This window comes from Micromonospora sp. WMMD710 (assembly GCF_029626045.1).
Lineage (GTDB): Bacteria > Actinomycetota > Actinomycetes > Mycobacteriales > Micromonosporaceae > Micromonospora.
The window spans coordinates 57180-111845 of the sequence record NZ_JARUBD010000001.1; the positions used below are offsets into that span (position 1 = coordinate 57180).

59 protein-coding genes and 2 pseudogenes (1 of these 61 cut by a window edge) are annotated in these 54666 nt (G+C 70.9%); 23 read left to right on the plus strand and 38 right to left on the minus strand.

Annotated features, from left to right (window positions below):
- From O7620_RS00275 to O7620_RS00290, 4 genes are all read right to left on the minus strand, one after another.
- A protein-coding gene (locus O7620_RS00275; RefSeq protein ID WP_278121115.1) for a LacI family DNA-binding transcriptional regulator crosses the window boundary here: on the minus strand, window positions 1-825 show its 5' portion. 222 nt of this gene lie to the left of the window's left edge; only the first 825 of its 1047 coding nucleotides appear in the window; it begins with the start codon at window positions 823-825; its stop codon lies off the left edge, out of view.
- A 66-nt stretch (window positions 826-891) separates the two neighbouring features.
- Entirely contained in the window at window positions 892-1860 is a 969-nt protein-coding gene (locus O7620_RS00280; protein ID WP_278121116.1) for a carbohydrate ABC transporter permease, read from the minus strand.
- A 1-nt stretch (window position 1861) separates the two neighbouring features.
- Window positions 1862-2908, minus strand: a complete 1047-nt coding sequence (locus O7620_RS00285; protein WP_278121118.1) for a sugar ABC transporter permease — start codon at window positions 2906-2908, stop codon at window positions 1862-1864.
- Between the two features lie 70 nt (window positions 2909-2978).
- On the minus strand, window positions 2979-4325 hold the full coding sequence (locus O7620_RS00290) for an ABC transporter substrate-binding protein (RefSeq protein WP_278121120.1): 1347 nt from the start codon (window positions 4323-4325) through the stop codon (window positions 2979-2981).
- Between the two features lie 250 nt (window positions 4326-4575).
- Between O7620_RS00290 and O7620_RS00295 the strand changes: the two genes are divergently transcribed.
- The gene (locus tag O7620_RS00295) at window positions 4576-5349 is read left to right on the plus strand and encodes a peptidoglycan DD-metalloendopeptidase family protein (protein ID WP_278121122.1); all 774 of its coding nucleotides are present in this window, start codon (window positions 4576-4578) and stop codon (window positions 5347-5349) included.
- Window positions 5350-5400: 51 nt separating this feature from the next.
- Here O7620_RS00295 and O7620_RS00300 read toward each other — a convergent pair whose 3' ends face one another.
- The 5 genes from O7620_RS00300 to O7620_RS00320 form a co-directional block, all read right to left on the minus strand.
- Window positions 5401-5895, minus strand: a complete 495-nt coding sequence (locus O7620_RS00300; RefSeq protein ID WP_278121124.1) for a TspO/MBR family protein — start codon at window positions 5893-5895, stop codon at window positions 5401-5403.
- 144 nt (window positions 5896-6039) lie between these two features.
- A complete protein-coding gene (locus O7620_RS00305; RefSeq protein WP_007464364.1) occupies window positions 6040-6183 on the minus strand; it encodes a GPGG-motif small membrane protein in 144 nt (47 codons plus the stop codon).
- Entirely contained in the window at window positions 6174-6950 is a 777-nt protein-coding gene (locus O7620_RS00310; protein ID WP_151490601.1) for a metallophosphoesterase, read from the minus strand. Before O7620_RS00310 ends, O7620_RS00305 begins: the two co-directional genes overlap by 10 nt.
- A gap of 10 nt (window positions 6951-6960) precedes the next feature.
- The gene (locus tag O7620_RS00315) at window positions 6961-7236 is read right to left on the minus strand and encodes a hypothetical protein (RefSeq protein ID WP_151490602.1); all 276 of its coding nucleotides are present in this window, start codon (window positions 7234-7236) and stop codon (window positions 6961-6963) included.
- Entirely contained in the window at window positions 7233-7994 is a 762-nt protein-coding gene (locus O7620_RS00320) for a nucleotidyltransferase family protein (RefSeq protein ID WP_347403745.1), read from the minus strand. The genes O7620_RS00315 and O7620_RS00320 overlap by 4 nt, the downstream gene beginning before the upstream one ends.
- Window positions 7995-7999: 5 nt before the next feature.
- Between O7620_RS00320 and O7620_RS00325 the strand changes: the two genes are divergently transcribed.
- The gene (locus O7620_RS00325) at window positions 8000-8761 is read left to right on the plus strand and encodes a dTMP kinase (protein WP_278126783.1); all 762 of its coding nucleotides are present in this window, start codon (window positions 8000-8002) and stop codon (window positions 8759-8761) included.
- Here the strand turns inward: O7620_RS00325 and O7620_RS00330 are convergent.
- The gene (locus O7620_RS00330; RefSeq protein ID WP_278121136.1) at window positions 8746-9438 is read right to left on the minus strand and encodes an SDR family NAD(P)-dependent oxidoreductase; all 693 of its coding nucleotides are present in this window, start codon (window positions 9436-9438) and stop codon (window positions 8746-8748) included. The genes O7620_RS00325 and O7620_RS00330 overlap by 16 nt on opposite strands.
- A gap of 104 nt (window positions 9439-9542) precedes the next feature.
- Between O7620_RS00330 and O7620_RS00335 the strand changes: the two genes are divergently transcribed.
- The 4 genes from O7620_RS00335 to O7620_RS00350 all read left to right on the plus strand — a co-directional run bounded on the left by O7620_RS00335 (window position 9543) and on the right by O7620_RS00350 (window position 13891).
- Entirely contained in the window at window positions 9543-10559 is a 1017-nt protein-coding gene (locus O7620_RS00335; RefSeq protein WP_278121138.1) for an NAD-dependent epimerase/dehydratase family protein, read from the plus strand.
- Window positions 10560-10635: 76 nt separating this feature from the next.
- Window positions 10636-11550, plus strand: a complete 915-nt coding sequence (locus O7620_RS00340) for a MurR/RpiR family transcriptional regulator (protein ID WP_151490606.1) — start codon at window positions 10636-10638, stop codon at window positions 11548-11550.
- Window positions 11547-12503: an N-acetylmuramic acid 6-phosphate etherase gene (locus O7620_RS00345; RefSeq protein ID WP_278121140.1), complete on the plus strand. Its 957-nt coding sequence runs from the start codon at window positions 11547-11549 to the stop codon at window positions 12501-12503. The genes O7620_RS00340 and O7620_RS00345 overlap by 4 nt, the downstream gene beginning before the upstream one ends.
- 398 nt (window positions 12504-12901) lie before the next feature.
- Window positions 12902-13891, plus strand: a complete 990-nt coding sequence (locus O7620_RS00350; protein ID WP_151490607.1) for a sigma-70 family RNA polymerase sigma factor — start codon at window positions 12902-12904, stop codon at window positions 13889-13891.
- Window positions 13892-13956: 65 nt separating this feature from the next.
- Here the strand turns inward: O7620_RS00350 and O7620_RS00355 are convergent, their stop codons facing one another.
- Window positions 13957-14934, minus strand: coding sequence for a C40 family peptidase (locus O7620_RS00355; protein WP_278121142.1), 978 nt, complete (start codon window positions 14932-14934; stop codon window positions 13957-13959).
- A 497-nt stretch (window positions 14935-15431) separates the two neighbouring features.
- On the opposite strand from O7620_RS00355, the gene O7620_RS00360 reads away from it, so the two are divergent.
- Window positions 15432-15953: a DUF6232 family protein gene (locus tag O7620_RS00360; protein ID WP_278121144.1), complete on the plus strand. Its 522-nt coding sequence runs from the start codon at window positions 15432-15434 to the stop codon at window positions 15951-15953.
- Between the two features lie 55 nt (window positions 15954-16008).
- On the opposite strand, the gene O7620_RS00365 is transcribed toward O7620_RS00360, so the two are convergent.
- A complete protein-coding gene (locus tag O7620_RS00365) occupies window positions 16009-16341 on the minus strand; it encodes a DUF3817 domain-containing protein (protein WP_151490609.1) in 333 nt (110 codons plus the stop codon).
- A gap of 26 nt (window positions 16342-16367) precedes the next feature.
- Window positions 16368-16790: a hypothetical protein gene (locus tag O7620_RS00370; protein ID WP_278121147.1), complete on the minus strand. Its 423-nt coding sequence runs from the start codon at window positions 16788-16790 to the stop codon at window positions 16368-16370.
- Between the two features lie 130 nt (window positions 16791-16920).
- Between O7620_RS00370 and O7620_RS00375 the strand changes: the two genes are divergently transcribed.
- From O7620_RS00375 to O7620_RS00385, 3 genes are read left to right on the plus strand one after another with little or no spacing between them, the layout of a single operon-like run.
- Window positions 16921-17274, plus strand: coding sequence for a DUF6158 family protein (locus tag O7620_RS00375; RefSeq protein ID WP_151490610.1), 354 nt, complete (start codon window positions 16921-16923; stop codon window positions 17272-17274).
- Window positions 17274-17606, plus strand: a complete 333-nt coding sequence (locus O7620_RS00380; RefSeq protein WP_151490611.1) for a hypothetical protein — start codon at window positions 17274-17276, stop codon at window positions 17604-17606. Before O7620_RS00375 ends, O7620_RS00380 begins: the two co-directional genes overlap by 1 nt.
- 60 nt (window positions 17607-17666) lie before the next feature.
- On the plus strand, window positions 17667-18209 hold the full coding sequence (locus tag O7620_RS00385) for a DUF1360 domain-containing protein (protein WP_151490612.1): 543 nt from the start codon (window positions 17667-17669) through the stop codon (window positions 18207-18209).
- A 54-nt stretch (window positions 18210-18263) separates the two neighbouring features.
- Here the strand turns inward: O7620_RS00385 and O7620_RS00390 are convergent, their stop codons facing one another.
- The 3 genes from O7620_RS00390 to O7620_RS00400 form a co-directional block, all read right to left on the minus strand.
- On the minus strand, window positions 18264-18458 hold the full coding sequence (locus O7620_RS00390; RefSeq protein ID WP_151490613.1) for a hypothetical protein: 195 nt from the start codon (window positions 18456-18458) through the stop codon (window positions 18264-18266).
- 23 nt (window positions 18459-18481) lie between these two features.
- On the minus strand, window positions 18482-18706 hold the full coding sequence (locus tag O7620_RS00395) for a hypothetical protein (RefSeq protein WP_278121152.1): 225 nt from the start codon (window positions 18704-18706) through the stop codon (window positions 18482-18484).
- A gap of 262 nt (window positions 18707-18968) precedes the next feature.
- Window positions 18969-20072 carry a 3-deoxy-7-phosphoheptulonate synthase gene (locus tag O7620_RS00400; RefSeq protein WP_278121154.1) on the minus strand — a complete coding sequence of 368 codons (1104 nt, stop codon included), beginning with the start codon at window positions 20070-20072 and terminating at the stop codon, window positions 18969-18971.
- Window positions 20073-20346: 274 nt separating this feature from the next.
- On the opposite strand from O7620_RS00400, the gene O7620_RS00405 reads away from it, so the two are divergent.
- Window positions 20347-20562, plus strand: a complete 216-nt coding sequence (locus tag O7620_RS00405; protein WP_151490616.1) for a hypothetical protein — start codon at window positions 20347-20349, stop codon at window positions 20560-20562.
- Here the strand turns inward: O7620_RS00405 and O7620_RS00410 are convergent.
- The gene (locus O7620_RS00410) at window positions 20529-21008 is read right to left on the minus strand and encodes a hypothetical protein (RefSeq protein ID WP_278121156.1); all 480 of its coding nucleotides are present in this window, start codon (window positions 21006-21008) and stop codon (window positions 20529-20531) included. The two genes, O7620_RS00405 and O7620_RS00410, sit on opposite strands and share 34 nt — an antisense overlap.
- A gap of 102 nt (window positions 21009-21110) precedes the next feature.
- On the opposite strand from O7620_RS00410, the gene O7620_RS00415 reads away from it, so the two are divergent.
- The 4 genes from O7620_RS00415 to O7620_RS00430 all read left to right on the plus strand — a co-directional run bounded on the left by O7620_RS00415 (window position 21111) and on the right by O7620_RS00430 (window position 25496).
- Window positions 21111-22403 (plus strand): pitrilysin family protein, encoded by a 1293-nt coding sequence (locus tag O7620_RS00415; RefSeq protein WP_278121158.1) that lies wholly within the window; start codon window positions 21111-21113, stop codon window positions 22401-22403.
- The gene (locus O7620_RS00420; RefSeq protein WP_278121160.1) at window positions 22400-23737 is read left to right on the plus strand and encodes a pitrilysin family protein; all 1338 of its coding nucleotides are present in this window, start codon (window positions 22400-22402) and stop codon (window positions 23735-23737) included. Before O7620_RS00415 ends, O7620_RS00420 begins: the two co-directional genes overlap by 4 nt.
- A 170-nt stretch (window positions 23738-23907) precedes the next feature.
- On the plus strand, window positions 23908-24933 hold the full coding sequence (locus O7620_RS00425; RefSeq protein WP_278121162.1) for an aspartate-semialdehyde dehydrogenase: 1026 nt from the start codon (window positions 23908-23910) through the stop codon (window positions 24931-24933).
- Between the two features lie 110 nt (window positions 24934-25043).
- Entirely contained in the window at window positions 25044-25496 is a 453-nt protein-coding gene (locus tag O7620_RS00430; protein WP_278121164.1) for a PPOX class F420-dependent oxidoreductase, read from the plus strand.
- An 18-nt stretch (window positions 25497-25514) separates the two neighbouring features.
- On the opposite strand, the gene O7620_RS00435 is transcribed toward O7620_RS00430, so the two are convergent.
- Entirely contained in the window at window positions 25515-26096 is a 582-nt protein-coding gene (locus O7620_RS00435) for a nucleotidyltransferase family protein (protein ID WP_278121166.1), read from the minus strand.
- A 120-nt stretch (window positions 26097-26216) separates the two neighbouring features.
- On the opposite strand from O7620_RS00435, the gene O7620_RS00440 reads away from it, so the two are divergent.
- From O7620_RS00440 to O7620_RS00455, 4 genes are all read left to right on the plus strand, one after another.
- Window positions 26217-26633, plus strand: coding sequence for a CBS domain-containing protein (locus O7620_RS00440; protein WP_151492103.1), 417 nt, complete (start codon window positions 26217-26219; stop codon window positions 26631-26633).
- A gap of 203 nt (window positions 26634-26836) precedes the next feature.
- A complete protein-coding gene (locus O7620_RS00445) occupies window positions 26837-27208 on the plus strand; it encodes an SCP2 sterol-binding domain-containing protein (RefSeq protein ID WP_278121170.1) in 372 nt (123 codons plus the stop codon).
- On the plus strand, window positions 27208-29268 hold the full coding sequence (locus O7620_RS00450) for a glycogen debranching N-terminal domain-containing protein (protein ID WP_278121172.1): 2061 nt from the start codon (window positions 27208-27210) through the stop codon (window positions 29266-29268). Before O7620_RS00445 ends, O7620_RS00450 begins: the two co-directional genes overlap by 1 nt.
- 95 nt (window positions 29269-29363) lie before the next feature.
- Entirely contained in the window at window positions 29364-30116 is a 753-nt protein-coding gene (locus tag O7620_RS00455; RefSeq protein WP_278121175.1) for a lysophospholipid acyltransferase family protein, read from the plus strand.
- A gap of 203 nt (window positions 30117-30319) precedes the next feature.
- Here O7620_RS00455 and O7620_RS00460 read toward each other — a convergent pair whose 3' ends face one another.
- The 5 genes from O7620_RS00460 to O7620_RS00480 all read right to left on the minus strand — a co-directional run bounded on the left by O7620_RS00460 (window position 30320) and on the right by O7620_RS00480 (window position 34697).
- Entirely contained in the window at window positions 30320-31042 is a 723-nt protein-coding gene (locus tag O7620_RS00460; RefSeq protein WP_278121177.1) for a hypothetical protein, read from the minus strand.
- Between the two features lie 72 nt (window positions 31043-31114).
- Complete coding sequence (locus O7620_RS00465) at window positions 31115-31828, minus strand: response regulator transcription factor (RefSeq protein WP_151492098.1); 714 nt, start codon at window positions 31826-31828, stop codon at window positions 31115-31117.
- A complete protein-coding gene (locus tag O7620_RS00470; protein ID WP_278126784.1) occupies window positions 31801-32943 on the minus strand; it encodes a hypothetical protein in 1143 nt (380 codons plus the stop codon). Before O7620_RS00470 ends, O7620_RS00465 begins: the two co-directional genes overlap by 28 nt.
- Window positions 32944-33004: 61 nt before the next feature.
- Window positions 33005-34183 carry an ATP-binding protein gene (locus tag O7620_RS00475; RefSeq protein ID WP_151492097.1) on the minus strand — a complete coding sequence of 393 codons (1179 nt, stop codon included), beginning with the start codon at window positions 34181-34183 and terminating at the stop codon, window positions 33005-33007.
- A gap of 118 nt (window positions 34184-34301) precedes the next feature.
- Entirely contained in the window at window positions 34302-34697 is a 396-nt protein-coding gene (locus O7620_RS00480) for a VOC family protein (protein WP_278121181.1), read from the minus strand.
- 163 nt (window positions 34698-34860) lie between these two features.
- Between O7620_RS00480 and O7620_RS00485 the strand changes: the two genes are divergently transcribed.
- Window positions 34861-35853, plus strand: a complete 993-nt coding sequence (locus O7620_RS00485; protein ID WP_278121183.1) for a hypothetical protein — start codon at window positions 34861-34863, stop codon at window positions 35851-35853.
- Window positions 35854-35860: 7 nt separating this feature from the next.
- On the opposite strand, the gene O7620_RS00490 is transcribed toward O7620_RS00485, so the two are convergent.
- Window positions 35861-36754 (minus strand): septum formation family protein, encoded by an 894-nt coding sequence (locus O7620_RS00490; RefSeq protein ID WP_278121185.1) that lies wholly within the window; start codon window positions 36752-36754, stop codon window positions 35861-35863.
- A 103-nt stretch (window positions 36755-36857) separates the two neighbouring features.
- Between O7620_RS00490 and O7620_RS00495 the strand changes: the two genes are divergently transcribed.
- Window positions 36858-37292 carry a VOC family protein gene (locus O7620_RS00495; RefSeq protein WP_151492093.1) on the plus strand — a complete coding sequence of 145 codons (435 nt, stop codon included), beginning with the start codon at window positions 36858-36860 and terminating at the stop codon, window positions 37290-37292.
- A gap of 91 nt (window positions 37293-37383) precedes the next feature.
- On the opposite strand, the gene O7620_RS00500 is transcribed toward O7620_RS00495, so the two are convergent.
- Together O7620_RS00500 and O7620_RS32015 are read right to left on the minus strand one after the other, a co-directional pair.
- Window positions 37384-38052 carry a PQQ-dependent sugar dehydrogenase gene (locus O7620_RS00500; RefSeq protein WP_278121186.1) on the minus strand — a complete coding sequence of 223 codons (669 nt, stop codon included), beginning with the start codon at window positions 38050-38052 and terminating at the stop codon, window positions 37384-37386.
- Window positions 38053-38135: 83 nt separating this feature from the next.
- Window positions 38136-38717: pseudogene (locus O7620_RS32015) on the minus strand (PQQ-dependent sugar dehydrogenase); the annotation flags it as partial.
- 154 nt (window positions 38718-38871) lie between these two features.
- On the opposite strand from O7620_RS32015, the gene O7620_RS00515 reads away from it, so the two are divergent.
- Complete coding sequence (locus O7620_RS00515) at window positions 38872-40335, plus strand: NF041680 family putative transposase (protein WP_278121188.1); 1464 nt, start codon at window positions 38872-38874, stop codon at window positions 40333-40335.
- Window positions 40336-40343: 8 nt separating this feature from the next.
- Here O7620_RS00515 and O7620_RS00520 read toward each other — a convergent pair whose 3' ends face one another.
- The gene (locus tag O7620_RS00520) at window positions 40344-40484 is read right to left on the minus strand and encodes a hypothetical protein (RefSeq protein WP_278121189.1); all 141 of its coding nucleotides are present in this window, start codon (window positions 40482-40484) and stop codon (window positions 40344-40346) included.
- A gap of 2040 nt (window positions 40485-42524) precedes the next feature.
- Window positions 42525-43309 (minus strand): annotated as a pseudogene (locus O7620_RS00525) (transposase family protein).
- A gap of 190 nt (window positions 43310-43499) precedes the next feature.
- On the opposite strand from O7620_RS00525, the gene murC reads away from it, so the two are divergent.
- Window positions 43500-44870 carry a UDP-N-acetylmuramate--L-alanine ligase gene (gene murC, locus O7620_RS00530; protein ID WP_278121191.1) on the plus strand — a complete coding sequence of 457 codons (1371 nt, stop codon included), beginning with the start codon at window positions 43500-43502 and terminating at the stop codon, window positions 44868-44870.
- Window positions 44871-44873: 3 nt separating this feature from the next.
- Here murC and murF read toward each other — a convergent pair whose 3' ends face one another.
- The 10 genes from murF to O7620_RS00580 form a co-directional block, all read right to left on the minus strand.
- Window positions 44874-46271 carry a UDP-N-acetylmuramoyl-tripeptide--D-alanyl-D-alanine ligase gene (murF, locus tag O7620_RS00535; RefSeq protein ID WP_278121193.1) on the minus strand — a complete coding sequence of 466 codons (1398 nt, stop codon included), beginning with the start codon at window positions 46269-46271 and terminating at the stop codon, window positions 44874-44876.
- A gap of 274 nt (window positions 46272-46545) precedes the next feature.
- Window positions 46546-46947: a hypothetical protein gene (locus O7620_RS00540; protein WP_278121195.1), complete on the minus strand. Its 402-nt coding sequence runs from the start codon at window positions 46945-46947 to the stop codon at window positions 46546-46548.
- Window positions 46948-47509: 562 nt separating this feature from the next.
- A complete protein-coding gene (locus tag O7620_RS00545) occupies window positions 47510-49069 on the minus strand; it encodes a hypothetical protein (RefSeq protein WP_278121197.1) in 1560 nt (519 codons plus the stop codon).
- The gene (locus tag O7620_RS00550; RefSeq protein WP_278121198.1) at window positions 49066-50040 is read right to left on the minus strand and encodes a bifunctional DNA primase/polymerase; all 975 of its coding nucleotides are present in this window, start codon (window positions 50038-50040) and stop codon (window positions 49066-49068) included. The genes O7620_RS00545 and O7620_RS00550 overlap by 4 nt, the downstream gene beginning before the upstream one ends.
- A gap of 30 nt (window positions 50041-50070) precedes the next feature.
- A complete protein-coding gene (locus O7620_RS00555) occupies window positions 50071-50316 on the minus strand; it encodes a hypothetical protein (protein WP_278121199.1) in 246 nt (81 codons plus the stop codon).
- The gene (locus O7620_RS00560) at window positions 50316-50612 is read right to left on the minus strand and encodes a hypothetical protein (protein ID WP_278121200.1); all 297 of its coding nucleotides are present in this window, start codon (window positions 50610-50612) and stop codon (window positions 50316-50318) included. The genes O7620_RS00555 and O7620_RS00560 overlap by 1 nt, the downstream gene beginning before the upstream one ends.
- A complete protein-coding gene (locus tag O7620_RS00565; RefSeq protein WP_278121202.1) occupies window positions 50609-50860 on the minus strand; it encodes a hypothetical protein in 252 nt (83 codons plus the stop codon). The genes O7620_RS00560 and O7620_RS00565 overlap by 4 nt, the downstream gene beginning before the upstream one ends.
- Window positions 50861-51001: 141 nt before the next feature.
- Entirely contained in the window at window positions 51002-53188 is a 2187-nt protein-coding gene (locus tag O7620_RS00570) for a cell division protein FtsK (RefSeq protein ID WP_278121204.1), read from the minus strand.
- A 99-nt stretch (window positions 53189-53287) separates the two neighbouring features.
- Window positions 53288-54082, minus strand: a complete 795-nt coding sequence (locus O7620_RS00575; RefSeq protein WP_278121205.1) for an ABC transporter permease — start codon at window positions 54080-54082, stop codon at window positions 53288-53290.
- A gap of 136 nt (window positions 54083-54218) precedes the next feature.
- Complete coding sequence (locus O7620_RS00580; protein ID WP_278121206.1) at window positions 54219-54461, minus strand: DUF6284 family protein; 243 nt, start codon at window positions 54459-54461, stop codon at window positions 54219-54221.
- Between the last annotated feature and the right edge of the window lie 205 nt (window positions 54462-54666).

The window sequence follows — 54666 nt, forward strand, 5'->3', positions numbered from 1 at the left end:
GATCACGCTGACGTCCTGCGGCACCCGCAGTCCGGCGTCCCGCAGCGCGGCCATGGCGCCCATCGCCATCTCGTCGGACGCCGCGACGATGGCGGTCGGTGGCGTACCTCGGGCCAGCAGCTCGGCGGTGGCCCGGGTGCCGCCGTCGATGGTGAATGACGACTCGATATCCAGGCTCGGGTCGAGGCGTAGACCCGCCGTCCGTAGCTCCGCCTGGTAGCCCCGGCGCCGATCGGCGTGGGCGGTGAAGACGAAGTGCTGGTCGGGGTCGCCGGAGATGTGTGCGATCCGGCGGTGGCCGAGGTCGAGCAGGTGCCGGGTGGCGGTGCGCGCGGCGGCCATGTCGTCGATGCGCACACACGGCCAAGTGGGCACTGTGGTGCCCGAGCTGATGGTCACGCCGGGCAGATCCAGGTTGGCCAGCGCGGTCAGGTCGGCCGGCCGCAGCGGCGTGGCGACCAGCATCACGGCGTCGACCCGCTTGTGCAGGTTCGCCGTCCGCAGCACCCGCTGGCGTACCTGTTCACGGCCGCCCAGGTTGTAGAGCAACAGGTCGTAGCCGGACTCGTGGAGGTACTCCTCGACCGCCTCGACGACGGTGCTGAAGAACCAGCGGGTGATCCGGGGGACCACCACCGCGACCGTGCCGGTCCGGCCACCGGCGAGCCGCGACGCGCTCGGCGACACCTCGTAGTCGAGTTGCTCGGCGGCGGCGAGCACCCTGCGCCGGGTGGCGGCCGAGACCGTCGGCAGTCCGCGCATCGCCCGCGAGACGGTGGCCGTGGAGACCCCGGCCAGCCGGGCGACATCATCAATCCTGGTCACGGTTCCCCCGCTCGGTGCCCGGCGCCCGCCGCCGCCCGAGGGGCCAGGCGGCGGCGGGCAAGCGGGTCAGCCCTTGACGCTGCCGGCGAGCAGACCTCGCACGAAGAAACGCTGCAGGGACAGGAAAACAACGAGGGGTACGACGATCGAGACGAACGCTCCGGCGGTCAACCGCTGCCACTCGTTGCCCCGGGTGCCGGCCATCTCAGCCAGCCGGACGGTGAGCGGGGCGGTCTCGTTGCCGCCACCGGCGAAGATCAGCGCCACCAGCAGGTCGTTCCAGACCCAGAGGAACTGGAAGATGCCGAACGCGGCCAGCGCCGGGGTGATCAGCGGCAGCACGATGGTGCGGAAGATCTTCGGGTGGGTGGCACCGTCGACCCGGGCCGCCTCCATCAGGTCTCCCGGGAGCTGCGCGATGAAGTTGTGCAGCAGGAAGACCGCGAACGGAAGCGCGAAGCAGGTGTGTGCGAACCACACCTGGGCGAACTTCTGCTCGTCGACCAGATCCCAGGCCGGCATCAGGGTGATGCCGCCGAGGGTCACGCCGGTGGAGAAGAACTTCAGCAGCGGCACCAGGGCCATCTGCAGCGGGACGATCTGCAACGCGAAGATCGCGATGTAGAGCCAGTCCCGACCTCGGAAGTTGATCCACGCCAGCGCGTACGCGGCCAGGGCCGCGAAGGCGAGCGGGAAGAGCACCGAGGGGATCGTGATCGCCAGCGAGTTGATGAAGTAGCTGGCGAGCTGCCCGGAGGACGACGACCGTCCGAACAGCACCTGCTGGTAGTTCTCCAGCGTGAACTGCGGGTTGGTGAACGCGGTCCACCAACCGGTCGTCTTGATGTCGTCCTCGGGCCGGATGGAGGAGATGAACAGACCGAAGGTTGGGATGGTCCAGACCACCGCGATGACGATCGAGACGAGCGTCGCGGTACGGCTGTTCAGGCGTTTGCGGACCCGAGCGGCGGTGGTGGACGGCGTGCCGTCGGTCTTCTGGGCGCCGGCGGCGACGGTCGGCGTTGCGGTCGTCATCTCAGCCCTCCCGCTGTTGACGGAGGTTGCGGATCTGGTAGATCACGACCGGGATGACCAGGATGAAGAGGAAGACCGCGAGTGCGGAGCCCTGCCCGTTCTGGCCGTACCGGAACGCCTGGTTGTACATCTCGCTGGCGATCACGCTGGTGTCGTAGTTGCCGTTGGTCGAGGTCCGGACGATGTCGAAGACCTTGAGCGTGGCGATCGTGAGCGTCACCACCACGACGATCAGCGCCGGCCGGATGCTCGGCATGGTGATCTGCCAGAACATCTGCCACGGGCTGACACCGTCGAGCCGGGCGGCCTCGACGATGTCGCCGGGGATCGCCTTGATCGCGGCGGAGAGCACCACCATGGCGAAACCGGCCTGGATCCACACCATGATGACGATCAGCAGCAGCGTGTTCAGGGGTGATTCCAACAGCCACTGCTTCGGCTCGCCGCCGAGGCTGACGACGATCTGGTTGAGCAGACCGATCTGGTCGCCCTCGCCGCGGTAGGCGTAGACGAACTTCCAGATGATGCTGGCGCCGACGAAGGAGATGGCCATCGGCAGGAAGATCAGTGACTTGGCCACCGCCTCGAACCGGGCCTTGTCCACCAGGACGGCGTAGATGAGACCGAACCCGGTCGCCACGAGCGGGACCAGGAGCACCCAGACCAGCGTGTTGATCAGGACCCGGACGATCGAGCTGTCGGAGAACATCCAGCCGTAGTTGCGCAGCCCCACCCAGTTGCTGCTGCTCCCGTCCATCAGGGACAGCAGCATGGTGCGGATGGCCGGGACGACGAGGCCGATGGTGAGCAGCAGCAGCGTCGGCAGCAGGAAGAAGAGCGCGAAGAGCCCTTCCCGCTGCTTGGGCCGGCGGGCCAGCGGCGTGCCGCTCACGGAGGCGGCGACGAGCTGAGCCTCCCGCCGCCGGGCGAACCAGGCCGGCACGACGTCGAGCAGCAGGAGCAGACCGCCCACCACCAGCACGAAGGCGACCAGCCCGTACATCAGCATAAGGAGCTTCGGCTGCTCATCGGCGAAGTCGAACTCCATCAACCCTCCCTTTCGGGTCCACCTCGGCCGGTGGCCCGGCCCGCGAACGCGGGCCGGGCCACCGCCGGGATCACTTAGGCCAGCTGCTCTCGATGCCCTGGAGCACCGGGGCGGTCTGCTTGCCGTTGAGCCACTCGACCATGCCCTTCCAGAACGTTCCCGCGCCGACGGCGGCCGGCATCAGGTCGGATCCGTCGAAGCGGAAGGTGCCGCTCTTGTCCTGCAGGATCTGGACGGAGAGCTTGTCGATCGGGCTGGCGACGTTGGCGATGTCCAGCTTGTTGTTCGCCGTGACCCAGTTGCCGAGCTTCGCGCGGCTGTTCACGTACTCGGCCGAGGCGAGGTACGTCTGCACCGCCTGCACCTCGGGACGGTCGGCGTAGGCGACGACGAACTCGCCAGCGCCCAGGACCGGCTTGCCCTTGGCCGCGTCGATGGCCGGGAAGTAGAACGCGAACGCGTCGCCGTCCTCGGCCACCTTGGTGCCCTCGGGGAACTGGTTGGCGTAGAAGGACGCCTGCCGGTGCATCGCGCACTTGCCGTTGGTGACCGGTACGCCCGCCTCCTGGAAGGAGGTGGTGGTGATGCTCTTGACGCCGCCGAAGCCGCCGTTGACGTACTTCTCGTTCTTGAGGATCGTGCCGGCGCGGTCGACCGCGTCGACGATCTTCGGGTCGTTGAACGGGATGGCGTGGGTGGTCCACTGGTCGTAGACCTCGGGGCCCTGCGTACGCAGGATCACGTCCTCGATCCAGTCGGTGGCCGGCCAGCCGGTGGCGTCACCGGACTCGACGCCCACGCACCACGGCTTCATGCCGCTGGCGGCGATCTTGTCGCTCAGGGCGATGAGCTGGTCCCAGCTGGTCGGAACCTCCCAACCCTTCTCCTTGAACGTCTTCGGCGAGTACCAGACGAAGGACTTCACGTTGGCGCCGAGCGGCACGCCGTAGAGCGTCCCGTTGACGGTGCCGTACTTCAGCCAGTCGGCCGGCATGTTCTGCTCGGCCAGGGCCTTGGTGTCGGCGCTGAGGGACTTCAGCTTGCCGGCGTCCGCGAAGCGCTTCACGAGGCCCGGCTGGGGCACGAAGGCGATGTCGGGGGCGTTGCCGCCGTCGACCCGGACGGGGAGCTGGGCCTCGAACTCGCCGCTGCCCTCGTAGGCGATCTCGATGCCGGTGCAGTCCGTGAACTGCGACCACGACCGCTCCAGCAGGTCGGCCTCCGCGTCACGGATGGACGCGTAGATGGAGACCTTCTTGCCGTCGTTGCCCTGGTACTTCTCGTATGCGGCACACTCCGCGGAGCCCGCCTTGTCACTCTTCTTGTCGTCGCCGGTACCGCAAGCGGTGGCGCTGAGCGCCAGCCCGAGTACACCGGCGATCACGAAGGCCTGGCGTGGTCTGGTAAAGACCGCCATGCCGTCCTCCTTCCTAGCCGGCGCGGTCGTGCTGATGACCCGTCGCCGGTCCGATTGGGCGTGCACACATGTAAGCGCTTGCATCCGGTCCGGTCCACCCCCTGTCAGACACGAGCGAGTAACAATCCGGAAACCTCCGGGCTGCCTGGTGGGCGCGCTCCCGGGCCAGATCTTCGACTCTTTCGAAGAATGACGATATCTGTCAGGCTAGGACAGCCCCATCGAAGGTTTTCGACATAGGAGGAGCTGTATGCGCAAGCGGTGGATCAGCCTGCTGGTGACCGGTCTGCTCGTCGGGGGAGCGCTCGTGCCCGCGAGCCCCGCGCTCGCCGCACCGACCTTCAAGGTGCCGTTCCCGTGCGGCCAGTCCTGGTCCGGGCAGACCCGGTCGGACCACAGCCCGGCGTATGCCGTCGACTTCAACCGCACCGACGACCTCGGTGACCCGGTGGTCGCCAGCGCTCCCGGCACGGTCGACCGGGTGACCGACCTCGGCGGCACGAGCTATGGCAAATACGTCCGGATCAACCACGGTGGCGGTTACAGCACCTACTACGCACACCTCAACGGCTTCAACGTCTCGGTGGGGCAGACGGTCGGCTACGGCAAGGTGCTCGGCTGGGTGGGCAGCACCGGCGGATCGACCGGCCCCCACCTGCACTACGAGCAGCGCCTCAACGGCAGCGACATCCAGGTCCGCTTCAACGGCACCCTCGGCCTGTACTGGGGCACCAAGACCTACACCAGCGACAACGGGTGCTCCTCGGGCAGCGGCAACGGCACGGTCGACACCAGCGGCACGGCGTTGACCGTCCGCTCCGGCCCCGGCACCGGGTACGCCTCGGTGGGCACCGTCGCCGACGGCACCCGGGTGACCATCGCCTGCCAGACCAGCGGCACGACGGTCACCGGCACGTACGGCACCAGCTCGATCTGGGACCGGATCGGCACCGGGCGCTACATCGCCGACGCGTACGTCTACACCGGGTACGACGGCTACATCCCGAACGTGCCCCGCTGCTGACCGGCTGACGACCACGGTCCCCGGCGGGCGGCGCCGCCGGGGCCCGTTCGGTCAGGCGTTCAGCCGCCAGATCGACAGGTTCAGCGCGGCGGCGAAGGTGACCCACACCCAGTAGGGCAGCAGCAGCGCCGCCGCGACCCGGGACACCCGGGCGAACAGCACCACGGTCAGGCCGATCGCCAGCCACATCACCACGATCTCGGCGAACGCCAGCCCGTACCGCCCCGCGCCGAAGAACAGCGGGGTCCAGATCGCGTTGAGCGCCAGTTGGGCGGTCCACGCCCAGAGGGCGCCGGCGAAGCCGACCCGTCGCCACACCAGCCAGCCGGCCACCGCGATCAGCGCGTAGAGCAGCGTCCAGACCGGGCCGAACAGCCACGAGGGCGGTGCCCAGTCGGGCTGCCGCAGGCTCGCGTACTCGTCGCTGGTGCCCTGGACCCCCAGGCCACCGATCGCGGCCGCGACGAAGACCGCCGCCGCGAAGCCGGCGAGGGTCCACCACGAGCGCCGGCCGAAGGCGGTCGCCCCGTCCTGAGATCTCTCCATGGTCGAGATATTTCCCGGCGGCTACTGCTCAAACCCGCGCACAAAAAAGCGCCGGGGCCGCTGCGGCCGGTGCTTCTGTCGGGAGGACGAAGCTCCGGTCGCGGCGACCCCGACGGGTCCCGGTGTCGTGCGGATGTTCGAACGTCAATTGAAGATGCTGACACCACCCGGGCCGACCAACAGCCCGACAACGATGAGGACGATGCCCCACAGGATCTGCCGGCGGAACAGCGCGAGGATGCCGGCGACCACGAGTACGACTGCGAGAATCCAGAGAATCAGCTCCATGACCTCTGACTACCCGACTGGCCGATCGGGGAAACCTGGTCGGTATCACGTTGATCGCCGACGTGGAAGACGCTGTACGCCTGCTTGATCACGGGGTGGGCGACGTTGCGGACGCGGACACCTCCAGGGGTGGTGCCACGCTCGGTCCCGGCGTGCGCGTGCCCGTGCAGGGCGAGCGCCGTGGGCGCCGAGTCGATCGCCTGCCCCAGCTGGTACGACCCGAGGAACGGATAGATCTCCAGCGGCTCCCCGGCCAGCGTGTCCGGCACGGGGGAGTAGTGGGTGAGCGCGACGAGCATGTCGCAGTCCAGCGAACGGAGCGCCGTGCCGAGGCGGTCGGCGCTGTCGTTGGTGGTCCGGACGAACGCCTTCATCTCCGGCTCGCCGAAGTCACTGGCGCAGCGCCCGGCGAACCCGCCGCCGAAGCCCTTGACCCCGGCGATGCCCAGCCGCCCGCCCGCGCAGTCCAGCACCACGCCGTTGCCCTCCAGCACCGTGATGCCCGCATCCTCGAGCACCTTGACCACCTGTGGCACCTGGTCACACTGGTGGTCGTGGTTGCCGAGCACGGTCACCACCGGCACGGCCAACCCACCGAACTCCTGTGCCACGCAGCGCGCCTCGGCCTCGGTGCCGTGCCGGGTCAGGTCCCCGGCCAGCAGCAGCACGTCGGCGCACTCCGGCAGCTCCTCCAACGCGGGACGGAACCGGCCGACGACGTCCTCGTCCAGATGCACGTCGCCCACGGCGGCGATCCGGATCACCATGGAACCTCCTTCAGGGCAGTTGCTCGATCTCCGTGGGCGCCTGGGCGCGGATCACACCGATGTCGCTGGTGATCGGCACGTCCGGGAAGCGCTCGGACACGCGGCGCAGGATCTCCTCCCGCCGGTGCGGGCTCTCCACCTCGCCGTAGAGCACGATGGCGCGTTCCCGGCGGACCACGGTGATCCCCTGCTCGGCGACGGCGGGGTCCTCGGCGAGCAGTCGCTGGATCTCGGCTTCGACGTACTCGTCCGGTGGCCCGGCGCCGATGTCGCGATGGTGGGTCACGATGTCCCCTCTCCTGCCGGGGTGCCGGCCGTCGGCACCACCTCCAGCCGGTCCAGCAGCACCAGGAACGCCTCGGCGTACGGCGAGTGCTGCGTCTCCTTGCGTACCCGTTCCCAGTCGATCTGCTCCCGTAGCGACCGGGCCAGTGGCAGGCCGCGGGCGAAGTCGCAGTAGTGCTGCGAGAAGCTCAGCAGCTTGTGCACCATCAACTGGGTGGCGGACAGGACCGGCATGTGAATCGCGTCCACCGGCCGGACGACCGTGTCGGCGAACGTCTCCTCGGTCACCGGCGTCTCGATCGGCCGGTGGATCAGATCCACCATCCGTCCGTCGTCGAAGACCTTCACCAGCCAGTCCTCCGGGGGGCGCTCGGCGATGAAGCCGGCGGCCACCAGGGCCTCGAGGGACCGCTCCACGTCGGCCTCCCGGATGAGGAAGTCGACGTCGTGGTCGCTGGAGTGGCCGCCGTGGGCGTACACGGCGAAGCTGCCGCCCAGGGCGAACGGGATCTCGGACTGCTTGAGCACGGCGGCGACCTTCTTGAGGGTGTGCACCAGACTCTCGTCCCCGCGCTCAGCCATCTGGATCTCCCGTCGGTCGTGTTGGTGGACAGGCGGTTGGTTTGAAACTCCGGTACCCGGCATTCCGGTCGGCCACACCTGCCCGCGTCGCGATAGGGTGCCAACCGGGATGAAGCGGAAGAAACCTCGCGGAGCACGTGCGTCGGTCGGATAACCTGTCGAGGGTGGCCAGATCATCGGGGATGCGACGCGGCAGGGCCCGGTTGCGCACCGTCGCCCTGATCGGCATCGACGGTTCGGGCAAGACCACGCAGGCACACCGGCTGGCCGACGCGCTGAACGCGGCCGGTCGTCCCGCCACGTACCGCCGCAACGCCAGCGGACGTCGGTGGCTCGGTCGGGTCGCCAACCGGCTCGGCCGTCCGGACGCCCAGCGGCTCGTCGGGCGCGACGGCGTGCTGGCGGTGGAGTCCGTGCTGCGCTGGCTCGCCATCGCCGTCGCCCTGCTCACCTGCCTGCTCACCGGCCGTACGGCGGTGATGGACCGCTACTCGGCCTGCCAGTACGCCAGCATCCGGGCGCACGGCGGGCACCGTTGGGAGCGGCTGGCCCGGGCCGGCTACCGGCTGTTCCCGACGCCGCAGGTGACGTTCCTGCTGGCCGTCGACCCGGCGGAGGCGTACCGGCGCATCGAGGAGCGCGGCACCGACCACGAGACGATCAGCTGGCTGACCGCGGCGGACACCGCCTACCGGACCCTGCCCGAGTACCCGAGCTTCGTGCTGGTGGACGCGGGCCGCCCGGCCGAGGAGGTGACCGAGCAGATTCAGGCCCACCTGGCGACCTGGCTGCCGTCGGGTGCCCGCCCCGACCTCACCCGGCCACCGTCCGACGTGCCGCCGCCCGCGCCGGCCCCGTCCGAACCGCCGCCCCCCAGGTCGGCGCCGTCGGATCTGCCGACGCGCGGTGGCCCCGGCCCGTTGGTGGCTCAGGCCCGCCCGTAGACCGGAACGGTGGCGCCGCTGGTCGGAGCGGACTCCGGCGACGCGAGGAAGCGGATCACCGGCGCGATCTCGGCCGGGGTGACCCAGCGGGAGTGGTCGGCGGTGGGCTGGGCGGCCCGGTTGGCCGGCGTGTCGATGACGCTGGGCAGCACGGTGTTGCAGCGCACGCCGCGGGACCGGTACTCGACCGCGACGGCGTTGGCGAAGGCCAGCACCGCCGCCTTGGCGGTGACGTAGCCGGCCGCTCCGGCGAACGGGGTGACCGCCGCGCGGGCCGAGACGCAGACCACCGCGCCGCCGCCGGCCGCCACCAGGTGCGGCAGCGCGGCCTGGGTGATCAGGTAGGTGGGCCGCAGGTTGACGGTGAGCATCCGCTCGAACTCCTCGACCGGTGTCTCGTGGACCAGACCGCCGCTGGCGTACCCCCCGACCAGGTTGACCACCGCCCGCAGCGGCGCCGCCGGCTCACCGGTGGCGGCCTCGACGGCCCGCGCCGCGCCGGCCGGATCGGCCAGGTCCGCGATGACCCGGACCAGCCCGTCCGCCGCCGGCTCCGACCCGGGCCGGGCTTCCCGCTGCGGTACGACCACCCGCCAGCCCGCCTCCACGAACGAGGCGACGACCGCCCCGCCGAGCCCGCCGGTGCCTCCGGTCACGACTACGCTGCGCTCCGCCATGCGGCACACGCTAGCGCCCGCTCCGGCGGCTCGTCGGCCGACCGGTGCTCTGCCCAGAGCAGAGTGGTTGGCCGAATCGCCCGCCGGCGGCGCAGGATCGGCGGATGCGGATCCTGATTCTCGGTGGCACCCGGTTCCTTGGCCGGGCGGTGGCTCACCTCGCCGTCGCGCAGGGCCACGAGGTGACCTGCGCGGCCCGGGGCGTGTCCGGCGTCGCGCCGGCCGGGGCACGGTTCGTGCCGGTCGACCGCGACGACCCCGAGGCGCTGGTGTCGCTCGCCGGCGACGGCGTCGACGCGGTGGTGGACGTGACCCGCCAGGTCAGTCACGCCCGGCACGCGCTCACCGCGCTGGCCGACCACGTCGGTCACTGGTCGTTCGTGTCGACCACCTCGGTGTACGCCGACAACAGCACGCCGGGTCAGACCGTGGCGGACGCGCCGGTGCTGCCACCCGCCCCGTCGGATGTGGACGCTCCGGTCGGCCCGGACCACCGCTGGTACGGGGAGTGCAAGGTCAGCATCGAGCGGCTGGTCCGGGAGCGGATGGGCGAGGACCGCTCGTTCATCTGCCGGGCGGGGCTGCTCGTCGGTGCCGAGGACCCGAGCGACCGCTTCCCGTACTGGGTGCGTCGGCTGGCGACCGGTGGGGAGGTGCTCGCGCCCGGACGGCCCACCGACCGGGTGCAGTTCGTGGACGTCGCCGACCTCGCCGGCTGGTTGCTGCACGCCGCCGGCACCCGCCTGGCCGGCACGTACGACGGCATCGGCGCGGCGATGTCCCGGGCCGATCTGCTGAGCGGCGTGGCCGCCGGGCTGGGTGTCGCCGAACCGCACCTCACCTGGGTCGAGCAGGACTTCCTGGTGGCCCGCGACGTCCGTGAGTGGTCGGGGGAGCGGGCGCTGCCGCTCTGGGTGCGACTGCCGGAGTGGGCTGGCCTGATGGACCGCGATGTCCGTCCGGCGCTGGACGCGGGGCTGACGGTCCGTCCGTTGTCCGACACCGTTCGGGCGACCGCGTCCTGGATGGCATCGTCGCCGGACGCCGTACGGCAGGGTGGACTCGACCCGGTGGATGAGGCGGCGGTCCTCCGGGAGTGGGAGGCTGTGCGCAACGCGTGAATCCGGTCGGCGACACTTTCCCTCACCACAGACCGTCATGGTTGACGCTCACGCCTCGTGAAAGTAAGTTTCATCCGTGGCGAAGAGTCCGAAGATTTCTGCGAGTCACGAGCCCGGTGGGCTGATCGTTCACATCAGCGGGCTGTTGCCGTCGCTGTCGCCCGCCGAGCAGCGGGTCGCCCGGCTGGTCGTGTCCGACCCGGCCGCCGCGGCCCGGCGGACCATCACCGACCTCGCCACCGCAGCCGAGACATCGGAGGCGACCGTCATCCGGTTCTGCCGCTCGGTCGGCATGGACGGCTACCCGCAACTGCGCATCCGGCTCGCCGCCGAGGCCGCCCGCCGCATCGAACCGCCGGACGCCCGGGTGGTCGGCGGCGACATTCCACCCGGCGCCGACCTCGCCCAGATCATCGCCACCATCGCGTTCAACGACGCCCGCGCGGTCGAGGAGACGGCCGAGCAACTCGACCCGGCCGTCTGTGAGCAGGTGGTCGAGGCGATCAGCGGCGCCGGCCGGATCGACATCTACGGCGCCGGCGCCAGCGGGTTCGTCGCCTCCGACTTCCAGCAGAAGCTGCACCGCATCGGCCGGATCGCCTTCTACTTCCCGGACGTGCACACCGCGCTGACCTCCGCCGCGCTCCTCGGCCGGGGCGACGTGGCGGTGGGCATCTCGCACACCGGCACCACATCCGACGTCATCGAGGTGCTGGAACAGGCCCGGACGCGCGGCGCCGTCACCGTGGCGCTGACCAACTTCCCCCGCTCGCCGATCACCGAGGTCGCCGACTTCGTGCTGACCACCGCGGCCCGGGAGACCACCTACCGCTCCGGCGCGACCGCCAGCCGGCTCGCCCAGCTCACCGTGGTCGACTGCCTCTTCGTCGGCGTGGCCGCCCGCAACCGGTCCCGGGCCCGCAAGGCCCTCGAGGCGACCGCCGAGGCGGTCCAGTCGCACCGGGTGGGTGCCAACCGGAGGCGGGCATGACGGCCGGTGGGGTGGAGCCGGACGAGGACAAGCCCGCACCGCCCGCCCGCCCGACGGTTCGGGTGGGCGCTCCCACCGAACGGCGTAACCCGCTCAGCGTCGACCTCGACCTGATGTCGACCCGGGACGTCCTCACCGTGATCAACGAGGCCGACCGGCGGGTGCCCGCGGCGGTCGCCGCGGTGCTCGACGAGATCGCCACCACGGTCGATCTGGCGGTCGACGCGCTGCGCGGCGGCCACCGGGTGCACTACTTCGGCGCCGGCACCTCCGGCCGGCTGGGCGTCCTCGACGCGGCCGAACTCGCACCCACCTTCAACTCTCCCCGGCACTGGTTCTGCGCCCACCTGGCGGGCGGTCCGGACGCCATGTGGCGGGCCGTGGAGGACGCCGAGGACGACGACCGGGGCGGCGCGGTGGAGGCCGCCGGGTGTGTCCGCGCCGGTGACCTGGTGGTCGGTCTGGCGGCCAGCGGGCGCACCCCGTACGTCCTCGGGGCGCTCGCCACGTCCCGCGCCAGGGGTGCCTCGACGGTGCTCCTCTGCGCGAATCCGGAGGCGGAGGCGGCCCGGTCGGTCGACGTGTTCATCGGGGTGGACACCGGACCCGAGGTGGTCACCGGATCGACCCGGATGAAGGCGGGCACCGCGCAGAAGTTGGTGCTCAACACGTTCTCGACCGCCGTCATGGTGCGCCTGGGACGGGTCTACTCGAACCTCATGATCGATATGGTGGCCACCAACGCGAAGCTTCGCGGACGAATGATCTCGATCCTGGTCGAGGCCGCCGGTTGCTCCGAGGAGGTCTCCCGGCGGGCCCTCACCGAGGCCGACGGCGACCTGAAGACCGCGCTGGTCTCCCTGGTCTCCGGCGCCGAGGTCGACGCCGCCCGGGCCGCCCTGGCCCGCTCAGCCGACCAGGTGCGCGGCGCGCTCGCCCTGCTCGCCTCCTAGCCTCCGCACCACGGGAAGCGAACGGGGCTCCGGATTGTTCATCTGGCCGGGGGGTAATAACACCCCGTGGATGAACCGACCGGTCCACCGGTGCGTGTCTGACAGTGACCAGGATCGCACCACGGTGGTGACCCGGGTCGCTGTGCCCCCGCGGCGGGCGGTGTTGCCATGGTGCGGGCGGTGTGCGATTCGTCGACCGCCAACCCGTACGTGGTGCCCAGCGGCGAGCCACCCGGCGGGGTGCTGACAGCAAACATGGACCGTGCTCTCAGCTACTACTCAGGCATTCGTGACACTTTCGACTCACGACATGGAATCCCCGACACGTCTCATCTGTTGTGTAGGTGTCAGCACCGATGGGCACAACGGAAGTTACCAGGGGCTGACGGACGTGGGGAATGGCAAGGAACCGGGCAACCGGCGCGAGCGAGGGGACCGTGGGCAACGTGGACAAGAACATCGGCATGCGAACCGACGAGGTTGCCGAGGAGCGCGACCTGGTCGGCGTCTACCTGCACGAGATCTCCCGGACGCCACTGCTGGACGCCGCCAAGGAGGTCGATCTCTCCAAGGCGATCGAGGCCGGCCTCTACGCCGAGCACCTGCTCGGTGAGGATGCCGTTCCCGCCGGTGTCGACCGGGACGACCTGGATCGGCTGGTCGTCGAGGGCGAGCGGGCGAAGGACCTCTTCATCCGTGCCAACCTGCGACTGGTCGTGTCGATCGCCCGCCGGTACGTGCGCTCGGGTATGCCCATGCTGGACCTGATCCAGGAGGGCAACACCGGCCTCGTCCGCGCGGTCGAGAAGTTCGACTACGAACGTGGCTACAAGTTCTCCACCTACGCCACCTGGTGGATCCGCCAGGCCATCAGCCGGGCGATCGCCCAGCAGGAGCGCACCGTCCGTCTGCCGGTGCACCTGGTGGAGGACGTCAACCGGATGCGCAACGTGACCCGGCAGCTCACCCGTGAGCTGGGCAGCGACCCGGAGCCGGAGCAGATCGCCGCGTCGCTCGGCGTCACCGTCGAGCGCGTCAACGAGCTGCGCCGCTGGTCGCAGGACACTGTCTCGCTGGACACCCCGGTCGGCGACGACGGCGACACGAACCTCGGCGACCTGGTCGCCGACAGCGACGCGCCGTCGCCGGAGGACATCGTCCTCAGCGGCCTGGAGCGGCAGCGCATCGAAGGGCTGCTCAACCACCTCGACGACCGGTCGGCCGGCATCATGCGGGCCCGCTACGGGCTGGAGGACGGCCGGGAGCACTCGCTGACCGAGGTCGCGTCCCGGTTCTCGCTGTCCCGCGAGCGGATCCGGCAGTTGGAGATCCAGGCCCTCGGCCGGCTCCGTGAGCTGGCCCGGGCGGAGGGGCTGCAGGCGGCCTGACCTGGTAGTAATGACGGCGAACGGCCGGCGTCCGATAGGGGGACGCCGGCCGTTCGCCGTTCGCGCTACCGGACCCGGCCGTAGCCCTGGATCGGCATCATGTTCATCCCGCGCTTGAGCACGTTGCGGCCGGCGCTCGGCGCGTCGATCACCTGACCGTCACCCACGTACAGGGCGACGTGGCCGAGCCCGCTGTAGAAGATCAGGTCTCCTGGGCGCAGGTCGCCCCGACCGATGTGGGTGACCGCGCCCCACTGCATCCGGGCGTTGTGCGGCAGTGACTTCCCGGCCGCCCGCCACGCCGCCGAGGTCAGCCCCGAACAGTCGTAGCCGTCCGGTCCGTCGCTCGCCCAGATGTACGGCTTGCCCAACGCGCCGAACGCGTAGCGCACCGCGACCCCGGCGCCGCCGGCCACCGCCGGCACGTTCTTGGCCTCGGTCGTCGCGGCCCTGGGTTCGGGTCGTTCGGTGGCCGCGCCGTACGCCTGACGCCGCAGCTCGTACAGCTTCGCCAGGTTCTGCTCGATCTGCTTCCGGCCCGCCGCGAGTTGGCGGGCCTGTGCGGCCTGCCGGGTCAGCGTGGCGTCCAGGCGGGCCTTCTCGTCGAGCAGCTGCCGCTGGTTGGCGGTGAAGCCGGAGATGCGCTCCTGCCGTTGGCGGGTCAGCTGGTCGAGGGCGCCGAGTCGGTCCAGCAGGGCGGCCGAGCCGCCGGGACGCAGCAGTGCGTCCGCGGTCCGCAGGCTGCCGTTCTTGTACGCCGTGCTCGCCAGCTCGGCGACGTCGGCCCGGCTCTGTTCGGTCTGCTGTTCCAGGGGGCCGATCCGGGCCTGTAATCGGGCCACCGCGGCCTCGTTGGTCTTGATCTCCTCGCGGAGCTTGTTGTACGCCTCGACGACCCGCTCCAACTCACCCGAGGACGCCTCGATCCGGCGGGTCGGGTCGGCGGGGGACGGTTCGGCGCGAGCCACCGCCGAGGGGGCGATCAGCGCGGCCGACATGCCGGCCAGCGCCACGGTACGCAGCAGGTTTCTCAGGGATGACAAGAGCGGAATGCCCCTCTCCCACGGGCCGCCGTCGGCTGCTGACGCCTTCGGCGGCACCAGCCGGGGCCACCCGGGTGGATGGCGCTGGGCCGGACCGGCTCGCCCAACCTAACCCGGGACGGTTGTCACGCGCAGTTGAAGCAGGGGCGAATGTTGGCAAAGTGGCGCGTCGGGCGGGTGCGCTCGGTGACTCCCTCGTGGCTGCTGACACTCGCCGGGCGAGGTTCGCGTCCTCTTAGTGACCGACTGACGGATATGCGACTTTCGTCGTTCCCGACGTATGCCGCCGGATAGCTGCGCTCCATAACCGATAAAAGCTGAAATGGATGCTGTTTCCTGGCGATGTCCCCCGGGCGGGTGACCTGTCGGGAGCCGGTAAATGCCCTGGTGAGCTGGCGGTGCCCCAACACAATGAAGGCCGGAGCCGGGATTCCCGCCGGCAGGCAGCGATGCCGGAACGGCGGGACAACCCGACGAACCGCCCCACGGGAGGAACCGTGAATCGTGAAGGCGCAAAGACGCGACCCCCGCGAACGGTGCCCGGTGCCCGGTCGACCCTGCTCTACGCCCGACCCGGCATCGTCGTGACCGTCGACCGGTTCACCGTCGGCGGCACCAGCTACCGGGTCGCCGACCTGACCCATCTCCGCACCACCAGAGGGCCGCACGACCGGATCGCCGTCCGGGCCGTCGTCATCACCGCCAGCATGCTCGGCGGCGTCGGGCTGCTGCTCGGCTTCACCGGCGGCCTGCAACGGCTGACCGCCGGGGCGTACCTCATCCTCGGGGCGGTGTTCCTGCTACCGGCGGCGCTCGCCCTGGTCGGCGATCGGTGGCGCCCGCCGCCGTACGAGTTGTGGGGGTGGCACCGGGGAGCCGAGACGCTGCTGTTCAGTTCTGACGATGAGCGGCAGTTCGGGCAGGTCACCCGCGCGCTGCTGCGCGCGCGGGAGGTCAACCAGTACGGCGGCTGGGTCGATCCGCTCGCCTCCGCCAATCCGTGGCGGCCGAACCGCTGACCCGGTCGAGGATCCGTACCCGTTGAGGACTCGCCCCAGGGTGGGCCGCTCACCGTCAGCGCGGGAGAGCCGGCTCCGGGGTCCGCTCCTGCTGCGGGGCGGCCACCCAGGCGCTGACCCGACGCTCGGCGTAGAACGAGACGAACGGCACGGTGCCGGCCAGCATCACCAGCAGCATCCGCTTCAGCGGCCAGTCGGCCCGACGACTCAGGTCGAAGGCGGCCACCAGGTAGATCATGTAGAGGAAGCCGTGCGCCGGCCCGACCGTCTCCACCACGACCGGGTTGTCGAACCCGTACTTCAGTGGCATACCGACCACGACCAGCAGGATCAGCACGACGCCCACGATCCAGGCGATCACGCGGTATCGGGTAAGGGCAGCGCCCACCTTCGTCCGTCCTTCCGAGCCCGGCCTCAGCCGGAGTAGTCACCGGGCCGGGCGCCCGGATTGGCGTTCAACCATGACAGGTAGTGGTTGTAGGCGGCCAGGTCCGAGTCGTCGACGGCCTCGCCGCCGGCCGGCACCCGGGACACCCGCACCGGCCGTCGTACCGCCGGTCGGGACCCGGCGGTGACGACCGGCTCAGGCTCGGTGGCCGGTGCGGCCGGCGGGGCGTCGGGCTCCGCCGCGCGCCGACGGGCCAACTTCACCTCGCGCCACCACACGTAGACCACGAAGCCGGCGAAGATCGGCCACTCGACCGCGTACCCCCAGCTCAGACTGTTGCCGGCGGTGGCCCGGCTGATCTGCCACCAACCCAGCCCGAGGAAGCCCACGACCAGCACGACCATGGCCACGTGACGTGCGATCCACGCCGGGGTCCAGAGCCACCTCATGACGTCGAGGGTACCGGGAACGACGCCGGTCTCCGACACGGTGTCGTAGTTGTCGCGCGGCCGGGAGGGTTTGGCGTCACCCGGTGTGGGCATCCGTCTAGACGCCAGCCCAAACGAGACCAGGGGGGCGATGATGACCGGATCGGTACGCGAGGACGGATTTGCGTCCAGCGGCAGCACGGACATGAGCCCGGAGCAGCGGGTGCCCGAGTGGGGCGGCGACCACCTCGCCGACCCGACCGGCGCCGAACTCGACGGCGACACGCTCGACGGCGACACGCTCGGCGTCGACCCGACGGAGCTGACCGACGAGGATCTGATCCGCGAGATGCACAGCCTGCACCGGACCCGGCTGGACACCCTGCGGCACGCCGCCGACTCGGCGCTCGCCAACCACCTGCGGCGTACGGCGGAACTGGAGACCGAGTACCTGGCCCGGCACCCCGGCCGGGAGGTCGACCCCGGCCGCCTGCGGGACGCGTGATGCCGGCGCGCGCCGTGCGCGGCATGTCCGCGCCACCCGAGGTGGTCTTCAACACGGCCACCGACCCCGCCCGCGCCTCGGCCTGGCTCCCGGAGGCACTGCGCGGCGACGGCAGTCCAGCCGCCGAGATCAACGGCGAGGAGCTGCGGGCCCGCTGGAACGGTGCCGCGCACTGGTCCGCGGAGATCCAGGTGGACCCGGCGGACTCCGGCGGTGCCCGGATCCAGCTCGACCTGGCCGACGGGTCCGACGGGCCGGCCCCGGACCAGCTCGTCGACGAGGCACTGACCAACCTGATCCGCGAGGTCGCGGACAACCTCCAGGCCGGCTGAGACCGCCGCCGGCCGCACCGGGCGCCCGCCCCCGCACACCACGACCTGGGAGGAGACCGCGTGACCGACACTGGCCTGCGAGAGAAGGCGGTACGGCTACGCCGCGCGTACGCGCCGCACGAGCATCGGCCGCTCGGCGGCTACCTGGCCGCGATGGGCACCTACGCCGGCGTGACCGGGGTGCTCGCCGGCCTGGTCAAGGCGACCGGGCGGCCGGTGCCCGAGCGTCCCGCCCCGGCCGACGTGGTGCTGCTCTCCATCGCCACGCACAAGCTCAGCCGCCTGCTCTCCAAGGACGCCGTGACCAGCCCGTTGCGGGCTCCGTTCACCCGCTACGACCGGCCGATCGGCAGCGGCGAGGTGATGGAGCAGGTCCGCGACTCGGGCAGCCCCACCCGGCACGCCATCGGCGAGCTGCTCAGCTGCCCGTTCTGCCTGGCGGTCTGGGTGGCCACCGGGCTGACCGGCGGTTTGGTGCTCGCGCCCCGGCTGACCCGACTGGTGGCCACGGCGCTCACCGCGGTCGCCGCGTCCGACTTCCTCCAGATGGCGTACGCGGCCGCCCAGCAGGCCGCGGAGGGCGGCCACGACGACGAGGACTGACGAGCGGACGCGCAGAGGGGGCCGGCAGATGCCGGCCCCCTCTCGTCGTACGCCTCAGCGCTGCATGCCGGACCAGCCGTGCGGCGACTCCGGTTCCCGTTCGTCCTCGTCGGCCCCGGTGATGATGTCCCGGTCCACCGCGGTGCGGTCGTGTTCGTTCGCGAAGTCCGGCTCGGGGGTGGTGTCCCGGCCCTTCGGCGGCTGGCCCAGCGCCGGAACCCTGTCCTCGTGATCCTCGTGGTGCGTCATGTCGGTGTCCCTTCTGCGGTCGCTCAGGCGACGGAGCCGCCCAGCAGGTCGCTCGCCTCGTCCACCGAGTACTCGCCCTCGGGGAGCGCGTCGATGCGGGCGAGCAGGTCCGGCGGAAGCTCGGCGGCCACCGCCCGGCGGTAGATCTCCCCCTGGGTGACCCGCTCCTGACCCCGGAAGATGTCGTCCAGCAGATCGTCGAGGGCCCGGGTGTCCGGCTCGCCGGCCACGGATGCGTCGTCGGTCACGCCGATCAGCTACCCGGGCCGGAATCGGTCAAACGTCACGCCAGTGGTCCACCCCACAGACAACGCCGCCCCCGGCCTTGTGGGCCGGGGGCGGCGTTGGTGTCGGTGTGCAGGTCGCCTCTCGGCGAGTGGCACGACGCGGCTCCAGCCGAACGGTATTCCGCGAGGGCAATTTAGGTGAGGCCCGGGGACACTGGACACACCGACACCTCAGTTAACCAGGTGCCGCCCGTCCGTGTTCCGTGCCCCGTCGTGCCGGCCGTCACACCGTCAGGCCCGGGGCCGGCACGGTGGCCCGGCGAGCCCGCACGGCGGTGGCCAGGTGGTCGAGCACGTCCGCGGTCTCGTCCCAGCCGAGGCAGGCGTCGGTGACCGAACGGCCGTACACCAGCTCGCGGGTCGGGTCGAGGTCCTGGCGGCCGGGCAGCAGGAACGACTCCAGCATCACGCCGGTGATCCCACGCTGACCGGCGGCCAGCTGGGCGGCCACGTCCGCGGCGACCAGCGGCTGGTTACGGTGGTCCTTGCCGCTGTTGGCGTGGCTGGCGTCGATCACCAGCCGCTCCGGCAGGCCGGCCGCCCGCAGCAGGTCCAGCGCGCCGGCGACCGAGGCGGCGTCGTAGTTGGGCCGGCCGCCCCCGCCGCGCAGCACCAGGTGCCCGTCGGTGTTGCCGCGGGTGTGCATGATCGCCGGGGTGCCGGAGAAGTCGATGCCGGGGAAGACGTGCGGTACGCCGGCGGCCCGGATGGCGTCGACGGCCGTGCCGATGCTGCCGTCGGGGCGGTTCTTCATGCCGATCGGCATGGACAGGCCGGACGAGAGCTGCCGGTGCACCTGGCTCTCCACCGTGCGGGCGCCGATCGCGCCCCAGGCCACCGTGTCCGCGATGTACTGCGGCGTGATCGGATCGAGGAACTCGCAGCCGACCGGCAGGCCGAGGCGCAGCACGTCGAGCAGCAGCGCCCGGGCTCGCCGCAGGCCGGTGTTGACGTCTCCGCTGCCGTCCAGCCCGGGGTCGTTGATGAGGCCCTTCCAACCAACGGTCGACCGGGGCTTCTCGAAGTAGACCCGCATGACGATCAGCAGGTCGTCGGCGAGCCGGTCGGCGGCGGTGCGCAGCCGCTGGGCGTAGTCGAGGGCGGCGGCCGGGTCGTGCACCGAGCACGGACCGACCACCACCAGCAGGCGGTCGTCCTCGCGGTCCAGCACGCGACCCACCGCGCGTCGGCCGGTCAGCACGGCCGAGGCGAGCGGGGCGTCCAGGGGCAACTCGTGGTGCAGCAGGGCGGGGGTGGTCAGCGGCACGACACGTTCGATTCGCTGATCGCTGACCCGATCGGTCTCCGGGGTGGTCACGGTGGGCATCCTTTCGCCGACCGTGCCCGGGGCCGGCGCCCGGGACGAGCCGGCTGCTCGTACGCAAAAGGGCAGGAACGACAGCTCCTGCCCAGCCGACTCGGTCCGTGGTGACGTCAGATCATGGTGAGGTCACCGGCGTGCGAGCCGGCTGTCTAAACCATCGATACGAACGCGTCACGTCGGCCAGCCTACCCGACCCGGCGGGCAGTTCCGTTGTCTTGTCCCACAGTGCGGCGTGAACCTCGCGTGCCGAGGGCCGGCCCGGGGTAACAGGGGTGCCATGACAGACGAGCACAGCGACCAGGCCCGGGTGGAGTCCCGCGCGCACCTCCTCCCCGAGGAGGCGGCGGCGGGCAGCGACGACCCACGGGCGCAGGCGGAAGCCATCCTCGCCGAGTCGGACATCCGCGAGGCCGACCAGAACGCGGCACCGGACACGGTGCTGGAACGACGTACCTCCGATCAGACGGTGGCCGCCGTCGAACCCCCGGACTGACCATCCACCCCGCGCGCCCGGCGTGACCCCCGGTAGGTCCGCTCCCGCAGCCAGGCCAGCGGGCCGGCCGCCCGCAGTTCGGGCGGCAGGTTACGCACCGGGTCGAACGCGAGCGCGGCGTCCTCCCGGGCGCCGAGCGGGGTGCCGAGACTGACCTGCCCGACCGGCCGCCACGGCCCCACGGCGGACGCGACCGCGAGCACCAGGCCCAGCACGTCCGGCCAACTGCCGGGCGTGGGCGTCCCCTTCGAGAGTCGGACGGTCGCCCGGTACCGGCCGGGGTCGTCCAGCAGGCCGACCCCGGTGGGTGGTCCGGGCGTACCCCAGATCACCACCTCGCCGGCGAACGAGCGACCGGCGGGATGCAGCAACCGACCGCGGCGCAGCCTGCCGAGCGCGGCGGCGGCGCGTTCGACGGCCCGGGACACCGGTGGGGTGACGGTCATTCCCCTCCGATACCCCGGGCGGAGGTCCCGAAGCGGGCGGGTCGGCTCGCCGACCGACCGCACGTCACCTTTCCGCCCGCGAGATCGGATAGCGTCGGTGCCATGCCCGACAGCGGTTACCCCTGGCCCATCGAAACGTCCCGATTGGACAACGGCCTACGCGTGGTGGTGAGCGAGGACCGCACCGCGCCCGCCGTGGCCGTCAATCTGTGGTACGACGTCGGCTCCCGGCACGAGCCGGCCGGGCAGACCGGCTTCGCCCACCTCTTCGAGCACCTGATGTTCGAGGGCTCGGTGAACGTGGCGAAGACCGAGCACATGAAGCTGATCCAGGGCTCCGGCGGTTCGCTGAACGCCTCCACCAACCCGGACCGGACCAACTACTTCGAGACGCTCCCCGCCGAACACCTGGAGCTGGCGCTCTGGCTGGAGGCCGACCGGATGGGCGGCCTGGTCCCCGCGCTCACCCAGGAGACGCTGGACAACCAGCGCGAGGTGGTGAAGAACGAGCGGCGGCAGCGCTACGAGAACGTCCCGTACGGCGACGCCTTGCTGCGGCTGCTGCCGCTGCTCTACCCGCCGGGGCACCCGTACCACCACTCGACGATCGGCTCGATGGCCGACCTGAACGCCGCCGACCTCGCCACCTTCCAGGCGTTCCACGAGACGTACTACGTGCCGAACAACGCGGTGCTCACCGTGGTCGGCGACGCGCCGGCCGCCGAGGTGTTCGCGCTGGCTGACAAGTACTTCGGCGCGTTGCCCGCCCGCGACGACATCCCGCCCGCACCGGACGGGCGGAGCGTGCCGGCCACCGGACAGCCCGCCGTGCAGACGGTGACCGCCGACGTGCCGGCACCGCGGGTGTACGTCGCGCACCGCGGCCACCCGTTCGGCAGCCCCGGGTACGACGTGCTCACCGTCCTCGCCACCGTGCTCGGCAGCGGCCGGGGCAGCCGGCTCTACCAGCGGCTCGCCGACGGTGAGCGGATCGCCCAGCCGGACCTGGTCGGGGCGTACGGGGTGGACCTCGCGCACGCACCGGCGCCGCTGATCGCCACCGCGACCGCCCGCCCCGGGGTGAGCGCCGAACGGCTCGCCGAAGGGCTGGCCGAGGTCGTCGACGAGCTGGCCACCGTGCCGGTGACCGCCGCCGAACTGGACCGCGCCAAGGCGTTGCTGAGCACCGCCTGGTGGCGGCAGATGTCGACGGTGGACGGCCGCGCCGACACGCTGGGCCGGTACGCCACCCAGTTCGGTGATCCGGCCCGTGCCGCCGACCGGCTGCCCGCCTGGCTCGCCGTGACCGCCGAGCAGATCGCCGAGGTAGCCGCCGAGGTGCTCGGCGCCGCCGACCGGGTGACCCTGACCTACGTGCCCGAGGAGACCGCATGACGCTGATCGCCGACCGTCCCGGCCCGGGTGCCGCCCGCCCGTACCGGTTCCCGCCGGTGGTCCGCCGCGCCGTGGCCGGTGGTCAGGTCGTCGCCGCGCACCTGCCCGGGCAGAATCTGGCCGTCGCCCTGCTGCTGCTCGAGGCCGGCGCCGGCCGGGAGCCGAACGGCAAGGAAGGGCTGGGCGGGGTGCTGGCCAAGGCGTTGGAGGAGGGCACCGCGCAGCGGGACGCCACCGGGTACGCGCTGGCCATCGAGGCGCTCGGTACCGAGCTGGTGACCGGACTGGACTGGGACTCGTTCCAGGTCAGTGTCCAGGTGCCGGTGGATCGGCTGACCGCGGCGGTGCAACTGCTCGCCGAGGCCGTCCGGACGCCCCGGCTGGACCCGGCCGACGTGCAGCGGGTCCGGGACGACGAGGCGACCGCGCTGCGGATGGACTGGGCCAATCCCGGCCCGCGTGCCGACGCGGCGCTGCGCGCGGACCTGTTCGGCGCGCAGAACCGCTGGGGGCGTCCGATGTACGGCGACCCGGAGTCGGTCGCCGGTCTGGACGTGGAGGACGTGACGGTCTTCCACTCCGAGTGGTTCCTGCGGCCCGGCACGCTGGTCGTCGCCGGTGACCTGGACCGGATCGACCTGGACGCGCTGGCCTCCGCCGCGTTCGCCGGCACCGGCGGTGGTCCCGCCGACCGGGGTGGTCCGATCGAGGTGTCGCTGCACACCGAGCGGCGGATCATCCTGGTGGATCGGCCCGGCTCGGTGCAGTCCACGCTGCGGCTGGGCCACCCGTCGCCGCACCGGGCGCACCCCGACCACGTGCCGATGACGCTCGCCGGCACGGTGCTCGGCGGGGCGTTCACGTCCCGGCTCAACCACCTGATCCGTGAGGTGCGCGGCTACACGTACGGCATCCGGGGTGAGTTCGCCTCGTCCCGCCGGTTCGGCCGGTTCGCGGTCAGCTCCGGCGTGCACACCGCGGTCACCGCGCCGGCCCTCATCGAGGCGGTGGGCGAAATCACCCGTACGCAGGCCGGCGGGGTGACCGAGGACGAACTGGCGGTGGCCCGTGCCTGGCGGGCCGGGCAGTTGTCGGTCGAGTTGCAGAGCCCTCGGGCGATCGCCTCGGCGTTGACCACGCTGGTGGTGCACGACCTGCCGGACGACTACCACGCACGTCTGCGGGAGGCGTTGCTGGCGGCCGACGTGCGCGAGGTCTCCGAGGCGGCGGCCACCCACCTGCACCCCGAGGCGCTGACCCTGGTGATCGAGGGCGACGCGGCGGTGATCCGCGACGAGCTGCAAGCGGCAAACCTGGGCGCCCTGCTCCCCTGACCCCCATTTCCGCGGTGATCATGAGGTTGGCGGGGAGTTCGATCAACAAGAGCCCCGCCAACCTCATGATCAACCCGGTCTTCGGGGAGATGCGGGTCGGGGTGTGATGCTGACCCGGGGGGTGGGAAAGGGGTCCCGGTTGCGGGGGTGGGGTCGGTAGCCTCCGGGGCATGAGGATCGGCATTGTGGGGGCCACCGGTCAGGTCGGTGGCGTTATGCGGCAGGTGCTGGCGGAGCGGGAGTTCCCGGCGGAGCAGGTGCGGTTGTTCGCCTCGGCGCGGTCCGCCGGGCGCGCGCTGCCGTGGCGCGACGGCGAGGTGACCGTCGAGGACGCGGCGAGCGCCGACTACTCCGGACTGGACATCGTGCTCTTCTCGGCCGGTAAGGGCACCGCCCTGGAGCTGGCCCCCCGGGTCGCCGAGGCCGGCGCCGTGGTGATCGACAACTCGTCGGCGTTCCGGATGGACCCGCAGGTGCCGCTGGTGGTCGCCGAGGTCAACCCGCACGCCGCCGCCAACCGCCCGAAGGGCATCATCGCCAACCCCAACTGCACCACGATGGCCGCGATGCCGGTGTTGCGCCCGCTGCACGCCGAAGCCGGCCTGGTCGGCCTGGTCGTGTCGACGTACCAGGCCGTCTCCGGTGCCGGGTTGGCCGGCGTCGCCGAGCTGGACGAGCAGGTCCGCAAGGTCGCCGAGCACGCCGCCGGGCTGGCCTTCGACGGCTCGGCCGTGGAGTTCCCCGCCCCGCGCTCGTTCGCCGAGCCGATCGCCTTCAACGTGCTCCCGCTGGCCGGCTCGATCGTCGACGACGGCTCGTTCGAGACCGACGAGGAGCAGAAGCTCCGCAACGAGAGCCGCAAGATCCTGGAGATTCTCGACCTGAAGGTCTCCGGCACCTGCGTCCGGGTGCCGGTCTTCACCGGTCACTCGCTGCAGATCAACGCCCGGTTCGCGCGGCCGCTCACCCCGCAGCGTGCCCACGAGCTGCTCGCCGACGCACCCGGGGTCGCGGTGACCGCCGTACCCACGCCGTTGCAGGCGGCCGGTCAGGACCCGACCTACGTGGGCCGGATCCGCGCCGACGAGACCGTGGAGTACGGGCTGGCCCTGTTCTGCTCCAACGACAACCTGCGCAAGGGCGCCGCACTCAACGCGGTGCAGCTTGCCGAGCTGGTCGCCGCCGAGCGTCGCTGACCGGCACGCTGACCCCGAGCCCTCGCCGGCCACCGGCGGGGGCTCGGGCCCGTTCCGGGCGGGGCGGCGGCCGCCCAGGCGTGCTTGGATGGGGGCGAAGCCGACGGCCCATGGAGGACACCGTGCCGGATGACCGCACCCAGCAGGCGTTGACCGACCTGATCGCCGGCCGCTCGATGGGCGTGCTGGCGACCATCAAACGGGACGGGCGACCGCAGCTGTCCACCGTGGTCTACTCGTACGACCGGGACGCTGGGCTGATCCGGGTCTCCGTCACCGAGGGGCGGGCCAAAACCGCCAACCTGCGTCGCGACCCGCGGGCCAGCTTCCACGTGAGCAGCGAGGACGGTTGGGCGTACGCGGTGGTCGAGGGGCGCGCAGAGCTGACCACGCCCGCCGCCGAGCCGGGCGACGCGACGGTCGAGGAGTTGGTGACGCTCTACCGGGCGCTGCGCGGCGAGCACCCGGACTGGGACGAGTACCGGCAGGCCATGGTCGACGAGGGTCGGCTGGTGCTGCGCCTGCACGTGGAGCGGATCTACGGAATGCCGCCCCGGGGCTGACGCGCCCGAACGAGTCGGTCAGCCCGGCTCGATCACGGTCACGCCCGGCCAGCGCTGCGCCGGCCGGTGCCGGGCCAACCGCTGCCGGGACAGGGCCACGTCCACCCGCGCCGGGTTGTGCCGCCACACCCCGCCGAGCAGATCCGCCAGGCCGTACGGCGCGCAGACCTCCAGCCGATCGGCGGCGTCGAGGCGGACGGCCACTGCGGTCGCGTACTCCGGCCAGGTGGCGACCGCCTCGGCCACGCTGCGGTACGGGGCGATCGGGTCGCCACCGAACTTCGCCGCGTACCAGATGTGCACCGCCGCCTGGTTGCGCGCCTGCCACGGCGGTTGCGGCCACGCCGCCGTCAGCCGGGCGGTGGCCCGGTCGTCGTCGTCACGGGTCAACCTCGTCGGGTCGAAGAAGACCACGTCCACGTCCCGGACCGTCGTCGGGTCGAACCCGTCGCCGTACCGCTCGCCCCAGACCAGGTCGCGCAGGGCGCCCGCGCCGATCCAGGCCTCCGGCAGGCCCGAGTCGCGCACCACGGTCAACGCCCGGGTCAACCAGCCGCTGCCGGCAACCAGGTCCCGCAGCTCCCGCCCGCCCGCCACCATCGGCCCACCGTAGGCGACGCGACCGACGCACGCCGTTTCCCCAAGGGCGACCACGCCGTACGCGTTACCCCCTCCCGCGTGGCGGGTAGACGGCCGTGCCGACACCGAGAGGGGAGCACCATGACAACGGTCGGAGAGTTCATGACGACCCGGTTGGTGACGATGGACGGCAGCGACACGCTCATCGCAGCCGCGCAGGAGATGCGTGACAGTGCGATTGGTGACGTGGTGGTGACCGACGGCGACAACGTGGTCGGCATCGTCACGGACCGGGACATCACGGTCCGGGGTGTCGCGGAGAACATGGACCCGGGCTCGACCCGCCTGAACCAGATCACGACCCGCGATGTGATCACCGTGAGTCAGTACGACGACGCGGTGGCCGCCGCGGACCTGATGCGCACCTACGCCGTACGCCGGCTGCCGGTGATCGACGACGGGCGCCTGGTGGGGCTCGTGTCGATGGGCGACCTCGCGGTCGAGCGCGAACCGCAGTCGGTTCTGGCCGACATCAGCGCCGACGACCCGAACAACTGATCGTCCGCCGCGGACGCGCCGGCTCTCCCCTCGTGGGAGGGCCGGCGCTGCGCGCGTCGTGGGAACCCGGGCCGTTCACCCGATCCGGGCGAGATTGACGGCGCGACCGGCGGGGACCCGTGCGGGGACGTGCCAGGCCGGCCGTGCGCGCGACGCGCGCCGGGTGGGATCCCGGGCCCGGCGAACTGGGAGGAGTGGACCCGATGGTGGACGCGACCACGAGGTTCTTCGAGGACCTGGACCGCAGGGGGTACGAGCCCCTGCTGGCGAAGACCTCCGGGACGCTGCGCATCGACCTGCACGAGGGCGCGCAGACCCGGCACTGGCTGCTGCGGATCGACCATGGCCAGCTGAACGTGAGCCAGGAGGACCGGGAGGCCGACACCGTCATCGGGGCGAGCCCCGCCCTCTTCGACGACATCGCCACCGGCCGCGAACACGGCCTGGCCGCCCTGCTGCGGGGCGACATGACGGTGGCCGGCGATGCCCGGCTCGTCGTGCAGGTGGAGCGGATCTTCCCGGGTTCACCGGACGCCCGTGGGCCGCGCCGGCGCTTCGCGGGGGAGGTGCACTGATGGGGCAGAGCAACATGGTCCGGATCCTCGACGGCAACACGTTCGTCGTCTGCGAGGACACCGGCGACATCGAGGCGACCCCGAGTGAGCCCACCGGGCTGTTCTCCCTCGACACACGGTTCCTGTCCACCTGGGTGCTCACCGTCAACGGGGAGCGACTCAACTCGCTCTCCTTCGACGACCTCCAGTACTTCGAGTCCCGGTTCTTCCTCGTGCCGGGGACGGCCACCCACTACGTGGACGCCAAGTTGTCGATCATCCGAGAGCGGGCGGTGGGCGGCAGCTTCCGGGAGCAGCTCACCATCCTCAACCACGACGAGAAGCCGGTCGACCTGGAGATCCGGATGGACGCGGCATCGGACTTCGCCGACCTGTTCCAGGTCAAGGACGAGATCCTGAACAAGAAGGGCGAGAACTACACCGAGGTCGAGACGGACAAACTGCGGTTGGGCTACCGGCGGGGCAACTTCCGGCGGGAGACGGTCATCTCCTCGTCGATGGCGGCCCGCTACGACAGCAAGGGCTTCGCGTACACCGTCCACCTGGAACCGAACGAGCAGTGGAACACCGCGATCGACGTCCGGACCCACGCCCTCGGACCCGGTGGTCGGGACCTGCGGATCGGGTTGCGGGTGCACGGCACCGAGCGGCTGGCGCTGCAGCACGACCTGGAGAAGTGGATCGCGGACGCCCCGAAGGTCAACAGCGAGCACGGCCGGGTGGCCAGCACGTACCGGCGCAGCCTGATCGACCTGGCGGCGCTCCGCTTCTCGCCGCTGTCGCTGGGCGGCGCCACCCTGCCCGCCGCCGGCCTGCCCTGGTTCATGACCATGTTCGGGCGGGACAGCATCCTCACCTGCCTGCAGACGTTGCCGTTCACCCCGCAGCTGTCGAAGACCACGCTGCGCATCCTCGCGTCCCTGCAGGGCAGCCGCTTCGACGACTTCCGGGACGAGGATCCCGGGCGGATCCTGCACGAGATGCGCTACGGCGAAACCGCGGCGTTCGAGGAGCAGCCGCACTCGCCGTACTACGGCTCGGTGGACGCGACCCCGCTGTTCGTCGTGCTGCTCGACGAGTACGAGCGGTGGACCGGGGACGTCGCGTTGGTCAAGGAACTGGAGCAGGAGTCCCGGGCCGCGCTCAGGTGGATCGACAACTACGCCGACCTGGTCGGCAACGGCTACATCTGGTACGAGCGGCGCAACACCGACACCGGCCTGGAGAACCAGTGCTGGAAGGACTCCTGGGACTCGATCTCCTACGCCGACGGCACGCTGCCGCCGTTCCCGCGGGCCACCTGCGAGGTGCAGGGGTACGCGTACGACGCGAAGATCCGCGCCGCCCGGATGGCCCGCGAGTTCTGGGACGACCCGGAGTTCGCCGACCAGTTGGAGCGGGAGGCGGCGGAGCTGAAGCAGCGGTTCAACCGGGACTGGTGGGTTGCCGACGGCGAGTACTACGCGCTGGCCCTGGACCCGAACGGCCGCCAGTGCGACGTCCTCAGCTCCAACATCGGTCACCTGCTCTGGAGCGGGATCGTCGACCAGGAGCGGGCGGAGAAGATCGCTCAGCACCTGGTCGGGCCGCGGCTGTTCAGCGGGTGGGGGGTGCGTACGCTCGCCGAGGGGGAGACGCGGTACAACCCGATCGGCTACCACAACGGCACGATCTGGCCGTTCGACAACTCCTTCATCGCCTGGGGTCTGCGCCGGTACGGCTTCGCCGAGGAGGCCGCCAGCATCGCCAACGGCATCCTGGACGCGGCCACCTACTTCAACGGGCGGCTTCCCGAGGCGTTCGGTGGTTATCCGCGGGAGCTGACCAAGTTCCCGGTGGAGTACCCCACGGCGTGCAGCCCGCAGGCCTGGTCCACCGGTACGCCGCTGTTGCTGCTGCGCACCATGCTGGGCCTGGAACCACACGAGGGCCACCTGGCGGTCGAGCCACGGCTGCCGGTCGGCATGGGCCGGATCGAGGTGCTGGACATTCCGGGTCGCTGGGGTCGGGTGGACGCGTTCGCCCGCGGCAGGTTGGACCTGGACAGCCTCGCCGACTGACCGGACGGGCCGGCGTTCACCGGCGGCGACGCGACCCCGTGTCGCCGCCGGTCACCACCCAGGCGATCCCCAGCGGAGCAGGGTAGATTCTGCGGATGCCGGAGCTCGTGTACCCGCCCGTTATCGCCGCCGCCAAGACGATGTTCCGGGTCCTCGACCTGAAGATCACCATCGAGGGCGCCCACCACGTACCCCGCACCGGCGGGGCGGTGCTGGCCAGCAACCACGTCAGCTATCTCGACTTCATCTTCGCCGGGTTGGGCGCGAACGCGTCCGGCCGGCTGGTCCGGTTCATGGCCAAGCAGTCGGTGTTCACGCATCGGATCTCCGGCCCGCTGATGCGCGGCATGCGACACATCCCCGTCGACCGGGAGGCCGGTGCGGCGTCGTTCCGGGCCGCGGTGGCCGCCCTGAAGCGCGGCGAGGTGGTCGGCGTCTTCCCCGAGGCGACGATCAGCCAGTCGTTCACCGTGAAGGAACTCAAGAGCGGCACCGTCCGGATGGCCCGCTCGGCGAAGGTGCCGGTGCTGCCGGTCGCGCTGTGGGGCACCCAACGGCTCTGGACGAAGGGCCGCCCCCGCACCCTCACCCGCCGGCACACCCCGATCACGATCCTCATCGGCGAGCCGATCGACCCGGCCGATCACCCCGACCCGAACGCGCTGGCCGCCGAGCTGACCACCCGGCTCAGCGCGCTCGTCGACCGGGCCCAGCGGGAGTACCCGGACGCGCCGGCCGGCCCGGAGGACACCTGGTGGCAGCCGGCGCACCTGGGCGGCAGCGCACCCACGCCGGAGGAGGCCGCCGCCCTGGACGCCGCAGGTGAGCAGCGCACCCCCAGCGCCTGACGCTGGATCGATCCGCACCCGCCACGAGGCCGCATGGGGTGCTGGCCTGCCGCCGGGGCAGGGCTAGTGCTGTTGAGCGTGATGCCGCTGAGTCATCAAGATGACTCAGCGGCATCACGCTCGTTGGAGGATGTGTCACCGTCGCCCTTCGCGGGATGACCGCCACGGTACGACGGTCGAGTCGGCCGCGCGGACCGTCGGCTTCACCGATGCCCGGATGCGGCGCCGCCCGCGAGCCCGGTCCACGAGGTCGGCTCCGGCCCCGAGCGGTAGTAGTCGTCGCGGGAGCGGAACTCCACCGGAAGCGAGCCGGGCAGCGTGACCCGGGTGTCCCCGGCGAGCAGGCCGGGGCCGGCCCGCAGCAGCAGGACGTCGCGCTCCTGCGCCGACAGGTCGACCAGGTGCGGGCGGGTGAGCCGGAACATCGCCACCGCACGGCGGACCTGCTGGGCCAGCGCGAGGACCTCGCCGGCCGACCCGCCGAGCGCCAGCGCTGGCTGCTGGATGGTGCGCAGCGCGTCGCAGACGATCAGCAGTTGCGCCGGGGCGTCCGCGGTGGCCGGCGGCAGCTCCAGACGGGACGGCCACTGCCAGCGGATCTGCCCGCTCATCAGCCCCGGCAGCCGACCGGCGAGCCGGGAGCGGGGCGTGTCGTCGGCGACCAGGGAGAGCTGGGAACCGGTGCCCACCCAGCAGATCCGCTGGTCGGTGACGGTCACCGAGACCGGGCCGGGCAGCCCCCAGCCCCGCCGCGCCTCGGTCGGCCCGAGCAGGTAGCCGGCGACCAGCAGCCGGTGCCGGCCGAGCACCCGTTCACCGGGCATCGGACGCAGGTCGTAGCGGCGGTCCAGGACCGGCCCCACGTCGTCGTCCGGCGCGTCGAACCGATGGGGTCCGATGAAGAAGGGAGACGCGTCGGAGTGCATCGTCACGACCTTCCGGTCAGCGGGCTGTGCTCAGAAGCCTGGCGGATCCGAGGTCCGCTGTCATGACGCCCGTTAGGGGGTCGGCCGGTCGTGCGTCGCCTGTGACCGGTAGATGCCGATCTCCTCCGGGCGGACGAGGCCGTCCTCGATCGCACGGGCGAGCAACGCCGCCTTTGTGGCGGCTGGGCGCCCCGCCCGGGTGTACTTGATCCGCGCGCGGTCGACGTACTGCTTGACCGTGTGTTCGCTGATCTGCATCCGGCGGGCCACCGACGCCTTGGACATCGACTGGAACCACAGCAGCAGCGCCTCACGTTCCTTGTCGGACAGCATCGGCCGGTCCGGTCGGGGGTCGCCGACCATCGCGCCGGCCAACGCCGGCGGCACATAGGGGCGGTCGCTCGCCGCGGCCAGCACGGTCGCCACGCAGTGCTCCCGGCCCTCGTGCTTGGCCAGGAACGCCACCGCGCCGGCGTCCAGCGCCGCGAGCATCGTCTCCGGGTCGGTGTGCTCCGAGTAGACCACCACCCGCCGCCCGGCGGCGCTCAGCTCGGCCAGCTTGTCCAGCGCCATCCTGCCGTGCAGTCGCAGGTCGAGCAGGACCACGTCGGCGTCCGGCGCCGCCCGCAGCACCTCGTCCGGGTCGTCACCGGTGGCCAGCACGGTCAGTCGTGTCTCGGTGGCGAGCCAGGCGCGGACGCCCTCGACGACCACCGGGTGGTCGTCGACGATCGCCACCCCGACCGGCCGGGCGCCCGTCACCTCCGCCACCGGGTCTGTGCCCATCTGATGTCCCCGTCCCGCTCGTAGAGGTGCTGCACCGGCCCGTCGTCGTGGTCCCCGAGCGGCGGCCCGGTCGCCTCCGGCTCCTGCCGGTCCGGCGTGACCAGGCTGACCACCACCTCGTCGGGGCCGGACACCACGGTCAGCCGGGCCCACCCCCGGGCATCGGCGAGGATGCCGGTGAGCGGGTCGGCCAGCCGACGGCGGATCTCCACCGGCAGCGGCGGCGGCCCGCCGATGGTGACCAGATCGATCGGCAGGCCGTTGCGTTCGGCCAGATCGACGGCCGCCCGCAGTTCGTGCAGCAGCGGATCGGGCACGTCGTCGGACTCGGCGATCAGGCGGCGCAGCCGGGCGGCGGCGAGCACGCACCGCCGTTGCACCTCCGGGTCGTCCGGGTCGGCCTGACCGGAGGCCAACTCGCCGAGCACCCGCCCGGCCGCCGCCCCGACCAGGGCGAGCCGGTCCCGGCGTTCCCGCAGGCCCCGCTCGGCGGCGTCGCGTTCCGCGGCCATCGTGTGCATGGCGGCCGCGGCGGCGGCCCGTTCCCGGGCCAGCCCGACGATCGCCGCGCTGCCCACGAAGACCGCCACCGGGAGCGAGAACGTGCCGTAGACGTACATCACGTAGCGGGCCAGGTCGGCACCGTCGGACCCGTGCCCGAGCACGGCGACCAGCGCGATCACCGCATGCGCGGTCAACAGCGCCACCAGCCCGGCGACCCGCCGTCCCCACAGCGCGAGCACGATGAACCAGCCGAGCGTGCCCCACACCCAGTTGCCGGCGGTGAACAGCTGTCGCTCGCCGGCGGCGGCGAAGACCGCCGCGTCGACGACGAGCAGCAGCCCGGCCAGCGGCCACGGCGGCAGCGGCGTGCCCCGCAACAGCAGCACCCCGGCCGTCGCACCGGCGGCCAGGACCAGCACCCATCCGCCGAGCACCACCACCGGCGCGGCGAACTCCGCGCGGGCGGCGAGCACCGCCGGCAGCCCGATGGCGACGTGCCAGGCCAGGGCGATGGCGACGGCGACTATCCGGGCACCCCGGTCGGAGGCGTGGGCCACGGCGGCCGGCGCGGCGAGCGCGGCCGTGGACGCCGACTCCCGGGGCGCCGGCACGCCGCCCCCGGTGCGCTCAGGCGCCTCGGCCACGGGGGTGGGCGGCGTCGCGGCGCCGAGGTCAGCCGACACCGGGCCACTCCAGTCGGATCCGGGTGCCCCCACCGGGGGTCGAGTGCACCTCGGCCCGCCCGCCGACCGTCGCCATCCGGCCGCGGATCGACTCGCGCAACCCGTACCGGTGCGCGGGGACGGTGGCCGGGTCGAAGCCCGGACCGTCGTCGGCGACCTCGACCACGACGGCGATCGCGTCGCGGGAAAGCCGCAGCGTGGCCCGCGCCCCCGGAGCGTGCCGGACCACGTTGGACAGCGCCGCGTAGGTGCTCTCGGTGATCGCGTCGGCCACCCCGGCGGGCACCGCGCACCCCGCCAGCTCCAGGGTCACCGGTAGCTCGGACAACCGGTCGGGCACCGTGCGCAGCCGCTCGTCCAGGGGCACCGGGCCGTCACCGGGCACCGGGCCGACGTCGGCGGCCGCGACGAGGGTACGCAGGTCGGCGGCACACCGTTCGCGGAACGCGGCGGACGGGCCGGCCACCGCGCCGAGCCCCACCATGGTCAACGTCCCGAGCACGGTGTCGTGTAGATCGCGGTTCTGCTGACGTTCGGCCTCCCGGGCCGAGCGGGCGACCAACGCCTCCCCGGTCAGCCGCTGATGCTCGGCGAACGCCCGGTCCGCACGTCCGATCCGGCGGCGCATCACCCCGGTCATCATCGCCGTGCAGGCGGTCTGCACGAGCAGCGTGGCCGCGTGCGCCCGCGCCTCGGTGGAATTGCCGGCGGAGGACGTGCCCAGCGCGTACGCGGCGGTGACCAGCAGCCCGGCCGGGACCGACCACCGCGGCGCGGCGGTGGCCTGTGCGTTGATCACCGTGGTGCTGGCGAGCACCGCGATCCAACTGCCCTCGCCGGGCAGCACCCCGGGTGCCACCAGCACGGGTATCAGCAGGCAGGCCACCGAGGTGACCGTGACGTCACCGGCGACCAGGGCCGGGGTGAACCCGTGGCGCAGCGCGCGGACGGCGTACCAGAGCGACCAGCCGGTCAGTGCGGCCACGACCGGCAGCAGCAGGGCCGGTTCGACCGGTGGGGTACGCACCGACAGTGCCACCGCCGCACCGACCAGCCCGCAGGTCAGCCGCAGCAGCGCCGGCAGGGTGGTGAAGATGAGGTTGAACGCGCCGCCGGCCGGACTGTCCAGCGCGGGCGGCGGCACGGTCGGGGTGGCAACGGCCGGCATCGGGAGGCGTCCTTCCGACAGCGACCCGGTCCGGGTCCGCGCGGCGGAGATCGACATCGGAGAATAGCATGGCCGACGACGACCGGTCACCCGTTGTGAGCGCCGTGTCGCTGATGTGTCACTCTGTGCTGCGGGGCTGGAGCAGGTCCCAGCGGTTGCCGTAGAGGTCGGCGAAGACCGCGACCGAGCCGTACGACTCGTGCCGCGGCTCCTCCAGGAACCGCACCCCGGCCGCCACCATCCGCGCGTGATCCCGGGCGAAGTCCTCGGTGTACAGGAACAGGCCGACCCGGCCGCCGGTCTGGTCGCCGATCCGCGCCTGCTGCTCCGGGCTGCTCGGGCGGGCCAGCAGCAGCGCCGTCTCCCGGGCACCCGGCGGGCGCACCACCACCCAACGCGAGCCGTCCGGCCGGGTGGTGTCCTCCACCAACTCGAAGCCGAGGCCGCCGACGTAGAAGTCGATCGCCTCGTCGTACTCCCTGACCAGCAACGCGACGAGTCCCAGATGTGCCATCCGGCCATTCTGCCGACCGGCGCTTCGGCGGCGGCCGGCGGTGGCACCCATGGTTGGCGACGTCACGCCACCGCTTCGCCAGCGCCGCGTCCCGGCACGACCGCCGGGGGCCGGCGGGAACCGGGTGTGCCCGCCGTCCGTCCCATCTCCTGGTGGAGAGGTGGTGAGCGGGATGCGCCCGGGTGGCACGGTACTGGTGGCGGCGGTGCTCGGCATGGCGCTGGGTGGGTGTGCGGGCTCGGCGACCGGGCCGGCGGACGAGCCCGGCCCCGCCCGGATCGTCGACCGGTGGACCTCCTGCGCCCAAGCCGCACCGCAGGCCGACGCCGTGTTGCTGACGCCGCCGGCCGCCGCCCGGGACGAGCCGGAGAGCGGGCGCATCGACCCCGCGTTCACCCCGGTCGCCGTCGTGCTCTGCGGCCGGGAGATCCGGCCGCGCCCCGGCGGCGGTCAGGAACAGGTGGCCACCGAACGGCGCGCCGACGAGATCGGTGCGCTCGTGGACGCGCTGCGCCTGCCCACCCAGCGGGCGGACGGGGAGATCGCCTGCACCCTCGACATGATCGTCCCGCCGTGGCTCGCGCTGCTCGACGAGCGGGGACGCTGGCTGCGCCCGTACCTGCCGACCGACGTGTGTGGCAAGCCACGCCCCGAGGTCCGCGCGGCACTCGACGGACTGCGGCTGACCACGGTGGACACCCGTACCGTCGGGCAGGTCGAATCGTCGGAGGCCGAGGCCGCCGGCTGTTCGCAGCGGTGGGCGGACATGGTGTGGGTGGAGACGAGCATCGGACGCCCCCGACCGCCCGCACCGGCCACCGTCCCCAGCGCCGGGCCGCTGCGCCTCTGCGTCTACCAGGTGCCCACGTCCGAGCAGGGCGGCGGCAAACCGGCAGGCGATTTCGAGTACGGCGGCCCGCTGCCACCCGAGCGGCAGGCGGGCGTGCTCCGGGCGTTGGCCACGACCCGCACGGCGGACGACTGTGCCACCCCGGCGTCACGCTTCGCCGTGCTGCGACCGCTCAACGGTGCCGGCGGGCCGGACCGGTACGTGGAACTCGACGGCTGCCGGCGCTTCCTCGTCGTACCGCCGGCCGGTGGGGCGCAGCTCGGCCAGGGCGACGCCGCGTTGGCCGCCCTGCTCGGGCCGGTCTGACCCGGCTTCAGCGGACCGGCAGCACCGCCGTGCCGCCGCCGGCGATCGACCGCTTGACCGACGTGCCGCCGGACCAGTAATAGCAGCGAATGCCCCGGTCACCCCGCTCCCACAGAAGCCGGTTCGGGAACCGGTACGCGGTACCGGTGCGATAGGGCAGCGTGGCGTCCACCGGCACCTTCGCGAACCGGGCGATGACCGCCCGGCAGGCGGAGTGGACGGAGGCTTCGTCCCTGGTGGCGTCCCCCCAGGAGCGGTCCGGCGCGGTCCAGGTGCCGGCGTACTCGAACTGGTGCCCGGTGGTGCAGGAGACCGGCCGCAGCATGCCCCACTTGTCCTCGTTCATGCAGCTGAGCAGCAGACCGGAGCGCTTGGCCAGAGCATCGCGGAGAGAACCGAGCCGCTGGATCGCGGCGTCGGACTCCCCGTTCGGGCCGTTGACCTCGTCCACCTCGAAGATGTCGCACCGGTACCAGCGGGCACCGCCCGCCCAGCCGGCCGGCGACGCCGGTGCGACCTGCACCGACAGTCGGGCATCGCGCCAGTCGCCACCCACGAACTGCTTGGCACGCGTGTCACAGTCGGCGAACGTCGACCGCATCGTCGCCGACTCCACCTTGGGCGGCGAGGTTCGTGCGGCCAGCGCGCCGGTGAACGTGCCCACGTGAAAGGTCTCCACCAGATGGGTGTTCGCGCAGTCCACCGGGGCGTAGCTGGTGAGGTACGCGGTCGGTTCGGAGATCGTGTGGCACTCGCCCGCCTTCGGCGAGAACTGCTCCGCCTGAGCCATCGGCCGCCAGTCGTCGGACAGATCGCCGTCCGTACCGGCCGGCGTGCCGCAGCCCGCCGCCACCACCATGACGAAGGCAGCCGCAACCGCTGCCGTGACCTGGCGTCGCATGTCCATCTCCCCGTGCCCCCGTGCCGACGCGCGCAGCATAAGGCACCACCGCGACCAGTGAGTGAGCACGCTGACCGTCGGAGGTGAGCGCTATGTTCCGGGCATGGCAGCGAGGATTGATCTGACACTCGACTCCACCGACGCGCAGGTGCTCGGCGCGTTCTGGAAGACCGCCCTGGGCTACATCGACGAGCCGCCGCCCCCGCCCTTCACGACGCGGGCGGAGTGGCTCGCCCAGTTCGACCTGCCGGAGGACGACCTCCCCGAGCACGGCGCGTGGCTGTGTGACCCGGACGGTGTCGGCCCGCGCCTGTCGATCCTCAACGTTCCCGAGCCCAAGACGGCGAAGAACCGCCTGCACATCGACATTCGCGTGCCGGTGCACGGCGGCCCCGACGAGCGGTGGGAGCGGATCATGGCCGAAGCTCTCCGCCTGGTCGAGGCGGGCGGGACGATCCTGGAGGAGGTCGACCGGCACCACGTGGTGATGGCCGACCCGGAGGGCAACGAGTTCTGCGTCGCCGCATCCGCAGCCTGAGAGGCAGCGGGGTCACCGCGCCGTCTCTTCTTCACCGGGCCATCCTCCGACGTGGACGCGACCTGTCGCCCGCGCCGGAGGAGGCCGCCGATCAGTTGCCGAGCGTGACGTGCAGAACGCGCTCGTTGCTGTTGTTCGGGGTGCTGTCCTTGTCACCCTGGTTGGTGGTGGTCAACCACAGCCCTCCGTCGGGAGCGGGCTCCACCGTGCGTAGCCGGCCGTAGGTGCCACTGAAGTACGTCTGCACGTTCGTCAGGCTGCTGCCGCTGATCGCCGCGCGATACATGCGGGCACCCCGCGCGCAGGCCACGTAGAGCGCGTCCCGCACGATCGTGATGCCGGAGCAGGATCCTTCCGCGGTCGGGTAGGTGCGCACCGGCGCGATGAACCCGGCGGTGCCGCAGGTGCCACTGGTGCCCTCGCACGCCGGCCAGCCGTAGTTGCCTCCCCGGGTGATCAGGTTGGTCTCATCCATGATCGAGTTGCCGAACTCCTGCTCCCACAGCCGGCCCTGCGAGTCGAACGCCAGGCCCTGCGGGTTGCGGTGACCGTAGCTCCACACGTAGTTGCCGAACGGGTTGTCCGAGGGGACGGTGCCGTCCGGGTTGAGGCGCAGGACCTTGCCTTCGAGCGCGGAGCGATCCTGGGCGTACGCGCCGTTCTGCGCGTCGCCGGTGCTGGCGTACAACTTGCCGTCCGGGCCGAACCGCAGCCGACCGCCGTCGTGGTACTTGTTCCGCCGGATGCCACTGACCAGCACCTGCTCGCTGGCGGTGTTGAGGCGGCCGTTCTCAGGCGGATCCGGACGACGCGGTTGTCGCTGGGCGAGGTGTGCATGATGTACAGCCAGCGGTCGCTGCTGAAGCTGGCCGAGATGGCGAGGCCCAACAGGCCGCCCTCACCGTCGGTGCTCTGCACGTTCGGCACCGTGCCCAGGTTGGTCTTGACCCCGGTGGTGGGGTTGAGCTGGATGATGTCGTGCGCGTCCCGGCGGTTGTACAGGACGCTGCCGTCCGGCAACGTCACCAGTCCCCACGGGATGTCGGTGTCGGTCGTGACCTGTCGTACCCCGCACACCGGGTTGCCGCACGCGGCGCCGGTGGTCACCGTCGTGGTGCTGCTGCGCGGCGAGACGTTGTCCTGCGCGTCCCGGGCGACCACGTAGTACTGGTACGCGGTGTTCGCCGCCAGACCGGTGTCGGTGAACGTGGTGGCCGGGGGCGCGCCGGTGACCGTGCCGACCTTCACGCCGCCGCGGTACACGTCGTACCCCCGGACCCCGATGTTGTCGGTCGACGCCGTCCACCGCAGCGTCACCGTGGTGCCCGCCGCGGTGCCGGTGAGCTGTGTCGGCGCGGTCGGTGCCTGCGTGTCGGCCTGACACGGCGGCGGCGTGATCGAGACGGTGGTGCCGGCCTGCGACACGTTGCCGGCGGCGTCGCGGGCGTTGACGTACAGGACCTCAGCTTGATCTTTAACCCTCTGAGGTCCTGCGGGGACCCCGAACGATCACGGAAGCAGCCCTTGGTTGATGATCTTCTTGTCTAGGGAAGAACATCAATAACCAAGGGCTGTTCTGGTGATCAGTGTGCATGACCGTGGTTCGGCTGATGCCGTTGGGGACCTGGACCGGTTCCGGCGGGAGTTCTACGACTGCTTGACCGCTCGGGCTGACGCGTTGTTCGACCTGACCGACGCGGTGTTGTGCGCCGACGGGCCGGTCCGGTCGCTGGTGGAGTTGTCGCTGGTGGGTGAGCACCGCCGGGGTCACGGGGCGTTGTATGACGCCCTCGCCTGCGGGAAGTTGGACATTGACCGGTTGCGCACCGCTCTCGCTGGGGTGCCGCTGCCCCGGGCAGCTGACGGCCGTCTCGTCCTGGCGGTGGACATCACCTGCTGGCTGCGGCCGGACGCGCACACCTCACCACAGCGGATCCTGTGTCACACCTACGGACGCGGCAAGGATCAGACCATCATGATCCCGGGCTGGCCGTATTCGATGGTCGTGGCCCTGGAGTCGGGCCGTAGTTCGTGGACCGCACCGTTGGACGCGGTGCGGCTGGCGCCTGGCGACGACGCGGCCACGGTCACCGCTGGGCAGCTGCGAGACATCGTGGGGCGTCTGATCGCGGCCGGGCAGTGGCAGGCTGGGGACGCGGAGATCCTGGTCGTGGCCGACGCCGGCTACGACGCGCCCCGACTGGCGTTCCTCCTGCGTGACCTGCCCGTGCAGGTCCTCGCGCGAATGCGATCGGATCGGGTGCTGCGTCGGGCAGTGCCGCCTCGGCGGCCGGGAACGGTCGGCCGTCCGCCCCGCCACGGCGGCGAGTTCGTCTTCGGTGATCTCGCCACCTGGGGTGAGCCGGACGCGGCCACTGTCGCCGACACCCGTCTCTACGGCACGGCGTGGGCCCGCGCCTGGGACCGGTTGCACCCTCGGTTGACCCACCGATCCGCCTGGACCGCCGCGGCTAAAGTACTGCCGGTCATCGAGGGGACCGTCATCCGCCTGGAAGTCGACCACCTACCCAGCGGCGCTACACCGAAGCCGGTGTGGCTGTGGTGGTCCGGCGTCGACGCCACCTCGGATGACGTGAACCTGCTCTGGCAGACGTTCCTACGCCGCTTCGACATCGAACACACGTTCCGCCTGTTCAAACAGACCCTCGGCTGGACCTGCCCGAAGATCCGCACCCCGCAAGCCGCCGACCTATGGACCTGGCTGATCCTCGCCGCCCACACCCAGCTCCGTCTGGCCCGCGCCCTCGCCGCCGACCTGCGCCGCCCCTGGGAGCAACCCGCACCACCGCAGCGCCTGTCACCCGCCCGCGTCCGCCGAGGGTTTCGGCACCTCCGCGCGAAGGCGACCTGCCCGGCCGGTGCACCCAAACCCGCCCGGCCAGGCCCGGGGCGACCACCCGGCCGCCGCAACACCCACCCCACCCCGCGATACGACGTCCACATCGCGACCACCACGAACGCCAAAACATCGGCCACAAAGAAGACGAAGACTGTCAATCCCCGGCCACGCCGCACAGGTTAAAGATCAAGTTAGGCGACGTGCTCGCGCTGGCAGTGCAACGCGTCCGGGACGACCTCATGGGCCGAGTCCTTCATGCCCTGCTCGCGGGGATGGGCAGGGGTGCTCGCGAGCAGGCTCTTCTGTGACCTTCCCTGGCGGTGAACCTTCACGGGGTAAATCCACGTTGTATCAATGAACCCCGTTCCCCCTGGCAGTCGTCGGAGTACCCCCAAGTGGCCGGTTCGAGAAGGATTCCCTCGCGGGCGCTACGAGATTGAACACCAGGGACGGGCCTCAACCGCACTAGGAGGAGAAAAGTATGCCCGCATCAGAAATGGAGAGAATTCGGCTCCCCGGGCTCATCCACGGATATGTCGACTATCATAAGAATACCCCCAGGCCCGACCAGATGTCGGTTTGGATATTCAGAGAAGAACCCAGAATCGAATTTGGGGTATTTCGCGATACGATGGCTGGGCTTGAGAATCAAGAGATCTTTTCCGGTCTGCCAGATGAAACTAAGCAATATATTGTAGAGACGCTGCAATTGCCGGTGCCCGCCCATCTACGGCCGGCCCCTCGAAGTGCGCCGTCTTCTTCTGTGGTGCCGTCTGCTGCGTCGGTGTCGGCGGGTTATGGGGGGGCGGGGTATTCGGCTTACGCTCCGTCTTCTTCTGTGGTGCCGTCTGCTGCGTCGGTGTCGGCGGGTTATGGGGGGGCGGGGTATTCGGCTTACGCTCCGTCTTCTTCTGTGGTGCCGTCTGCTGCGTCGGTGTCGGCGGGTTATGGGGGGGCGGGGTATTCGGCTTACGCTCCGTCTTCTTCTGTGGTGCCGTCTGCTGCGTCGGTGTCGGCGGGTTATGGGGGGGCGGGGTATTCGGCTTACGCTCCGTCTTCTTCTGTGGTGCCGTCTGCTGCGTCGGTGTCGGCGGGTTATGGGGGGGCGGGGTATTCGGCTTACGCTCCGTCTTCTTCTGTGGTGCCGTCTGCTGCGTCGGTGTCGGCGGGTTATGGGGGGGCGGGGTATTCGGCTTACGCTCCGTCTTCTTCTGTGGTGCCGTCTGCTGCGTCGGTGTCGGCGGGTTATGGGGGGGCGGGGTATTCGGCTTACGCTCCGTCTTCTTCTGTGGTGCCGTCTGCTGCGTCGATGTCGGCGGGTTATGGGGGGGCGGGGTATTCGGCTTACGCTCCGTCTTCTTCTGTGGTGCCGTCTGCTGCGTCGATGTCGGCGGGTTATGGGGGGGCGGGGTATTCGGCTTACGCTCCGTCTTCTTCTGTGGTGCCGTCTGCTGCGTCGATGTCGGCGGGTTACGGGGGGGCGGGGTATTCGGCTCCCAGCCATTCTCGTCCTTCTCGCCAGCGTGAGATAGCCGCTCCATATCCACAACGCACGCTAAATTTGGCGGATATAGCTCGTTCGAGGAGTAGCGCCCCAACGCCTGCAAGCGCACCAAACAGGGAGGGAGCTAGCTACCCCGCATACGGATCGGTCCTCCGAAACACCAACCCGTATCCACGGGCAGCATCTCCACGGCATTAAGGCCCGGCGTAGTTTCAGCCCAGAATCAAACGGTAACGCTGGTCAACCGGTCGTCGGCACAGGCTGCCCCGCCATCCTGCGGGCTCGGCTCTGACCAGCATTGCTGTTGGTTCTTCCCTGGGCGACTGATCAGGTTCTCGTCGGCGGGTTGGCTTGATCTGCGCTGTCTGGCCTGGATCATGGTGGGCTGTCTGGAGCGCCGTCCATCGTCGAGTTGCTTGAGCGGCTTGCCGGGTTGGAGGCGCGGAGAGAGTTGGAGCGGGACAGCACTGGATTGCGGGCGGAGAACGCGGTGTTGCGGGCGGAGAACGCGGATCTGCGGCAGGGCTATTGCGTTGTCGGGTAACTGCTGGTCATGGCGGTGATCAGGTCGTGTGATCGGCGGTTGGCTTGGCGGGTGGCTCGGGCGATGTTGGTCGCGCCGGTGGTGCGGTGCCAGCCGATCGCGGTGTTACGTAGCGTTGCGATGGCGGCGGGTCCGGTGCCTGTCCGGGCTTGGTGGAGGTCTTCACGGAACGTCACGTCGCGTACGTGATGGATCTTGTTTTCGATGTGCCAGAGAGTGGCCCGACCCTTGACACCCCGTGACTAGTCAGGTGGTCGCTGCGGCGGTGGGTAGCCAGGGGCGGCCGGCGACGAGTTCGGTAAGGGCGCTCATAATGAGCCATTTTCATCCTGCGTGGCGGTTCGCTTCGACGTGGTGCAGGACGAGGGTGGCCTGGACGATCGCGGTGGCTCGGCGTGGGCAGGATCGCAGCTTGACCAGGATCTTCCAGGTCTTGAGTGTGGCGATCGCTCGTTCTCCGCGGGCGCGGATCTTCGCGTGGGCCCGGTTCACGGCCTTCTGCCTGCGTGACAGCTTTGGCCGGAAGCGGCGCGCCGCTTGAACGGGGTGCGGACACTACTGTGGGCGCCCTGGTAGCCCTTGTCGGCGAAGGTCATCACGTCCGCGCTGGTCAGGGCGTCGATGATGCCGTGATGGCGGGCGGCGCTCAGGTCGTGTGCCGAGCCGGGCAGTGCCGGTGATGCCCACACGAGCCGGCCGGCGGCGTCGGAGATGACCTGCACGTTCACACCGTGGCGTTTGTGTTTGCCGCTGTAGTAGGGCTTCTGCTCGGCGATCCGGTCGATCGGGATCAGCGTGCCGTCAAGGATCGCGTACGCCAGTAGCCGGATGCGTCGCATCGCGGTGTCCAGGTCGTCGGCTGCCGAGCTGAGCAGGGCTACCGCCTCCTGGACGTAGCGCCAGGCGGTGGCGACGCCGATCTCGAAGCCGGCCGCGAGTCGGGTGTAGGTGTCGCCGTTACGGAGATGGGCCAGAGCCAGCAGCGCCTGCCGGCCGGGTGCGAGGCGGCGCCATCGTGATCGGCGCTGCTGACGGTGACCGCGGATGCGTTCGGCCAGGTGGTTCAGGGTGCGGCTGGACAACGGAATCGTGGCGGGGTAGGACAGCATGGCGAGGCTCCCGATGGGGGCTTCGAGTCTTGGTCGACAGCTGTCCTACCTGGAGCCTCGCACCCATCGATCACCGGGCCCACCGCACCCGCACCCGCCCTGACCTGCAAGATCAGCTTGGAAAAGGCTCACTGGTAACCCGTCGACCGAGGCTTACACCGGCCCCATTGACCTTTCCCGCCCGCACTTCGTGGGCGTCGGTGGGTCGGCCATGTCTGGACTGGCCCGGCTGCTGGCCGAACTGGGTCACCAGGTCAGCGGCAGCGACCTGAACGACTCCGCCACACTTGCGGCCCTGGCCGTCGTGGGCGTGCGGGTGCACGTGGGGCACGACGCCTCCCAGGTGCAGGGCGCGAGCTGCGTCGTCTACACCACGGTTGCCCAAAACGCGCCGGAGATCGAGGCGGCCCGTGCCGCCGGTATCCCGGTGGTCCACCGGGCGCAGGCTCTCGACGCGCTCAGCGCCAACCGGCGGCTCGTCGCGGTCTCCGGCTCACACGGCAAGTCCACCACGACCGCCATCCTGGCCCACATCCTGCGCACCCTCGGCGAGGATCCGACCTACCTCATCGGGGCTGACCTGACCGGCCCGGGCTCTGGCGCCCGTCTCGGCGGGTCTCGCCTGCTGGTCGCAGAGGCCGACGAGTCGGACCGATCGTTCCACTTCCTCACCCCGTCGATCGCCATCATCACCAACGTCACTGACGACCACCCGGAAAACTTCGTCAACCACGCCGCAGTGATGCGTGCCTACGTCGAGTTCGGCTCCCGGATCGTTCATCACGGGTTCCTGATCGTGAACGCTGACTGCGTCGGCGCGAACGTGGCCGCCGAAGTCATCGCTGACGAGCGACCTGACCTGACGGTGCTGCGCTACGGCCGGAGCCGCACGGCCGATATCTGCCTGCTCGATGTGCACGCGGAGGGGTGGAGCGCTTCGGCGTCGGTCCGGATGCCGAACGGGACGACGGTGCGGCTGACTCTGCCGACCCCGGCGGCGCACCACCTGGAGAACGCGGTTGGGGCCGTGGCGTGCGCGGTGGCCCTGGGCCTGGACCCCACCCATGCGGCGGGCGCGGCGTGCACCTTCTCGGGGGTACGCCGTCGCTTCGAGCACGTCGACACTCGGGCCGGCGTGACGGTGGTCGACTCCTACGCCGACCATCCGAAGGAGATCGCCGCCGACCTGGAAGCCGCGCGCACCTTGGCTCGCGGCCGGGTCATCGTGGTGTTCCAGCCGTCCGGGCATGCCCGGGTGCTGGCTTTCAGTTCGCGGATCGGCCGGCTCCTGGCGGACAAGGCCGATTACGTCCTGCTGCTCGACGTGCACGGCACCGTGCCTCAGGTGCGGCCGGCGGCCGACGCAACGGTCATCGTGACTCACTTGCGTGACGGTCAATACTGCCTGCCGCTTGGCGCGGATCATGTGGCCCGGATCGTCGGGGGGATGGCTGGTCGCGGTGACGTGGTGCTGACGATGGGCACCGGTGATGTGACCGGCTACGGCGCGGTGATCCTGGACGCCCTGAGCCAGCGTTCCGAGGTCGCGTTGTCCGCGTGATCCCTACGCCTGGGCGGTGACAGCGCCGGGTTCCTCGATCAGCTTGTCCGCAAGCGCGAGGAGCCCGGCGCTGTTCGAGGCCTTCACCAACACGACATCGCCCGGTCGTACCCCCCTGCGCAGCAGTTCCCACGCCTGCGCCACGTCCGCGGCGCGATCAACCACTGTGCCGCTGCCGGCGGCCCCGGCGGCGTACTGGTCGGCGTCCGTCCCGCCAATCGCCACCAGCCAGCCGGCGCCGATCTCGGCCACCTGCTGGCCGATCTCGCGGTGCACCTGCGGGGCGTGCTCGCCCAACTCGGCCATCTCGCCCAACACGACGACTGCCCGCTGACCGTCTCTCGTCATGCCGTGCAGGGCGCGCATGGCGGCGCGCATGGCGTCGGGCGCGGCGTTGTAGGCGTCGTTAATGATCGTCACCCCGTCCGCGCGGGTGGTGACCTGCATCCGGCCTGGCGACACGGCCTCGGCGCGAGAAACTGCCTCAGCCACGGCCTCGATTGGGTGGCCCAGCCCGAGAGCGACGGACGCGGCAGCAAGGGCGTTGGACGCCTGGTGCAGCCCGTAGAGGCGCAACCGCACCTCGGCGGTCTGGCCGTCGTGCACGAGCCGGAAGCTGGCGCGGCCCAGCCCGTCCAATGTCACGTTCTCGGCCCGCACGTCCGCCGGGTTGTCGATGCCGTAGGTGAGTACGCGGGCGCGGGTGCGGCTCGCCATCGCGGCGACCAACTCATCATCGGCGTTAAGCACCGCGAGACCGCCGTCGTGCGTTGCGGGCAGCGCTTCCACGATCTCACCCTTGGCCTGAGCGATGTTCGCCACCGAACCGAACTCGCCCAGGTGCGCGTGCCCGACACGGGTGACGACGCTGACGGCGGGCGGGGCGATGCGGGTCAGGTAGGCCACGTGTCCGATGCCGCGTGCGCCCATCTCCAAGACGAGATAGTGGGTGCCGTTGGCGGCGCGGGTGACCGTGTACGGCAACCCAAGCTCGTTGTTGTTCGATCCACGGTTGGCGACGGTCGGACCGAACACCGGAAGCACCTGCGCCAGGATGTCTTTGGTCGATGTCTTGCCTACCGAGCCGGTCACACCGATAACCGTGGTCTCGGGCAGCCGGTCGACCACCGCGCGGGCGAGGCGTCCGTAGGCGGCAGGCACGTCCTCGACGACCACCGCCGGCACCCCGACCGGTCGTGACGCCAGCACCGCTACCGCACCGGCCTCAACCGCCTGGGCGGCGTAGTCGTGCCCGTCGACGCGCTCACCCGGCAGCGCCACGAACATCCCGCCGGGCTCCACGCGCCGGCTGTCGAACACCACCGGGGCCGTGACGATCACCGTGTCGGGGGCGTCGTGGACGGCTCCGCCGATCGCGGCTGAGATCTCTTCGAGGGTCATCGGCAGCACGAGGTGAACCTACCGCGCCGGACCAATACTGTGCCCGATCCATCGGCCGGTGTTGCTGAGATCAAACCCGGGGGGAGGTACCTGTGCGCCCGGCAGGGTTCGAACCTGCGACCTTGGGATTAGAAGTGGTATTCGCATCGGCGGCTGTGGTTTCACAGGCTTCCTGAGCTGCGTAGAACCCTTCTACAGTTGCTCTGTATTGCCCTAACGGCCCGCGGTTCCGCACCACGCGTGGCACCACGGGCCGTTTGCGGTAGCAAGCCTTCTAGGTGGACGGGGATGCCTGCGGAACTGGTGCGGACGACGATGGAGCAGTCGGGTTGCTGCTCTCACTCGGGATCGGGTCTCCCGGCACTGGCTTCGGCTTGCCGCTGACGCAACTGTCGACGAAGAACTCCTTGATCTGATTCAGGAAGCCTTCCCGGTTGTCGTAGCTCTCGACGTTGGGCGCGTCGTTGTCGTTGAGCCCTTCGTAGGCGCGTTCGCACCGCTCCTTATCAATGGTGGACTCCTGGCTCTTGATGAGGGCGTGGGTATCGGCGCCGCGCTGAGCCACCGTGCGTAGGTACTCCATCCGCTCGTCATACGAGGCTGACTTGACGCACGCGGCGAGGGAGGCCGTCAGGGAGAGGGCTAGCGCGGTCACTGCTACGGAGCGTGTCTTCATGGGCGCGGAGTGTATCAACGCCTTTTGATGTCCGGTGCCCCTGGGAGGTGCTTCGCCTGCACTCGCTCGCCGGCTGTCATCGTGCACCGGAAACGCCTACGGGGCTTGCTGAGAGCGCCGGTGGTGGGCGTTCTTGCTGGGCCAGGGTCATTTAGAGGTTGGAGCGGGCGTATCGATGAGGGCTATAGCGTGGCCCGCTGAGAGCGTCGTAGGGCCAAGATCTCGCGCGGGTTGGTGTTAGGTGATGTGTCGGGTCGGCTCGTGGGCTCTCAGCGGGCCGGTCTGCGCGGATCGGTCGCGGTGGTCGGCGCTCGTTGCGGGAGGGGCTGAACCATCTCCGCATCTCCGGATCTCCGCAAACATGCCTGTGAGCTGGGCGAATGCTTGCGGAGATGGTCGGAGGTGGTGAGGGGTCATCTCCGCAAAGAGCCGGGATCTCCGCAGTTGGTTGCGGAGATGCGGAGATTGATGTTCCTCTTGGTTCGGATCTCCGCAGGGTGTTTCCCCTGGTGGTGAGGGGTCGGTGCGGCGTTGCGGAGATGCGGAGATGGTTCAGCGGGTTTCACCCTTCGTGCTGCTCGACCCAGAACACGGACCGGTCGCCCCGGTCGTTGCGGCCGGCGCGGACGACGTGCTCACCGCGCCACCGTCCGGCCTGCCCGGTGAGCAGTCGGCCGAGTTGCAGCGGGTTGGGTAGACGGCCGTTGTGGGTGGTGATGAACTGCCCGTCCCACGGGTCGTTCACGTCGCTGCCGAGGTGCATCGGCTCGCCGTCTTGCCGCAGTTCGGCGGCGGTCATCGCACGGCCGCCGTGGCGGTCGTGCCAGCAAGTGAGGAACGCGCGCCAGCGCGTTTCGTCTTCATCGATCTCACGAATGTCGGCCGCGTTGGTGAGGAACCCGTCGATGCCGTGATGGGCGAGGAACCCGCCGAGGGCTTGCGCCCACGGGGTGAACTGCCGCATCGACAACCCGCTTACTCGGGGCGCTCCCCGGCGTGTCCAGTCAAGCACCAGCACCAGCAGATGCCACAGCACGGTGAGTTGGTTCGCCGGGTCGGTGATCCACTGGTCAAGGTGCGGGATACCGAACCCGCGCTGGTCGCGCAGCTCCGGGCGGGGCATGTCCGGGTCGAGGCGCACCCGCACCGTCCGGGAAGCCATGTCCCCACCAACCTGAAGGTTGTTGCCGGTAGCCATCCACAACCGATCGTTGACGGTCGCGACGTTGCGCGACGCACCTAACTGCCGGTCGGACCACACACCGGAGGTCACGAGCTGGGCGAGCACGGCGGAGTCGATGACGGTGCCCTCGGCCAGGTTGTCCCAGATCACCACGCCCACCTGCTCGGCCAGCACCGCCGTGATCGACTTGCGCAACTCTTCGTCCGAGTAGGCCCAGGTCATGACCCGCTGCCCGTAGAGCATCCCCGGCCCGGCCGTCAGGATCGTCTTACCCGATGACGGCATGGTCGCGTCGATCAACGCGAACGGCGTCAGGGATCGGGTGAAGTGCCGCAGGATCGGCGTGGCCAGCAGCGCCACGTAATTGGCCCGGTCGGCCGCGGAAGCCCACGGGAAGTCCCGCAGGAACCGGCCGAGCAGGAACGCGCGCGCCTCGTCGACCTGCTCCGGGGTCGGTTCGTCCGGCACCGGGGGTAAAGCCACCTTGGACGCCAGGTAGAGGCCGGTCGCCGGGTCGTAACCGGGCTGCTGGAGCAGGGTGCCGTCCCGGCGCAGCACCGGGGCACCGATGATCCCGCGCAGCGGCGGCACCCCGGGCCACGTCTTGCCGGCCAGCACGGACGACAGGATGTCCCGAGGTGGGGTCACTTCGTCTTCGTAGACCTCGGGGTCGCCGGTGTCGCTCTTGCGGGTCTTGAGCCGGTACACGTAGGCGTGCTCGGCCAGCAACCCGGCCAACCCGGCAGGGTTGACCATGCTGGCCGACACCGGCAGCGGAGAGTCCTCGTCAGCGGCGGTAGCCAGCCCACCGGACACGGCTTCCATGTGCACGAGCGAACCGGCGGATACGTAGGTGTCGGGTAGCAGCCCGTCGACCAGCGCCGCTTTGAGGACGCGGATGGTTTCGGGGCCGGAGCCGATCTGCAACCGGGTTGTCATGCCGCTGCCCTCCCTACCCCGGCGAGGGTGCGCGGGTTGTTCGCTCCGGTACGCAGCCCGGACGCGATCGTGCGCGCGATCTCCCCGCCGGGCAGGCCGAGCGAGAGCGCGGCCGGTTCCAACACGGCGGTCACGTCGGCGTCGGTAAGCGCACCCCCGGCCACGAGCTGGCCGAGCGCCACCGCTGAGGCGAACAGGGCGTGATTGCGCTGCCCCTCGGGCGCGGCGGTGAGGTGCGCGACCTGCCGGCGGATCGCGGCGGCGAGGTACGCGCCGCGCCGGTCCGGCGGCAGCGCCACCGGGGCAGGCCGGTACGCGGTGCGCAGGGCGGGGGCGAGCAGCCCAGCCAGCCACGCGGGCAGCGGCGCGGGGTCGCAGTCCAACGCCACCGCGTACGGGTGCCCGGCGGCGGTGCTTGCGGCGCCCACGACGTAGCCACCGTGCGCGCGGGTGTCGACCTTCCACCCGAGCCCGCCCCGGTCGCCGGTGGTGTTGCGCAACGCCGGTCCGGCGGGGTGGCGGTAGTAGAGGTGACTGCCGCCGCTGGCCGTGGTCACGGTGTACGTGGCGTCGATCCCGCCATGCGCAGCGGCGAGGGTGGCGAACACGTCGAGGCCGTCACACGCCCCGGCCCACCGTGGGGGCGGGGTGTCGTCGGCGTGCTTGGGCACGTCGAGGTCGACCACGACCAGCCCGGACGGGCCACACGCGATGCCGATCCCGTAGGGGCGGGTCGACCACGCCCGGCGGATGCGCGCGGGGTCGGTGGTGGCGCGTTCCTCCCACCCGACGTGACGGCCGGCGGCGCGGCAGCGCGGATCGGTGCGGGGGCAGTGCCCGGCGGTGCAGCGGTTCGGGAACGCGGGCCGCTTGGCCGCATCCGGGTTGTCGGGCTGATCGTCGGGGCGCAGCGGGAAGACGTGCCAGCCGCGCGCAGCGTGCGCGAGCGCGGCGGTCAACAGGTCAGACATCGGGCATCTCCCAAGGCTCGGGGGGATAGGTCAGGCCGGGCGGCGGGCGGCGCGGGCGGCCGTGAGGTCGATCAGCGCGCCGCCGGTGGGCCGCTGCCGCCCGGCGGTGACGCTGAGTCGCAGATAGAGCCGGTAGCGGCCGGTGTCAGTGCCGGTCAGCGTGTGGCGGGTGCCGCGCTGAACCACGTGCCCGGCCTCGGCTAGTGCGTCGGTGGCGGCGTTCAGCTCGGTGGGCGTGCCGATGAGCCACACTTCGAGGCCGTTGAGGCTGGGCATCAGGCGGCCCGCCTCGGTCGGGGCCGGGCCGCGATGGCGGCGCGGGTGACGGCCTGGCGCAGGTCACCGAGCAGCCCGACCAACTGCCGTCGCGCCGCCAGTTCGCCCGGTGCGAGCGCGACCCTGACGCGCACCTCGGCGTGCTCCCGCCCGGTCGCGGTACGCACCCGCACCAGCACCGCGCGGGAGCGACCGGCAACGTCGACAAAGATCTCTTCGGAGCGGTGCTCACCGAGGCCGCAGCGGTGGTCCTTGCCGCACCACTCGGTGTGCCCGTCGCGTGGTCGGCGGTTCATCGCTTGGCCGCTTGGTACTCGTCTTTGATGTGGTTGATGGCGTGCCGGCCGACGCGCAGCCGCAGCCCGGTTCCGGCGCAGCGGCGGCACTCTCGCCGCAGCCGGCCGAGCGGGGAGCGCTTGCGGCCGGTGCCCTTGCAGGTGCGGCAGCGTCCGAACGGCGCGGCCACACACAACGCGAGGTAACCGAGCGTGAGTGCGGCGAGGATGAGGCAGGGGGCGGTGGCTAGCAGGTCGCGGGGGTCCATGACAGCCTCCAGGGCCGGTTTTCGGGTGTGGTTGGGGGAGGCCGCTAGATGCCTAGCGTCCTGATCACGGTTGGGATGGCGTCCTAGGGGCGGTCCTAGGTCTAGGAGGTGCCTGCTCCTAGACCTAGGACCGATCTCCGGTTAGCTCGCGTCCCGCTTCCGGTTACGCTCCGCTATCGCGGCAATAATGGCGGCGCGTTCGAAGCCGCCCCGATTGGCGCCCTTGCCGGTGTCCGTGTCGGTGCCCCAGGTCTGGCCGACCTTCACCCCGAACGGCTTGAGCGCCACGGTCACCTGCTCGCCGTCCCACCCGGCGTAGACCTCGGGCCGCAGCTCGGCCAGCCGTGCGGCGACGGTGCGGCACCACACCTTGGCCTCGCTGGCGGGGACCACGGCGGCGATGTCGTCGAGCAGGTTGTAGGACAGCGCCTGCACCTTGGCGGGCTGCTCGCCGAGGGCGTGCCCGGTCAGCCGCCCGGCGGCCTCGCGGGCGGTGCGGGCGCGGGCGGCGATCTTCTCCGCGAGGGGGCCGTCGATGTTGACGGTGGTGGTGATTCTCGCGTCGGCTCCCTCGCCGACGAAGTAGCCGGTGCCCTTGTCGGTCCAGGCGAACATGGTGGCGCGGATGCCCTGCTTGTACTGCGAGGTGCCGAGGACCATGTCGTTTTCGGTCTGCCCCATCACCTTGAGGCAGAACCGGGTCGACGCGTTCGCCGAGATGCCGGTCGGCAGGCTCTTGGCGTCGGGCCGCTGGGTGGCGAACACGGGGATGATGCCCAGCGCCGGGCCGCGCTTGACGAGGTCGGTGCTGATCGCTTCCAGTTCCTTGCCGTATTCGGGGTGCTCGAACCACTTCTGGCACTCGTCCACCCCGATGACCAGCGGGTGCAACCCGAGGGACTTCTTCGAGGCCAGTTCGGGGGTGACCTTGTTTTCGGGGCAGAGGTCGCGGGGCAGGTCGCGGATCACCTTGGCGCGGCGGCGCAGCTCGTCGCGCAGCTCCCGCATGCCGGCTACCGCGTATTCGATGTCTTCGTCTTCTTCCCCGGCGCGGTAGCGGTGCGCGACCTGCTCCAGGGCGGACAGGTCGCCGGTGCCCTTGAGGTCGTAGGCGTGGATCTCCGCACGCGGGTCCAACGCGGCGATGAGCAGGACTTCCCGCAGGGTGAAGGTCTTACCCATGCGGGGGATGGAACCGATGACCATGGCCATGAACATCAGCGTGAGGTCGACCCATCGGCCGCGCGGGTCGGTGCCGAAGGGCTGCGGTCGGAACAGGTCCACGCTGCCGGCCTTGAGGAGCGGCCACACCGGTTTACGGGCCTTGGACATGTCCTGATCGCCGACCCAGAGCACGAGTCGGCCGGGGTGCACCTCGGGCTGTCCCTCGGGCCACACGCACCCGAGCGGCCGGCTGAGGCCGGCGGCGAGCTTTTCCCGCTTCTCGATGACCTCGGTGGCGGTGACGCCGTTGGGCAGTTCCACGTCCGCGCGCCAGCCGGGGCCGTCGCGGGTGATCGGTGCGGGGAACCAGTCCTTGCCCCGGTCGCCCTTGGATAGCGCTTGGTTGATGCCGGTGATACCGAGGTTGCCCAACGCCCGCACCACCACATCCGAGGTGAGTTTCTGCACGCGGGGCACGACCACGGCGGTGTCGAGCAGCGTCTTGTCCGCCGGACGGCCGAGCGCACCGAGGGCGGCCAGCAGCGCGGCGAGGGTGGCGTAGCGGGCCTCGGCCGGGGCGAGGGCGTAGGCGATGCCCAGCGCCGGCAGCACACCGAGCACCACGGCGGCCGTGATGAACCCGCGCCACCGCACCCGCTGGTCACGCAGCCGCGACACCTTGAGGTACATCTCCGCGTCGCCCTTGTCCGCCGTTAACTGACGCACGTGCTCGCCTTGCAGGTCGAACAGCCACCGCCCCCACCCGCCGAGCAGCCGGGCCGCGCCGCGCGGGGCACGCCACGCGAGTTTCCCGGCGTACTTCGGGGTGCGGGTCAGGTGAAACGCTCCGGCGTGGAACAGGTGCCCGATCGTCCACCGCGCGGCATCGCGCAGCTCGGCGCGCGAGCGCAGCCACGCCGGCACGATCGGCCGCCGCTTCGCGTCCTGCAACCCCGCCACCGTGAACCGCGGCGACCGCTGCGCGGCCGGCGAGTCCACCAGGCGAGGGCCAGCGTCGGCCGGGTCGTTGTCGTTATCGGGCGGGGTGGGGGCCTGCCGGCGGGACCGGGCGGCGTCCAGGTCCACCACGTCGGCATCCGGTCCGGTCAGGTCGTTTTCGGCGGCCTGCCAGTCGAATCGGTCATCATCTCGGGGGGACGTCATGATGGGTGTTCCTCCATCTGATCCGTGAGGGTCGGGGGTTGAGGGCCGGCGGCACGGCACGGGTTGTCGAGGCCACGAGGGCCGTGCCGCCGGGCGGAACTAGTCGTGCGTGCGAACCAGGTGCGCGAGGGCGGCACCCATGCCGAGCACCGCCACCGGGAGGCACGCGACGGCGGTGGTGATCCACCAGGGGGCCGAGGTAACTCCGGCGGCTTCGAGCAGGTGGTAGGCGACCTGGCCGAGTGCGCCGATGGCGAGGGAGCCGAGGGCGGACCACTTGGCGAACCGGCGTGCCCGCTCCGGAACCCGCCCGGACAGCCACACGTAGAGCGCGTAAGCGCCGTACGTCTCCACCCCGATCGGCAGCGTGATCGCGCTGTTGATGGAGAAGCTGTCCCAGATGCCCGGCAGCGGGTGCACGATGCCGAACCCGGTGAGTCCACCGAGGCCGACCCACCCGGACCAGATCGCGACGAACGCGGGCAGGGCCAGCAGCACCACCGGCCAGGCGACCGCGCGCCGGTTGTCCGTAGAGTCGGTCTGGTCGGCCTCGAAGGCGACCTTGGTGCCCAGGTCTGCGGCGGGTTCTGCCTGCTCCGACACGACCGGCGAGCCGTGGTCGGCGGCCGGTGGGACGTCCGGTGCCGGTGGCAGGTCGGCGATCGGGTCTGGGGTGGTGTCGGCCGGGTCCGTAGTGGCTTCGGTGTCGGCCGGCGGGGTGTCGGTGCGGGCCAGAGCGGCGAGGATCGCGTCTGCCTTCGGACCGCCGACCCGCAGTTCCTTCTTGATGCGGTTGCGCGACGGGATCTCGCCGAGCTGGTCGGCCAGGTCTCGGGCGGCGGGGATCAGGTCTTCGACGGGCCGGGGGAAGGCCGACAGCGTGGGGGCGGTCATGACAGGTGTCCCTCCGATGCGTCAGTGCGGTAGATGAGCGAGAACAGGGTTTGTTGCAGAGCCAGCAGGTTCGTGCCGCACCCGTCACCGTCAGCGGGGCAGGGGGGCAGGGATCGACGGCTCACGGTGGCCCTGTCTACGCGGCCTGGTCGGCGGCCGAGCGAACGGCGAGCAGGGCACGCGCTTCCCGCAGCACCCGACGCTGCGCCCGACGAAGCCGCTGCCAGTCCAACTCAGTCGGACCGGCATCACCGGTCAGCGCGACAATCTGTGCGTCGAGCAGCAGAACCTCAGCCTCGATCAGCGGCAACTCCTGCTCGATCTCTGCGAGGTCAGCCCCGCTCGGCTCGATCTCCGGGGGGTGGTTCAACTCGGTCACTTCGTGTCCCTTCTGACTGATCTGGCGCCCTTAGATATGCGCCTCTGTTGCGCAACAAGGTAGCGATACGCGGGTCTGTTGCGCAAGGGGGTAGCGGTATGTTGGTCCGATGAGCGATGCGCGAGACGAGCTGTCAGCAGCTACGAAGCGGTACCGGCGTACCGAAGCTGCTCATGAAGCTGCACGTGACGCGGTGGTTGCGGCG

Excerpts from the sequence above, each read along its gene's own strand:
- O7620_RS00565 (WP_278121202.1), bottom strand. The coding sequence starts at position 50,860 with ATGGACCCCCGCGACCTGCTAGCCACCGCCCCCTGCCTCATCCTCGCC.
- O7620_RS00325 (WP_278126783.1), top strand. The coding sequence starts at position 8,000 with ATGCGACGCGGCAGGGCCCGGTTGCGCACCGTCGCCCTGATCGGCATC.
- O7620_RS00295 (WP_278121122.1), top strand. The coding sequence starts at position 4,576 with ATGCGCAAGCGGTGGATCAGCCTGCTGGTGACCGGTCTGCTCGTCGGG.
- O7620_RS00390 (WP_151490613.1), bottom strand. The coding sequence starts at position 18,458 with ATGACGCACCACGAGGATCACGAGGACAGGGTTCCGGCGCTGGGCCAG.
- O7620_RS00545 (WP_278121197.1), bottom strand. The coding sequence starts at position 49,069 with ATGACAACCCGGTTGCAGATCGGCTCCGGCCCCGAAACCATCCGCGTC.
- O7620_RS00330 (WP_278121136.1), bottom strand. The coding sequence starts at position 9,438 with ATGGCGGAGCGCAGCGTAGTCGTGACCGGAGGCACCGGCGGGCTCGGC.
- O7620_RS00430 (WP_278121164.1), top strand. The coding sequence starts at position 25,044 with ATGGAGGACACCGTGCCGGATGACCGCACCCAGCAGGCGTTGACCGAC.
- O7620_RS00460 (WP_278121177.1), bottom strand. The coding sequence starts at position 31,042 with ATGCACTCCGACGCGTCTCCCTTCTTCATCGGACCCCATCGGTTCGAC.
- O7620_RS00310 (WP_151490601.1), bottom strand. The coding sequence starts at position 6,950 with ATGGTGATCCGGATCGCCGCCGTGGGCGACGTGCATCTGGACGAGGAC.
- O7620_RS00410 (WP_278121156.1), bottom strand. The coding sequence starts at position 21,008 with ATGACCGTCACCCCACCGGTGTCCCGGGCCGTCGAACGCGCCGCCGCC.
- O7620_RS00455 (WP_278121175.1), top strand. The coding sequence starts at position 29,364 with ATGCCGGAGCTCGTGTACCCGCCCGTTATCGCCGCCGCCAAGACGATG.
- O7620_RS00425 (WP_278121162.1), top strand. The coding sequence starts at position 23,908 with ATGAGGATCGGCATTGTGGGGGCCACCGGTCAGGTCGGTGGCGTTATG.
- O7620_RS00290 (WP_278121120.1), bottom strand. The coding sequence starts at position 4,325 with ATGGCGGTCTTTACCAGACCACGCCAGGCCTTCGTGATCGCCGGTGTA.
- O7620_RS00445 (WP_278121170.1), top strand. The coding sequence starts at position 26,837 with ATGGTGGACGCGACCACGAGGTTCTTCGAGGACCTGGACCGCAGGGGG.
- O7620_RS00560 (WP_278121200.1), bottom strand. The coding sequence starts at position 50,612 with ATGAACCGCCGACCACGCGACGGGCACACCGAGTGGTGCGGCAAGGAC.
- O7620_RS00380 (WP_151490611.1), top strand. The coding sequence starts at position 17,274 with ATGCCGGCGCGCGCCGTGCGCGGCATGTCCGCGCCACCCGAGGTGGTC.
- O7620_RS00405 (WP_151490616.1), top strand. The coding sequence starts at position 20,347 with ATGACAGACGAGCACAGCGACCAGGCCCGGGTGGAGTCCCGCGCGCAC.
- O7620_RS00495 (WP_151492093.1), top strand. The coding sequence starts at position 36,858 with ATGGCAGCGAGGATTGATCTGACACTCGACTCCACCGACGCGCAGGTG.
- O7620_RS00350 (WP_151490607.1), top strand. The coding sequence starts at position 12,902 with ATGGCAAGGAACCGGGCAACCGGCGCGAGCGAGGGGACCGTGGGCAAC.
- O7620_RS00300 (WP_278121124.1), bottom strand. The coding sequence starts at position 5,895 with ATGGAGAGATCTCAGGACGGGGCGACCGCCTTCGGCCGGCGCTCGTGG.
- O7620_RS00415 (WP_278121158.1), top strand. The coding sequence starts at position 21,111 with ATGCCCGACAGCGGTTACCCCTGGCCCATCGAAACGTCCCGATTGGAC.
- O7620_RS00285 (WP_278121118.1), bottom strand. The coding sequence starts at position 2,908 with ATGGAGTTCGACTTCGCCGATGAGCAGCCGAAGCTCCTTATGCTGATG.
- murF (WP_278121193.1), bottom strand. The coding sequence starts at position 46,271 with ATGACCCTCGAAGAGATCTCAGCCGCGATCGGCGGAGCCGTCCACGAC.
- O7620_RS00575 (WP_278121205.1), bottom strand. The coding sequence starts at position 54,082 with ATGACCGCCCCCACGCTGTCGGCCTTCCCCCGGCCCGTCGAAGACCTG.
- O7620_RS00420 (WP_278121160.1), top strand. The coding sequence starts at position 22,400 with ATGACGCTGATCGCCGACCGTCCCGGCCCGGGTGCCGCCCGCCCGTAC.
- O7620_RS00305 (WP_007464364.1), bottom strand. The coding sequence starts at position 6,183 with ATGGAGCTGATTCTCTGGATTCTCGCAGTCGTACTCGTGGTCGCCGGC.
- O7620_RS00280 (WP_278121116.1), bottom strand. The coding sequence starts at position 1,860 with ATGACGACCGCAACGCCGACCGTCGCCGCCGGCGCCCAGAAGACCGAC.
- O7620_RS00465 (WP_151492098.1), bottom strand. The coding sequence starts at position 31,828 with ATGGGCACAGACCCGGTGGCGGAGGTGACGGGCGCCCGGCCGGTCGGG.
- O7620_RS00375 (WP_151490610.1), top strand. The coding sequence starts at position 16,921 with ATGATGACCGGATCGGTACGCGAGGACGGATTTGCGTCCAGCGGCAGC.
- O7620_RS00550 (WP_278121198.1), bottom strand. The coding sequence starts at position 50,040 with ATGTCTGACCTGTTGACCGCCGCGCTCGCGCACGCTGCGCGCGGCTGG.
- O7620_RS00400 (WP_278121154.1), bottom strand. The coding sequence starts at position 20,072 with ATGCCCACCGTGACCACCCCGGAGACCGATCGGGTCAGCGATCAGCGA.
- O7620_RS00480 (WP_278121181.1), bottom strand. The coding sequence starts at position 34,697 with ATGGCACATCTGGGACTCGTCGCGTTGCTGGTCAGGGAGTACGACGAG.
- O7620_RS00475 (WP_151492097.1), bottom strand. The coding sequence starts at position 34,183 with ATGCCGGCCGTTGCCACCCCGACCGTGCCGCCGCCCGCGCTGGACAGT.
- O7620_RS00555 (WP_278121199.1), bottom strand. The coding sequence starts at position 50,316 with ATGCCCAGCCTCAACGGCCTCGAAGTGTGGCTCATCGGCACGCCCACC.
- O7620_RS00370 (WP_278121147.1), bottom strand. The coding sequence starts at position 16,790 with ATGAGGTGGCTCTGGACCCCGGCGTGGATCGCACGTCACGTGGCCATG.
- O7620_RS00440 (WP_151492103.1), top strand. The coding sequence starts at position 26,217 with ATGACAACGGTCGGAGAGTTCATGACGACCCGGTTGGTGACGATGGAC.
- O7620_RS00345 (WP_278121140.1), top strand. The coding sequence starts at position 11,547 with ATGACGGCCGGTGGGGTGGAGCCGGACGAGGACAAGCCCGCACCGCCC.
- O7620_RS00540 (WP_278121195.1), bottom strand. The coding sequence starts at position 46,947 with ATGAAGACACGCTCCGTAGCAGTGACCGCGCTAGCCCTCTCCCTGACG.
- O7620_RS00570 (WP_278121204.1), bottom strand. The coding sequence starts at position 53,188 with ATGACGTCCCCCCGAGATGATGACCGATTCGACTGGCAGGCCGCCGAA.
- O7620_RS00450 (WP_278121172.1), top strand. The coding sequence starts at position 27,208 with ATGGGGCAGAGCAACATGGTCCGGATCCTCGACGGCAACACGTTCGTC.
- O7620_RS00320 (WP_347403745.1), bottom strand. The coding sequence starts at position 7,994 with ATGATCTGGCCACCCTCGACAGGTTATCCGACCGACGCACGTGCTCCG.
- O7620_RS00435 (WP_278121166.1), bottom strand. The coding sequence starts at position 26,096 with ATGGTGGCGGGCGGGCGGGAGCTGCGGGACCTGGTTGCCGGCAGCGGC.
- O7620_RS00490 (WP_278121185.1), bottom strand. The coding sequence starts at position 36,754 with ATGCGACGCCAGGTCACGGCAGCGGTTGCGGCTGCCTTCGTCATGGTG.
- O7620_RS00335 (WP_278121138.1), top strand. The coding sequence starts at position 9,543 with ATGCGGATCCTGATTCTCGGTGGCACCCGGTTCCTTGGCCGGGCGGTG.